The sequence below is a fragment of the Arthrobacter sp. NQ7 genome (assembly GCF_029581595.2).
GTDB classification, from domain to species: Bacteria; Actinomycetota; Actinomycetes; order Actinomycetales; family Micrococcaceae; genus Arthrobacter; species Arthrobacter phenanthrenivorans_B.
In genome coordinates this window covers 1-55,570 of the sequence record NZ_JARFXU020000024.1, presented here as the reverse complement: position 1 = coordinate 55,570, position 55,570 = coordinate 1, and the positions used below count along the sequence as shown (strand labels likewise).

General features: G+C 67.5%; 56 protein-coding genes (1 of these 56 cut by a window edge). 13 read left to right on the top strand and 43 right to left on the bottom strand.

All coding sequences use genetic code 11. The features are described 5' to 3' along the window. The 5 genes in view from argF to argC are tightly spaced (at most 43 nt apart) and all read right to left on the bottom strand, a layout consistent with a single transcriptional unit that may run on beyond the window. On the bottom strand, positions 1-907 hold the 5' portion of the coding sequence (gene argF, locus PUN71_RS19445; RefSeq protein WP_277799724.1) for an ornithine carbamoyltransferase. 95 nt of this gene lie to the left of the window's left edge; the window shows 907 of its 1,002 coding nt (coding positions 1-907); the start codon lies at positions 905-907; its stop codon lies beyond the left edge, outside the window. Continuing rightward, positions 904-2,175 (bottom strand): acetylornithine transaminase, encoded by a 1,272-nt coding sequence (locus tag PUN71_RS19440; RefSeq protein WP_277799723.1) that lies wholly within the window; start codon positions 2,173-2,175, stop codon positions 904-906. Before PUN71_RS19440 ends, argF begins: the two co-directional genes overlap by 4 nt. Further along, positions 2,172-3,131 (bottom strand): acetylglutamate kinase, encoded by a 960-nt coding sequence (gene argB, locus PUN71_RS19435; RefSeq protein WP_277799722.1) that lies wholly within the window; start codon positions 3,129-3,131, stop codon positions 2,172-2,174. Before argB ends, PUN71_RS19440 begins: the two co-directional genes overlap by 4 nt. Before the next feature lie 43 nt (positions 3,132-3,174). Next, the gene (gene argJ / locus PUN71_RS19430; protein ID WP_043455284.1) at positions 3,175-4,341 is read right to left on the bottom strand and encodes a bifunctional glutamate N-acetyltransferase/amino-acid acetyltransferase ArgJ; all 1,167 of its coding nucleotides are present in this window, start codon (positions 4,339-4,341) and stop codon (positions 3,175-3,177) included. Next, a complete protein-coding gene (gene argC, locus PUN71_RS19425; protein ID WP_277799721.1) occupies positions 4,338-5,369 on the bottom strand; it encodes an N-acetyl-gamma-glutamyl-phosphate reductase in 1,032 nt (343 codons plus the stop codon). Before argC ends, argJ begins: the two co-directional genes overlap by 4 nt. Positions 5,370-5,515: 146 nt before the next feature. Between argC and PUN71_RS19420 the strand changes: the two genes are divergently transcribed. Continuing rightward, positions 5,516-6,481, top strand: a complete 966-nt coding sequence (locus tag PUN71_RS19420; RefSeq protein WP_277799720.1) for a quinone oxidoreductase family protein — start codon at positions 5,516-5,518, stop codon at positions 6,479-6,481. Between the two features lie 76 nt (positions 6,482-6,557). On the opposite strand, the gene pheT is transcribed toward PUN71_RS19420, so the two are convergent. Beyond that, entirely contained in the window at positions 6,558-9,101 is a 2,544-nt protein-coding gene (gene pheT / locus PUN71_RS19415) for a phenylalanine--tRNA ligase subunit beta (protein ID WP_277799719.1), read from the bottom strand. Between the two features lie 2 nt (positions 9,102-9,103). Next, on the bottom strand, positions 9,104-10,165 hold the full coding sequence (gene pheS, locus PUN71_RS19410) for a phenylalanine--tRNA ligase subunit alpha (RefSeq protein WP_277799718.1): 1,062 nt from the start codon (positions 10,163-10,165) through the stop codon (positions 9,104-9,106). Between the two features lie 201 nt (positions 10,166-10,366). Here pheS and PUN71_RS19405 point away from each other — a divergent pair, with 201 nt between their 5' ends. From PUN71_RS19405 to PUN71_RS19395, 3 genes are read left to right on the top strand one after another with little or no spacing between them, the layout of a single operon-like run. After that, complete coding sequence (locus tag PUN71_RS19405; RefSeq protein WP_052260330.1) at positions 10,367-10,819, top strand: hypothetical protein; 453 nt, start codon at positions 10,367-10,369, stop codon at positions 10,817-10,819. Continuing rightward, positions 10,819-11,475 carry an SIMPL domain-containing protein gene (locus PUN71_RS19400; protein ID WP_277799717.1) on the top strand — a complete coding sequence of 219 codons (657 nt, stop codon included), beginning with the start codon at positions 10,819-10,821 and terminating at the stop codon, positions 11,473-11,475. The genes PUN71_RS19405 and PUN71_RS19400 overlap by 1 nt, the downstream gene beginning before the upstream one ends. A 55-nt stretch (positions 11,476-11,530) precedes the next feature. Beyond that, positions 11,531-12,649 (top strand): Rv2578c family radical SAM protein, encoded by a 1,119-nt coding sequence (locus PUN71_RS19395; RefSeq protein WP_277799716.1) that lies wholly within the window; start codon positions 11,531-11,533, stop codon positions 12,647-12,649. Positions 12,650-12,737: 88 nt separating this feature from the next. Here the strand turns inward: PUN71_RS19395 and PUN71_RS19390 are convergent, their stop codons facing one another. Further along, positions 12,738-13,193: a (deoxy)nucleoside triphosphate pyrophosphohydrolase gene (locus PUN71_RS19390; RefSeq protein ID WP_043455269.1), complete on the bottom strand. Its 456-nt coding sequence runs from the start codon at positions 13,191-13,193 to the stop codon at positions 12,738-12,740. 175 nt (positions 13,194-13,368) lie between these two features. Here PUN71_RS19390 and PUN71_RS19385 point away from each other — a divergent pair, with 175 nt between their 5' ends. Then, positions 13,369-14,577, top strand: coding sequence for an MFS transporter (locus tag PUN71_RS19385; RefSeq protein WP_277799715.1), 1,209 nt, complete (start codon positions 13,369-13,371; stop codon positions 14,575-14,577). Between the two features lie 149 nt (positions 14,578-14,726). After that, positions 14,727-15,002, top strand: a complete 276-nt coding sequence (locus tag PUN71_RS19380) for a GlsB/YeaQ/YmgE family stress response membrane protein (protein WP_018771572.1) — start codon at positions 14,727-14,729, stop codon at positions 15,000-15,002. A 137-nt stretch (positions 15,003-15,139) separates the two neighbouring features. Here the strand turns inward: PUN71_RS19380 and PUN71_RS19375 are convergent, their stop codons facing one another. The 4 genes from PUN71_RS19375 to infC all read right to left on the bottom strand — a co-directional run bounded on the left by PUN71_RS19375 (position 15,140) and on the right by infC (position 18,017). Next, positions 15,140-16,120 carry a TrmH family RNA methyltransferase gene (locus PUN71_RS19375; protein ID WP_277799714.1) on the bottom strand — a complete coding sequence of 327 codons (981 nt, stop codon included), beginning with the start codon at positions 16,118-16,120 and terminating at the stop codon, positions 15,140-15,142. Positions 16,121-16,189: 69 nt separating this feature from the next. Next, on the bottom strand, positions 16,190-16,579 hold the full coding sequence (gene rplT, locus PUN71_RS19370; protein WP_018763610.1) for a 50S ribosomal protein L20: 390 nt from the start codon (positions 16,577-16,579) through the stop codon (positions 16,190-16,192). 117 nt (positions 16,580-16,696) lie between these two features. After that, a complete protein-coding gene (gene rpmI, locus PUN71_RS19365) occupies positions 16,697-16,891 on the bottom strand; it encodes a 50S ribosomal protein L35 (RefSeq protein ID WP_018771575.1) in 195 nt (64 codons plus the stop codon). Positions 16,892-17,009: 118 nt separating this feature from the next. After that, positions 17,010-18,017, bottom strand: a complete 1,008-nt coding sequence (infC, locus tag PUN71_RS19360; protein WP_502861099.1) for a translation initiation factor IF-3 — start codon at positions 18,015-18,017, stop codon at positions 17,010-17,012. A 399-nt stretch (positions 18,018-18,416) separates the two neighbouring features. Between infC and PUN71_RS19355 the strand changes: the two genes are divergently transcribed. Beyond that, entirely contained in the window at positions 18,417-18,803 is a 387-nt protein-coding gene (locus PUN71_RS19355) for a DUF1844 domain-containing protein (protein ID WP_277799713.1), read from the top strand. Between the two features lie 102 nt (positions 18,804-18,905). Here PUN71_RS19355 and PUN71_RS19350 read toward each other — a convergent pair whose 3' ends face one another. From PUN71_RS19350 to PUN71_RS19315, 8 genes are all read right to left on the bottom strand, one after another. Then, positions 18,906-20,204, bottom strand: a complete 1,299-nt coding sequence (locus tag PUN71_RS19350; protein ID WP_277799712.1) for an MFS transporter — start codon at positions 20,202-20,204, stop codon at positions 18,906-18,908. Positions 20,205-20,262: 58 nt separating this feature from the next. Beyond that, positions 20,263-21,141, bottom strand: a complete 879-nt coding sequence (locus PUN71_RS19345; RefSeq protein ID WP_277799711.1) for an SseB family protein — start codon at positions 21,139-21,141, stop codon at positions 20,263-20,265. Between the two features lie 20 nt (positions 21,142-21,161). Then, positions 21,162-21,908, bottom strand: a complete 747-nt coding sequence (priA, locus tag PUN71_RS19340; protein WP_043455253.1) for a bifunctional 1-(5-phosphoribosyl)-5-((5-phosphoribosylamino)methylideneamino)imidazole-4-carboxamide isomerase/phosphoribosylanthranilate isomerase PriA — start codon at positions 21,906-21,908, stop codon at positions 21,162-21,164. A 120-nt stretch (positions 21,909-22,028) separates the two neighbouring features. Further along, positions 22,029-22,187, bottom strand: coding sequence for a CG2302 family histidine operon protein (locus tag PUN71_RS19335; RefSeq protein ID WP_277799710.1), 159 nt, complete (start codon positions 22,185-22,187; stop codon positions 22,029-22,031). After that, a complete protein-coding gene (gene hisH, locus PUN71_RS19330) occupies positions 22,188-22,919 on the bottom strand; it encodes an imidazole glycerol phosphate synthase subunit HisH (RefSeq protein WP_043455251.1) in 732 nt (243 codons plus the stop codon). Then, on the bottom strand, positions 22,916-23,542 hold the full coding sequence (gene hisB / locus PUN71_RS19325) for an imidazoleglycerol-phosphate dehydratase HisB (protein WP_277799709.1): 627 nt from the start codon (positions 23,540-23,542) through the stop codon (positions 22,916-22,918). The genes hisH and hisB overlap by 4 nt, the downstream gene beginning before the upstream one ends. A 61-nt stretch (positions 23,543-23,603) precedes the next feature. After that, positions 23,604-24,722: a histidinol-phosphate transaminase gene (locus PUN71_RS19320; protein ID WP_277799708.1), complete on the bottom strand. Its 1,119-nt coding sequence runs from the start codon at positions 24,720-24,722 to the stop codon at positions 23,604-23,606. A gap of 121 nt (positions 24,723-24,843) precedes the next feature. After that, on the bottom strand, positions 24,844-25,221 hold the full coding sequence (locus PUN71_RS19315) for a LysM peptidoglycan-binding domain-containing protein (protein ID WP_277799707.1): 378 nt from the start codon (positions 25,219-25,221) through the stop codon (positions 24,844-24,846). Positions 25,222-25,572: 351 nt separating this feature from the next. Here PUN71_RS19315 and lexA point away from each other — a divergent pair, with 351 nt between their 5' ends. Then, positions 25,573-26,310 (top strand): transcriptional repressor LexA, encoded by a 738-nt coding sequence (gene lexA / locus PUN71_RS19310; RefSeq protein ID WP_277799706.1) that lies wholly within the window; start codon positions 25,573-25,575, stop codon positions 26,308-26,310. A 73-nt stretch (positions 26,311-26,383) separates the two neighbouring features. Here lexA and PUN71_RS19305 read toward each other — a convergent pair whose 3' ends face one another. Together PUN71_RS19305 and hflX are read right to left on the bottom strand one after the other, a co-directional pair. After that, positions 26,384-28,444 (bottom strand): ATP-dependent DNA helicase, encoded by a 2,061-nt coding sequence (locus PUN71_RS19305; RefSeq protein ID WP_277799705.1) that lies wholly within the window; start codon positions 28,442-28,444, stop codon positions 26,384-26,386. Next, positions 28,437-30,014, bottom strand: a complete 1,578-nt coding sequence (gene hflX / locus PUN71_RS19300) for a GTPase HflX (protein WP_277799704.1) — start codon at positions 30,012-30,014, stop codon at positions 28,437-28,439. The genes PUN71_RS19305 and hflX overlap by 8 nt, the downstream gene beginning before the upstream one ends. A 437-nt stretch (positions 30,015-30,451) precedes the next feature. Between hflX and PUN71_RS19295 the strand changes: the two genes are divergently transcribed. Beyond that, positions 30,452-31,075 carry a class I SAM-dependent methyltransferase gene (locus PUN71_RS19295; protein WP_277799703.1) on the top strand — a complete coding sequence of 208 codons (624 nt, stop codon included), beginning with the start codon at positions 30,452-30,454 and terminating at the stop codon, positions 31,073-31,075. Here PUN71_RS19295 and dapF read toward each other — a convergent pair. From dapF to PUN71_RS19265, 6 genes are all read right to left on the bottom strand, one after another. After that, positions 31,047-31,991, bottom strand: a complete 945-nt coding sequence (gene dapF, locus PUN71_RS19290; protein WP_277799702.1) for a diaminopimelate epimerase — start codon at positions 31,989-31,991, stop codon at positions 31,047-31,049. The genes PUN71_RS19295 and dapF overlap by 29 nt on opposite strands. Positions 31,992-32,119: 128 nt before the next feature. Next, positions 32,120-33,016 (bottom strand): tRNA (adenosine(37)-N6)-dimethylallyltransferase MiaA, encoded by an 897-nt coding sequence (gene miaA, locus PUN71_RS19285; protein ID WP_277799701.1) that lies wholly within the window; start codon positions 33,014-33,016, stop codon positions 32,120-32,122. 3 nt (positions 33,017-33,019) lie between these two features. Further along, the gene (gene miaB / locus PUN71_RS19280; RefSeq protein ID WP_277799700.1) at positions 33,020-34,579 is read right to left on the bottom strand and encodes a tRNA (N6-isopentenyl adenosine(37)-C2)-methylthiotransferase MiaB; all 1,560 of its coding nucleotides are present in this window, start codon (positions 34,577-34,579) and stop codon (positions 33,020-33,022) included. Then, positions 34,576-35,193, bottom strand: coding sequence for a regulatory protein RecX (locus PUN71_RS19275; RefSeq protein ID WP_502861091.1), 618 nt, complete (start codon positions 35,191-35,193; stop codon positions 34,576-34,578). The genes miaB and PUN71_RS19275 overlap by 4 nt, the downstream gene beginning before the upstream one ends. A 3-nt stretch (positions 35,194-35,196) precedes the next feature. Next, a complete protein-coding gene (gene recA, locus PUN71_RS19270; protein ID WP_043455230.1) occupies positions 35,197-36,252 on the bottom strand; it encodes a recombinase RecA in 1,056 nt (351 codons plus the stop codon). 205 nt (positions 36,253-36,457) lie between these two features. Beyond that, positions 36,458-36,682 carry a DUF3046 domain-containing protein gene (locus PUN71_RS19265; RefSeq protein ID WP_141940786.1) on the bottom strand — a complete coding sequence of 75 codons (225 nt, stop codon included), beginning with the start codon at positions 36,680-36,682 and terminating at the stop codon, positions 36,458-36,460. 41 nt (positions 36,683-36,723) lie between these two features. Here PUN71_RS19265 and PUN71_RS19260 point away from each other — a divergent pair, with 41 nt between their 5' ends. Then, positions 36,724-37,254, top strand: coding sequence for a MarR family winged helix-turn-helix transcriptional regulator (locus PUN71_RS19260; protein WP_277799699.1), 531 nt, complete (start codon positions 36,724-36,726; stop codon positions 37,252-37,254). A gap of 93 nt (positions 37,255-37,347) precedes the next feature. On the opposite strand, the gene PUN71_RS19255 is transcribed toward PUN71_RS19260, so the two are convergent. The 7 genes from PUN71_RS19255 to PUN71_RS19225 all read right to left on the bottom strand — a co-directional run bounded on the left by PUN71_RS19255 (position 37,348) and on the right by PUN71_RS19225 (position 45,238). Beyond that, on the bottom strand, positions 37,348-37,800 hold the full coding sequence (locus PUN71_RS19255; protein ID WP_043455225.1) for a helix-turn-helix domain-containing protein: 453 nt from the start codon (positions 37,798-37,800) through the stop codon (positions 37,348-37,350). 166 nt (positions 37,801-37,966) lie between these two features. Beyond that, positions 37,967-38,446, bottom strand: a complete 480-nt coding sequence (locus tag PUN71_RS19250; protein WP_277799698.1) for a CinA family protein — start codon at positions 38,444-38,446, stop codon at positions 37,967-37,969. Next, complete coding sequence (gene pgsA / locus PUN71_RS19245) at positions 38,443-39,087, bottom strand: CDP-diacylglycerol--glycerol-3-phosphate 3-phosphatidyltransferase (protein ID WP_043455221.1); 645 nt, start codon at positions 39,085-39,087, stop codon at positions 38,443-38,445. Before pgsA ends, PUN71_RS19250 begins: the two co-directional genes overlap by 4 nt. Before the next feature lie 17 nt (positions 39,088-39,104). Next, the gene (locus PUN71_RS19240; protein WP_277799697.1) at positions 39,105-41,996 is read right to left on the bottom strand and encodes an FtsK/SpoIIIE family DNA translocase; all 2,892 of its coding nucleotides are present in this window, start codon (positions 41,994-41,996) and stop codon (positions 39,105-39,107) included. A gap of 159 nt (positions 41,997-42,155) precedes the next feature. Beyond that, positions 42,156-43,847, bottom strand: coding sequence for a ribonuclease J (locus PUN71_RS19235; protein ID WP_159632332.1), 1,692 nt, complete (start codon positions 43,845-43,847; stop codon positions 42,156-42,158). Between the two features lie 40 nt (positions 43,848-43,887). Next, positions 43,888-44,796: a 4-hydroxy-tetrahydrodipicolinate synthase gene (gene dapA / locus PUN71_RS19230; RefSeq protein ID WP_043455215.1), complete on the bottom strand. Its 909-nt coding sequence runs from the start codon at positions 44,794-44,796 to the stop codon at positions 43,888-43,890. 58 nt (positions 44,797-44,854) lie between these two features. Next, on the bottom strand, positions 44,855-45,238 hold the full coding sequence (locus PUN71_RS19225) for a hypothetical protein (RefSeq protein ID WP_277799696.1): 384 nt from the start codon (positions 45,236-45,238) through the stop codon (positions 44,855-44,857). A gap of 97 nt (positions 45,239-45,335) precedes the next feature. Between PUN71_RS19225 and PUN71_RS19220 the strand changes: the two genes are divergently transcribed. Continuing rightward, complete coding sequence (locus PUN71_RS19220; RefSeq protein WP_277799695.1) at positions 45,336-46,571, top strand: heparan-alpha-glucosaminide N-acetyltransferase domain-containing protein; 1,236 nt, start codon at positions 45,336-45,338, stop codon at positions 46,569-46,571. Positions 46,572-46,714: 143 nt separating this feature from the next. Here the strand turns inward: PUN71_RS19220 and PUN71_RS19215 are convergent, their stop codons facing one another. From PUN71_RS19215 to PUN71_RS19180, 8 genes are all read right to left on the bottom strand, one after another. Beyond that, positions 46,715-47,482 (bottom strand): TM2 domain-containing protein, encoded by a 768-nt coding sequence (locus tag PUN71_RS19215; RefSeq protein WP_277799694.1) that lies wholly within the window; start codon positions 47,480-47,482, stop codon positions 46,715-46,717. A gap of 434 nt (positions 47,483-47,916) precedes the next feature. Further along, complete coding sequence (locus PUN71_RS19210; RefSeq protein ID WP_043455208.1) at positions 47,917-48,390, bottom strand: hypothetical protein; 474 nt, start codon at positions 48,388-48,390, stop codon at positions 47,917-47,919. A gap of 3 nt (positions 48,391-48,393) precedes the next feature. Beyond that, on the bottom strand, positions 48,394-49,164 hold the full coding sequence (dapB, locus tag PUN71_RS19205) for a 4-hydroxy-tetrahydrodipicolinate reductase (RefSeq protein ID WP_043455205.1): 771 nt from the start codon (positions 49,162-49,164) through the stop codon (positions 48,394-48,396). Between the two features lie 126 nt (positions 49,165-49,290). Continuing rightward, positions 49,291-49,779 carry a molybdenum cofactor biosynthesis protein MoaE gene (locus tag PUN71_RS19200; RefSeq protein ID WP_277799693.1) on the bottom strand — a complete coding sequence of 163 codons (489 nt, stop codon included), beginning with the start codon at positions 49,777-49,779 and terminating at the stop codon, positions 49,291-49,293. Beyond that, positions 49,769-50,293, bottom strand: coding sequence for a MogA/MoaB family molybdenum cofactor biosynthesis protein (locus PUN71_RS19195; protein WP_277799692.1), 525 nt, complete (start codon positions 50,291-50,293; stop codon positions 49,769-49,771). The genes PUN71_RS19200 and PUN71_RS19195 overlap by 11 nt, the downstream gene beginning before the upstream one ends. Further along, positions 50,290-50,781, bottom strand: coding sequence for a cyclic pyranopterin monophosphate synthase MoaC (gene moaC / locus PUN71_RS19190; RefSeq protein WP_043455197.1), 492 nt, complete (start codon positions 50,779-50,781; stop codon positions 50,290-50,292). The genes PUN71_RS19195 and moaC overlap by 4 nt, the downstream gene beginning before the upstream one ends. Further along, entirely contained in the window at positions 50,769-52,037 is a 1,269-nt protein-coding gene (locus PUN71_RS19185) for a molybdopterin molybdotransferase MoeA (protein WP_277799691.1), read from the bottom strand. The genes moaC and PUN71_RS19185 overlap by 13 nt, the downstream gene beginning before the upstream one ends. Before the next feature lie 23 nt (positions 52,038-52,060). Beyond that, positions 52,061-53,824, bottom strand: coding sequence for a molybdopterin-dependent oxidoreductase (locus PUN71_RS19180; RefSeq protein ID WP_277799690.1), 1,764 nt, complete (start codon positions 53,822-53,824; stop codon positions 52,061-52,063). Positions 53,825-53,943: 119 nt separating this feature from the next. Here PUN71_RS19180 and moaA point away from each other — a divergent pair, with 119 nt between their 5' ends. Beyond that, a complete protein-coding gene (gene moaA, locus PUN71_RS19175) occupies positions 53,944-55,071 on the top strand; it encodes a GTP 3',8-cyclase MoaA (RefSeq protein WP_277799689.1) in 1,128 nt (375 codons plus the stop codon). Positions 55,072-55,076: 5 nt separating this feature from the next. Beyond that, a complete protein-coding gene (locus tag PUN71_RS19170) occupies positions 55,077-55,343 on the top strand; it encodes a MoaD/ThiS family protein (RefSeq protein WP_043455193.1) in 267 nt (88 codons plus the stop codon). Positions 55,344-55,570: the final 227 nt, after the last annotated feature.

The following is a 55,570-nucleotide window of genomic DNA, read 5'->3' as shown; positions in this document are numbered from 1 at the left end:
GCGCGTGCAGGCGGTTTTCTGCCTCGTCCCAGACGATGGACTGCGGGCCGTCGATGACGTCGGCTGAGATTTCGTAGCCCCGGTAGGCGGGCAGGCAGTGGAGTACGACGGCGTCATCCGCTGCGAGTGCCATGGCGCCGGAGTCCACGGAGTACTCCCGGAACAGCTGCAGCCGGGCTTCCTTCTCGGCTTCCTGGCCCATGGAGACCCAGGTATCGGTGGCCACGACGTCGGCCCCCTGCAGGGCTTCCTTAGCGTCGGAGGTGATGAGCACGGAGCCGCCGGTTTCAGCGGCACGCTCCTTGGCCGCCGCGACGATCTCCGCCGAGGGCAGGTAGCCTTCAGGGCCGGCGATCCGGACGTGCATGCCGGCGGTGACGCCGGCCAGCAGGTACGAGTTGGCCATGTTGTTGGCGGCGTCGCCGAGGTAGCTCATGGTGAGCCCCTTGAGTGCGCCCTTGTGCTCCTTGACGGTCAGCAGGTCCGCCAGGAGCTGGCACGGGTGGTAGTCGTCGCACAGGGCGTTGATGACCGGCACCTTGGAGTTGGCCGCCATGGCCACCAGGCCTGCGTGCGCCCCCGTACGCCACACGATGGTGGAGACCATCCGCTCCAGGACCTTTGCGGTGTCCTCCACTGATTCCTTGTGGCCGATCTGCGCCTCGCCCGGGTTGATGACCAGCGCGTTGCCGCCCATGTCCGCGATTCCGGTGGCGAACGAGACACGCGTCCGGGTGGATGTCTTGTCGAAGATCACGGCCACGGTCTTGCGGCCGTTGCCCTCGGCGGCGAACGGCTGGACGCTGTAGGGCGCGGCCTTCATCCGGGCTGCGAGTTCCAGGACTTCCGCCTGTTCGGCGGGGCTGAGGTCGGTGTCCTTGAGGAAGTGCCGGGTTGCGGTAGTCACTGGGCGTCCTTAGCTGTCTGGAGGATTGCCGGGAAAGCGGCGAGGAAGGTATCGGCCTGGGCCGTGGTGAGGATCAGCGGCGGTGCCAGGCGGATGGTGCGCGGGCCGGGGCTGTTGATGATGAAGCCTGCGTCCAGGGCGGCCTGCACCGCGGCGGGGGCGACGTCGGCGTCGAGGTCGAAGCCGATCAGGAGTCCTTCGCCCCTGACCTCGGTGACACCGGGGATGGCGGCCAGGCCGGAGCGCAGGTGCTCCCCCACCGAAACCACGTTCGCGAGCACGTGCTGGCTCTCCAGGGCATGCAGGGTTGCCAGCGCCGCTGCGGTTGCCACCGGGTTGCCGCCGAAGGTGGTGCCGTGCTGGCCCGGGGACAGCAGCGACGATACGTGCGCGCCAAAGGTGACCAGGGCACCGATGGGGAAGCCGCCGCCCAGCCCCTTGGCGAGCGTGACGGCGTCCGGGACGATCCCGGCGTCTTCGCTGGCCAGCCATTTGCCCGTCCGGCCAATGCCGGTCTGGACCTCGTCCAGGATGAGCAGGGCACCGGTCCTGGCAGTCAGCTCCCGGGCAGCCCGGAGGTACTCCGCCGAAAGTGGCCGTACCCCCGCTTCACCCTGGATCGGCTCGAGGAAGACCGCCGCAACGGTGTCGTCCACCGCGGCCTTGAGCGCCTCGATGTCCCCGAACGGGATGTGCTCCACACCGCCGGGCAGCGGCTCAAACGGCGCCCGGTAGGCCTCCTTGGCCGTGAGCGCGAGGGCGCCCATGGTCCGGCCGTGGAAGGCGCCCTCGAGGGCGATGATTTTGGTCCGCTTCGTCCCGCCCCCGCCGGTGTTGCGTCGGGCCAGCTTGAAGGCGGCCTCGTTCGCTTCGGTGCCGGAGTTGCTGAAGAACACCTTGGACCCGGCCGGGGCGTTGGCCAGCGAGAGGAGCTTTTCGGCCAGCGCCACCTGGGTGGGGCTGGTAAAGAAGTTGGAGACGTGGCCCAGGGTGGCCAGCTGGCTCGCGATGACGGAGGTCACGAACGGGTGGGCGTGGCCCAAGGCGTTGACGGCGATGCCGCCCAGCAGGTCGAGGTACTCCTTGCCGTCGGCGTCCCACACCAGGCAGCCGGCGCCGCGGACCAGCACCCGCTGCGGCGCCCCGAACACGTTCATGAGCGAGCTGGAGTAGCGGGCGAGCCACTCGGATCCGGCGTGGCCGGTGGTCTCCACGAGCTCCGTGACCGGGGTTTCGATGGACTCAACCACCGGGGTGTCCTTGTTCATGAGTTGCTCTCCTCGTCGGGGACCACCTGGGTGCCGATGCCCGCCGTCGTAAAAGTTTCCAAAAGCATGGAGTGGGCCAGGCGCCCATCCACGATATGGGCGCGTTCCACGCCCTCGTCGATGGCCTTGAGGCAGGCGGCCATCTTCGGGATCATCCCGGATTCGAGCCTGGGCAGCATCTCCCGCAGCTCCGACGCCGTGAGGGATGAAATCAGGGATGACTTGTCGGGCCAGTTGGCATAGAGGCCTTCGACGTCGGTCAGGATGACCAGCTTGGAGGCGCCGAGGGCGGACGCGACGGCGGCCGCTGCGGTGTCCGCGTTGACGTTCAGGACCTGCCCGGTGGGCTGGAACCGGGCGGTCCCGGACACGCCGTCGCCGCCGTCCACAATTTCCGGGGCCACGGTGGAGATCACCGGGATACGCCCGGCGTCGAGGATGTCCACAATGCCTGCGGGGTCGACGCCGACCACCTCGCCCACCAGCCCGAGGTCCACTTCCTCGCCGTCCACCACGGTCCCGGTGCGGACGGCGCGCAGGAGGCCGCCGTCCTCGCCGGACATGCCCACCGCGTAGGGGCCGTGCGAGTTGATGAGGCCCACCAGTTCGCGTCCCACCTGGCCGGTAAGGACCATGCGGACCACCTCCATGGCCTCGGGGGTGGTGACGCGCAGGCCGCCCTTGAACTCGGATTCGATGCCCAGCCGGCCCAGCATGGAGTTGATCTGGGGACCGCCGCCGTGGACCACCACGGGATGGATGCCCACGTGGTGGAGGAAGACGATGTCCTCGGCGAAGGCACGCCGCAGCTCGTCGTTGACCATGGCGTTGCCGCCGTACTTGATCACCATGGTGGTGCCCGCGAACCGCTGGATCCAGGGCAGCGCCTCGATCAGGGTGGCCGCCTTGTCCTGCGCGGCGGACATGCTGGTGTTTTCGCGTGTCTGGGTGTTCATGAGTTCACTTTCCACAGCGGGCTGTGCCTTGGGCGCGGCGCTCCTAGCTGGAGTAGGCGCTGTTTTCGTGGACGTAGTCGTGGGTGAGGTCGTTGGTCCAGATGGTGGCTTCCGCATCGCCTGCCTGCAGGTCGATCTCCACCAGCACTTCGCGGGGCTCCAGGTCCACCAGGCCGCGGTCGTCGCCGATGCTGCCGTTGCGGCAGATCTGGACGCCGTTCATGGCCACGTTGAGCTTGTCGGGCTCGAAGGCCGCATCCGTGGTGCCTACGGCCGACAGGACGCGGCCCCAATTGGGGTCCTTGCCGAAGATGGCGGCCTTGAACAGGTTGGAGCGGGCCACGGAGCGGCTGACGGTTTCGGCGTCGGCTTCGCTGGCGGCATTGAACGTGCGGATGGCGATGTCATGGCTGGCGCCTTCGGCGTCCGCAATCAGTTTCCGTGCCAGCTCCGCACAGACCTGCGTGAGGCCGGCGCCAAAGGCTTCCGCGGAGGGCACTGCCCCTGACGCACCGGAGGCCAGCAGGACCACGGTGTCATTGGTGGACATGCAGCCGTCTGAATCGGCACGGTCGAAGGTCACCCGGGTGGCGTCGCGGAGGACGACGTCGAGCATCTCGGGCTCCACGACGGCGTCGGTGGTGAGCACCACCAGCATGGTGGCCAGCCCCGGAGCCAGCATGCCGGCGCCCTTGGCGATGCCGCCGATGCTGAATTCCTGGCCGTCGGCGTCGCTGCCGATAAAGAGCGCGGACTTGGGGACGCTGTCGGTGGTCATGATGGCCGTGCCGGCGGCAGGGCCGCCATCAGTGCTGAGCGCGGCGGCAGCAGCCTCGACGCCGGGCAGGATCTTGTCCATGGGCAGCTGCTCGCCGATCAGGCCGGTGGAGCAGACGAAGACGTCGGTGGCGGAAATGCCCAGGACCTCGGCGACTTTTTCCGCTGTGCTGTGGGTGTTCTGGAAGCCGGTGGGTCCGGTGCAGGCGTTGGCCCCGCCGGAGTTGAGGATGACGGCGTCCACGCGGCCGTCGGAGACCACCTGGCGGGACCAATGCACGGGGGCGGCTGCCACCCGGTTGCTGGTGAAGACGGCGGCGGCGGCCTTGGCGGGGCCGTCATTGACGACCAGGGCCAGGTCCGGGTTTCCGGAGGCCTTGAGGCCGGCGGTGACGCCGGCTGCCCGGAATCCCATGGGGGCGGTGATGGTCACGGGGCTACTCCCTGCAGGTTGAGGCCGGCGGTTTCCGGCAGGCCGAGTGCGATGTTCATGGACTGTACGGCGCCGCCGGCGGTGCCCTTGGTGAGGTTGTCGATCACGCAGGTGACGACGACACGCCCTGCGTGGGGGTCGAACACCAGCTGCATGGCCGCGTGGTTGGAGCCCTGCACGGACTTGGTGGCGGGCCACTGGCCTTCGGGAAGCACGTGGACGAACGGCTCGTCCTCATACGCTTCGATCCAGGCCAGGCGCAGCTGCGCGGCGGTGGTGCCTGCCTTGACCTTTGCGGTGGCGGTGGTCAGGATGCCACGGCTCATCGGGGCCAGCGTCGGCGTGAAGGAAACGGTGACCTTCTCCCCTGCCGCGTTCGACAGGCCCTGCTCGATTTCCGGGGTGTGCCGGTGTCCGCCACCCACGCCGTAGGGGCTCATGGAGCCCATCACCTCGGAGCCGATCAGGTTGACCTTGGCGGCCTTGCCCGCGCCCGAGGTGCCGGAGGCGGAAACGATCACGACGTCGTCAGGCTCCAGCAGGTGGGCTGCGAACCCGGGGGTCAGCGCCAGCAGGGCCGACGTCGGGTAGCACCCCGGGACGGCGATGCGTTTGGCGCCCTTGAGGGCTTCCCGCTGGCCGGGCAGTTCCGGAAGTCCATAGGGCCAGGTACCGGCGTGGGCGGAGCCGTAAAACTTCTCCCAGGCAGCCGGGTCCTCGAGGCGGTGGTCGGCGCCGGCGTCGATCACCACTGTGCCTTCCGGCAGCTGCGCGGCAATTTCGGCGGAGGCACCATGCGGCAGCGCGAGGAAGACGACGTCGTGGCCTGAGAGGTTCTCCACCGTGGTGTCCTCCAGGATACGGCTGGCCAGCCCGTGGAGGTGCGGCTGGAGTTCACCGAGCCGGGATCCTGCATTGCTGTGGGCGGTGATGGCGCCGATGGTCACCCCGGGGTGCCCGGCAAGGAGGCGGAGGACTTCTCCCCCGGCGTAGCCACTGGCTCCCGAGACCGCAACAGAAATAGTCATGCTTCGACTATACAGCAATAGTTATGCATACCTATCGATATTTATGCATTAAAGGGGGTGTAGTTCTTGGCGCAACGGGCGCTTGTGTCCCTACGATGGTTCCGGCAGCCGGGGCCGGAGATTCCGGGTCCCGCGAAAGGAGAGCCATGACGCACGCAATCGTCGCACGGCAGGCAGGCGGACCGGAAGTCCTTGAGTTTGCCGAGGTTGAAATCCCGGTTCCCGGGCCGGGCCAGTTGCTGTTCAAGGTGGGGGCGGCCGGCGTCAACTTCATTGACACCTACAAGCGCAGCGGCACCTACAAGGTGCCCTACCCTTTCGTCCCCGGCACGGAGGCGGCAGGCACCGTGGAGGCCGTGGGTGACGGCGTGACCGGCTTCGCCGTAGGCGACCGCATTGCCACAGCCGAGGGCATCAACTGCTACGCCGACTACGCGCTCGTGGATGAGGATGCGGCACTGCCCGTACCGAAGGGCCTGGACGTCTTCACCGCCGCGGCACTCCCCCTGCAGGGTGCCACCGCCCACTATCTGATCAACTCCACGTTCAAGGTGGAACCGGGGCACACCGTGTTGCTGCATGCCGGCGCAGGCGGTGTTGGGCTCCTCCTGATCCAGCTGCTCAAGGCCAAGGGCGCCCGGGTCATCACCACGGTGTCCAACGATGAAAAGAAAGCCCTCGCCCTCGAGGCCGGCGCGGACCACGTGCTGCGCTACGAGGGCTTCCCGCACCATGTACGCGAACTGACCGGCGGCACCGGCGTCGATGTGGTGTACGACGGCGTGGGGAAGGATACGTTCGACGGCTCGCTGGCTGCGCTGCGGGTGCGCGGCATGCTGGTCCTGTTCGGCGCGGCTTCGGGTCCGGTGCCGCCGTTCGATCCGCAACGGCTCAATGCCGCCGGATCGCTGTTCCTGACCCGCCCCACCATGGGCCATTACCTGCGCGACGCTGCCGAGCGGCGCTGGCGCGCCGATGAGATTTTTGCCGCCGCGGCCGACGGCAGCCTGAAGGTCCGGATTGGTGCGCGCTACCCGCTGAGCCAGGCCGCCCGGGCACACCGGGACCTTGAGGGCCGCAAGACCACGGGCAAGGTCCTCTTGGTCCCCTGACAAGCGGTCACCGGCGAACAAAAAGTCCCCGCAACCACCCAGGTTGCGGGGACTTTTTGGCTTCCGGAAGCACCAGCTAGCGCTGGACGGCCCCAAAGCGTTCGGCAGCGAGGGCTACTGCGCTTTCGCGGGCAGCGGAGGCCTCGTCAGCGGTGAGCGTGCGGTCGGCGGCACGGAACCGCAGTCCGAAGGCCAGCGACTTCTTCCCGTCCTCGATGCCCTTTCCTGCGTAGACATCGAACAGGGCCACGTCCTCCAGCAGTTCTCCGGCGCCTTCACGCAGCGCCCCGAGGACCTCATCCGCGGGGACCTCGGCCGGAACCACGAGTGCAACGTCCTGGGTTGCCACCGGGAACGTGGAGATGTGCCGTGCCACGATGACATCCGGTGCGGCCTCGAACAATGCGTCGGCGTTGATCTCCAGCGCGACGGAGCGGGCAGGCATGTCCGAGGCGGCGAGCAGCTTGGGGTGCAGCTCGCCGGCGTAGCCGACAGTCTGCCCGGTGTGCAGGGCCAGGCGGGCGGTGCGGCCGGGATGGAAGGCCTGGTGCCGGCCCTGGCTGACCACGAGGTCGACGCCGAGGACGTCGCCGGCGAGCCGGGCGACATCCAGCGCGTCGGCCCAGTCCCACACCCGCGGCGTGTGCGCGGCGGCCGCCGGTGAATCATGGCCGGTGAGGACCGCGGCCACATGGAACGGCTGGTCGGGGACGCCGCCGTACAGCGCATCCAGCACCTCATCGGAGGGCTTGGCGCCCAGCGGCGGAATGGATTCGGTGCCCATCTTCTCAGCAGGCAGGAACACCAGGCCGGACTCGAAGAGTGCCAGGTCGCGGAAACCACGCGAGTGGTTGCGCTTGGCCACCTCGATCAGCCCCGGCAGGATGGAGGTGCGCAGGAAGCCCTGCTCTTCGCTGATGGGATTTGCCAGCTTGACGGCACTGCGGCCTGCACCCTCGTCCGCCGTTCCGAAGGTGTCATTGGCGGCCTTGGAAACGAACGGGTAGGACAGCACCTCGGTGAGCCCGGCGTCCGCCAGGGCCTGGATGAGGCGGCGGCGCTGCTGCTGGACGCGGGTGAGGCCCCGGCCCGGCGGCGCGACAGGAAGCGTGGCGGGAATCTTGTCGTATCCCACCAGCCGGGCAATTTCCTCGGTCAGGTCTTCCTTGGTCTCCAGGTCGCTGCGCCAGCTCGGCGGCGTTACCGTCCAGCCGGCGTCGTGCTTCACCACAACGGCGCCCAGGTCCTCAAGCGAGGTGACGATCTGTTCCCCGGTGAAGTCGATGCCGATCCGTGCGGCGGCGAAGCCTGCGGGCAGTTCGATGCTGACGGTTTCCGGTGCGGTGCCCACGTCGGTCCCGGCGTCGTCGGCCGTACCGCCGGCAAGCTCCACGAGGAGGTCCACCACACGCTGGGCGGCGATGCCGGCCACCTGCCAGTCCACGCCCCGTTCGAACCGCTTGGACGCCTCGGACGGCAGCTTGTGCCGGCGCCGTGAGCGGCCGATGGACACCTCGTCGAAGTGCGCGGATTCCACCAGGATGTTCGACGTCGAATCGCCCACCTCGGTTGCCGCGCCGCCCATGACGCCGGCGATGCCGATGGCGCCGGAGTCATCGGTGATGAGCAGGTCCTCGGCGTCAAGGGTGCGTTCTTTGCCGTCCAGGGTGGTGATCTTTTCCCCTGCCGCCGCACGCCGCACCACGATGTCCCCGGAGAGTTTGTCCAGGTCGTAGCAGTGCGTGGGCTGGCCCAGCTCAAGCATGACGTAGTTGGAAATGTCCACGGGCAGCGAGATGGAGCGGATGCCCGCGAGCCGGAGCCGGGACACCATCCACGGCGGGGTGGGCTTGGTGGCGTCCACGCCGCGGACAGTCCGGGCCACGAAGCGGTCGCAGCCGGGCTTGCCGTAGATGGGGGCGTCGTCGTTGAGCTTAATGCCGTACCCGCCCGACAGTTCCGCAGGCGCCTGGACCTTGGATGCGGGGTCGGTGAAGCCGGTACCGGTGGCGTGCGCGTACTCGCGGGCCACGCCGCGGATGGAGAAGGCGTAGCCGCGGTCCGGGGTGACGTTGATTTCCGCGGCCTGGTCGTACAGGCCCAGCAGCTCCATGGCGTCGGTGCCCACCTCGGGGTCGAGCCCGATGCGGGACAGCACCAGGATGCCGTCGTGGTCTTCGCCGATCCCCAGCTCGCGGACGGAGGCGATCATGCCGGCGGAGAGGTGGCCGTAGGTCTTGCGGGCCGAGATGTGGAAGTTGCCGGGCAGGACGGCGCCGGGCAGGGTGACCACCACCTTGTCGCCTTCCACGAAGTTGTGGGCGCCGCAGATGATGCCCTGCACGCCGGAGGGATCGATGCCCTCGCCGGCCAGGGTCTGCTCCTGTCCCTCGGGGACAACCCGGACCTGGCACCAGTTGATGGTCTTGCCGTTGGTCTGCGGTTCCTTGACCAAACTCAGGACCTGGCCCACCACGATGGGGCCCTGCAGGGTGTCCGTGGGACGGTGGACGGCTTCCTCCTCGAAACCGACCTTGACCAGCTCGGCCATGACGTCTTCGGCCGTTGCATCGGCCGGTACTGCCGCGAATTCACGCAGCCAGGAAAGTGGGATACGCACTGTTAGATCTCCATCCCGAAGTGCTCGCTGAACCGTACATCGCCTTCGATCATGTCGCGCATGTCCCCCACTTCATTGCGGAACATGAGGGTGCGCTCGATGCCCATGCCGAAGGCGAAACCTGAATAGACGTCCGGGTCGATGCCGGCGGCGCGCAGGACGTTCGGGTTGACCATGCCGCAGCCGCCCCACTCGATCCAGGCAGGCCCGCCCTTGGCGCCGGGGTGGAAGATGTCCAGCTCGGCGGAGGGCTCGGTGAAGGGGAAGTAGTTGGGGCGCAGGCGGATCTGGGCTTCCTCGCCGAACATCTGCCGGGCGAAGTGCTCCAGGGTCCCGCGCAGGTCCGCCATGGACAGGTTCCTGTCGATGGCCAGGCCTTCGAACTGGTGGAACACGGGCGTGTGGGTGGCGTCCAGCTCGTCGGTGCGGAACACCTTGCCCGGGCACAGCACGTAGATGGGCACCTCGCGCTCGAGCATGGAGCGGACCTGCACCGGGGAGGTGTGGGTGCGCATCAGCAGGTGGGCTTCGGGGGGCTCCACGAAGAAGGTGTCCTGCATTTCCCGGGCCGGGTGGTCCGGCTTGAAGTTCAGTGCGTCGAAGTTGAACCACTCCGATTCCACTTCCGGGCCCTCTGCGATCTCCCAGCCCATGCCCACGAAGATGTCGGCCACACGGTCCTGCAGGGTGGACAGCGGGTGGCGGGCACCGGCACGGCGGCGGCGCGGCGCGGCCGTGACGTCCACGGTCTCCTCCATCAGGATGCGGGCGTCGTTTTCAGCCTCCAGCACCGCGGTGCGCTCGGCGAGCGCCTTGTTCACCCGGCCGCGGGAGGCGCCCATCAGCTTTCCGGCGAGCGCCTTCTGGTCCTTGGGCAGGCGGCCGATCTCGCGGTTCGCCAGGCTGAGCGGGGACTTCTCGCCGCTGTGGGCAAGGCGCACCGCCTTCAGCTCGTCAAGGGTGGCCGCACCGGCGATGGCGGTGATGGCCTGATCTACAGCGGCGTTGATGGCGGCCTCATCCGTGGGGTTCGGGATGGCGGCGCCCGGCAAAGTTTCAGTCATCTACTGTTCTTAGCTACGAGTCGTGGCTGCCGGCGGCGGGGGCAGCCACGGGCGGTTTCCCGCCCGGCGCGTCCGCCGCTGGCAGGTCATGGATGAACGCACTGAACGTCAGTGTCATTCAATGACCAGGTCAGGGCTCGCCGGCAGGACCGGCGGCCACTGCCCTCCAGTCTAGTTGAACCCTCCGGTTACCATGGCCTCATGACTTTGCGGCAGCGGCCGGGTTCCCTTCACGGCCCGACGACGGCCCAGCGGCTCAGGCGGGCAGCAAACCTCCTCAACGGGAGCACCCTGGCCGGGCTCGCCGTCGCCCTTGCCGCCCGGACGCGGATCAGTCGCGGCCCGCGCGGAATGATCATCGCCGCCGGCTACCGCTGGCGCCTGCCGTTCGCGCACGCCTACACCCTGGGCAATGTGGTGCTGTGCCGCGGTCCGGCCGGGGACCTGCTGTCCCGGCCCGCGCTCCTGGAGCACGAGGAGAGGCATTGCACCCAGTATGCGTGCTGCCTGGGCCTGCCTTTTATCCCGCTCTATCTTTTGGCCGCTGCGTGGTCGATGCTGCGGACGGGAAACCCCGGGACGGCGAACATCTTTGAACGCAGGGCGGGGCTGGCGGCCGGTGGCTACCCGCTGGCGGCAGGAAGGAAAGCGTGATGGTCCCCGACTCCATGGCGACCGGGCAGGGGGGAACCATCACGGTCACGGGAACGGGGTGGGCGGAGGCGGCCCCGGACCTGGTGCTTGTTGCGGTTGGCGTGGAGTGCCGTGCCGCGTCAGTGGACGAGGCCTGGGCGTCGGCCTCCGGGGGCCTGCGGGACGTTGGCGCTGCACTCCGCGCCCGCGGTGTGGCGCCCCACGACATCCGCTCGGCCGGCCTGGCCGTCCGCGCCGACCTCGCCTGGCGGGACGGCGAGGGCCAGAAACTCGTGGGCTACGTGGCGTCCGGCAGCCTGTCGGTCCGGCTGCGGGACCTTCCCGGCGCGTCCGCCGTCATCTCTGCCGCCGTCGGGGCAGCCGGGGACACCGTCCGGCTGAACAACCTGCAGCTGGTCCTTTCCGACGACTCCGCCGTTCGGGCACAAGCCCGGGAGGCTGCCTGGCAGGACGCGCTCCGCAGCGCGGGCCAGTATGCCGCGCTGGCCTCGGGGCGCCTGGGACGGGTGCTGTCCGTGGACGAGTCACGCCCCGCCCCGGGACCGGTTCCGCTTGCCGGGCTGCAGCGGGCGTCCGCAACCGAAGGGCCGGCCATCGAACCGGGGGTGAACCGGGTGGAGGCTGCCGTGACTGTCCGTTGGGAGCTCGTGTATTAGCCCGCCGGGCGCGGTGCGCCTTGACTTTGATTCGAACATGTTTTCGAATGGGTGTATGAGATGGGAAGCACAGGCCCTGGTGCCCACTCCGGATGCTCCGGCCGCAGCACGGCCGGCGCTGCTTCCGCTGGCAGGGCTGGTGCGGTCCGTCACTACCCCGGAATTCGCCGGCATCACCTTCCACGAGGTCACCGCCAAATCGGTGCTCAACAGGGTTCCCACCGGGTCGAAGATGCCCTTCGAATGGACGGTCAACCCGTACCGCGGCTGCAGCCACGCCTGCGTGTACTGCTTTGCACGCAAGTCCCACACCTACCTGGACTTCGACGCCGGCATGGACTTTGACAGCCAGGTGGTGGTGAAGGTGAACGCCGCGGAGGTCCTCCGGAAGGAACTGGCCAAGCCGTCCTGGACGCGGCAGCAGGTGGCACTGGGCACCAACACCGATCCGTACCAGCGGGCAGAGGGAAGGTACCGGCTCATGCCGGGCATCATCGCCGCCCTGGCCGAATCCGGCACGCCGCTGTCGATCCTGACCAAGGGAACGCTGCTGGCGCGCGACATTCCGTTGCTCAAGAGCGCCGCCACCCAGGTTCCAGTGGGCTTGGGGATATCCCTGGCCATGACCAATGAGGCCCTGTCAGAGGCGATCGAACCCGGGACGCCGGGACCCAGGGCGCGGCTCAAGCTGGTGTCGCGGCTTCGCGAGGCCGGCCTCCCCTGTGGCGTGATGGCCATGCCCATCCTGCCGTGGTTGTCCGACAGTGACGAAGCCCTGGATGCCCTGTTCGGCTCCCTGGCCGCAGCCGGAGCAACCGGGGTCAGCGCTGGCGCCCTGTACTTGAAGCCTGGTACCAGGGAGTGGTTCATGAAGTGGATCGCGGCGCACCACCCAGATCTTGCCGGCAAGTACCGGCGGCTGTACGGGACCGGCTCCTACGCGACCAAGGAATACCGGACGTGGCTGGCGGGGAGGGTCCGGTACTTCAAAGCACGCCACGGCTTCTCCCATTCTTCCGGCTTCAGCCATCGCGACCTGGACGATCCCCGGGCCGAGGAAGCGGAATACCCCGCGGGCATCATCCCTGCCGCCGGTGGTGGCGCCGCCCCTGCCGGTTCTTCCCCGCCGTCCCCGTCACTGCCGGGACAGGCGGTGCAGGACTCGTTGTTCTAGCTGACGCGGTTTTGGGGGGTCGCTGTTCAGGTGCCCCTGGTCCAGGCCTCAAGGAGCCCGCGGTCCGCTGTTCCAGCCTGCCCCCGGCTTAGCCTTCGTGCGGGCCCTCCGGCACCAGCGCCGCCACGGAGTCCAGCAGCGCCCGCACAATCGGGTAATCTGCAGGGATCCAGGGCAGGCCAAGGACCGCATCCCGGTCAGCGAGTTCAACCCAGCGCAACTCGTCATGGTCTTCCAGCGGCCGGGGTTCACCCCCTGTAACCTCGGCGAACCACACCCGCATGCGCGCACGGTCGTTGAGCGGCCAGCCGGCCCCTTGCCCGGCGGGCAGCTCTGACCCCAGCCGGGCGCTGATTCCCAGTTCCTCGGCCAACTCGCGCACCAGCGCCGCTTCAGGTTCCTCGCCGGGTTCAACCTTGCCGCCTGGGAACTCCCACAGCCCTGCCAGGTGCTCCGGCGCACTCCGCCGTGCCACCAGCAAAGCCGCCGGATCCGCCAGCCGGTCCACCACGGCTGCGCCCACTACCTCAATCAGTCCAGTCACCGGCCCATTCTATGGGCCACAATGGAAGGGTTCCGGAACACAGCCTGCGTCCCACCGCGGGCAGGCCGCAGGGAATACGTCCCGCTGGCCCGGGGTTAGTCCCAGTGTCCGGAAAGTCCTGCCCCATTGCCGTGGCATCCATTCGTTCCAGTCCCACCCTTTGAAAAGCAGGCACATGAGCAGCGTCCTTACCCCCACCACGGCAACAGGCACCAAAACCCCCCGCGTTGGAATGGCTATCTTTGCCCTGGCCATGGGCGGGGTGGGGATCGGCGTTACCGAGTTCACCATGATGGGCCTGCTGAAGGAAGTGGAGCAGGGGCTTGCCATCAGCACCCCAGAGGCCGGGAACCTGATATCCGCCTATGCGCTGGGCGTCGTGGTGGGAGCCCCACTCCTGGCCGCCGTCGGCGCAAAGCTCCCCCGCAAGAGACTTGCACTGGGCCTCCTGCTGTTCTTCACCATCGCGAACCTGGCCTCCTACCTTGCCCCCGATTACGGGACGATGCTGCTGTCCCGCTTCGCCGCCGGCCTGCCGCACGGGGCCTTCTTCGGGGTTGCCGCCGTGATCGCCGCGTCCCTGGTCCCGGCCACCCGGCGGGGCTGGGCCATCTCCATGGTCATGGCGGGGCTTAGCGTCTCCAACGTCGTGGGAGTTCCCGTCGCCACCTGGGTTGGCCAAACCTTCGGCTGGCGGCTGCTGTTCATCCTCGTGGGCGCCATCGGCCTGCTCACGCTGGTCCTCGTCTGGAAATACGTGCCCTTCCAGCATGCCCACCCGGATGCGAGCATCCGGCGCGAACTGGGGGCCCTCAAACGCCTCCAGGTGTGGCTCGCGCTCCTGGTGGGAATCGTGGGTTTTGGGGGCTTCTTCGCCACGTATACCTACATTGCCCACACCATGACCGCTGTCGCCGGCATCCCGTCCACCCTGATCCCCCTGGTCGTGGCGCTGTACGGCCTCGGCATGGTGGCAGGGAACGTCATCGGCGGCCGCCTTGCCGACAAATCCGTCATGGGCACCCTGTACCGGGTGCTGCCAGCCATTGCCGTGGCCCTGGTGGTGTACGCGGTGGCAGCGCACTGGGCGTGGAGCGCCATGGTCATGGTGTTCGTGGTGGGCACCTCGGGATCCATGCTGATACCGGCCCTGCAGACCCGCCTGCTGGACGCCTCACCTGACGCACCCTCGCTGGCGTCATCCCTCAACCATGCCGGCCTGAACGTGGCCAACGCGCTCGGAGCATTCCTGGGCGGCCTCGTCATTGCCCTCGGTTGGGGCTTTACGGCCCCCGCCCTGGTAGGTGCCGTCCTCGCTGTCCTGGGCTTCGGCGTCGCACTCCTCAGCGGGCTGCTCGAGCGGAAAAAACCCCTGGCCGCCTGAATTCCGGGGCGGATCCGGCCGCGCCGGGCCGCCCGCACCGCTGCTAACGATGCGGCAACGCAGCCCTCCGTGCTACTGACTTTGCAGGGCCCTTATGTTAGCTTGAGGCTCATCGGGACTATTAATCCCGGTCACAATAAGGAGGAGACATGGGTTTTCTTGCTTGGATTATTTTGGGCCTGATTGTCGGGGCCATCGTTAAAGCCGTCATGCCCGGACGGGTCGGCGGCGGCTGGGTAACCAGCCTCATCCTCGGTGTGGTTGGAGCCATTGTGGGCGGCTGGATTGGCAGCCTCCTGTTCAACAAGGGCGATCTTGCCTTCTTCGACCTTGGCACCTGGATTCTCGCTATCGTCGGCGGCCTGCTTGTTGCCGGCATCTACGGAGCAGTCACCGGACGCGGAAAAGCCACCCGCGCACCCTGACCGCTCTGTCAACGAATAACCGATGGGCCCCGGAAACCCGGGGCCTTTTCTTGTGCCCGGAGATTCCCGACCCGCGAAACAGGCCCACCACGCAGTGGGCCTGACGAATCTCCTGCGCAGCTCCCCGTTGTCCTTCCCTACCGTGCCCGGTCCGGTTCCCCTGCTGCAACGGGTTCCCCTGCTTCGCCGGCGGCCCCGGCCACGTGCGCTTCCCCGGCAGGGTCTGTCCTGCGCTGGGAGCGGGCACTGGCGTAGAGGCAGACAGTAGCCGCCGTTCCCAGGTTGAGGCTTTCGGCGGCGCCGTACACGGGGACTGCCACACGGTGGTCTGCCAGTTCCAGCTCTTCATCGGAGAGTCCCTGGGCTTCATTGCCGAAGAACCAGGCGGTGGGTCCGGCAAGGTCATACACGGAGTCCGGCCCCGATCCGGTGAGCCTGCGCCGGGCGCTCTCATCCTGGAGAACGTCGAGGTCCAGCTGCCCGTAACCGTCCGCGGCGAGGACGCCGATGCCACGGGCCTTGCACTCAGCCGCCAGTTCCGCCGGATCCACGGCCAAGGCAACGGGCAGGTGGAACAAGGAACCGGCGGTGGAGCGGACAGCCTTCGGATTGTAGATGTCCACGCTGGAGGTGGTGAACACCACGGCATCTGCGCCGGCTGAGTCGGCTGCGCGCAGGACGGTTCCCGCATTCCCGGGATCACGGACCTGGCAGAGGACGGCGATCAGGCGGGGGCCCGCGTCGAGCACGTCCGCCAGCGGGACGTCGAGGAAACGGCAGACTGCCACGATCCCCTGGGGGTTCACGGTGTCCGCCATGGCTGCAAGGACCTCGTCGGTGGCCAGCCGCGCGGTGGTGCCTGCGGCCAGCTCCTCGAATTCCGGGAACCGGTCAAGGCAGCTTTCACTGGCGAATACCTCGGTAACCACGCCGGGGGCGCCCGACGCAATGCGCTGCTGGTGGAGCTTGAGGGCTTCCCGGACGGCCTGCGGTCCCTCGGCCAGGAAGTGGCCGCGCTTTAAACGGCCCGGGCGCCCTGCAAGTTTTGCCACGTCCCGGACCCGATCGGCTCGGGGGTTGGACAGTGGAAGATCTTGCGGGCGCCCGGATTTGTTCATACAAGAACTGTAGTAGCTGCTGCCACCTGTTCCTGAACCGGCCCCTCAGGCGAGGGGCCACAGCGGCTGCTAGGCTGCGGCAACCTTCTTGGCGGAGGTGTCTGCCGGCAGCGAGTCCTTGGCCACCTGGACCAGTGCGGCGAAGGCGTTGGCGTCGGAGACGGCAAGCTCGGCCAGCATACGGCGGTCAACCTCGACCTCGGCGGCCTTCAGGCCCTGAATGAGGCGGTTGTAGGTGAGGCCGTTGGCGCGGGAGGCAGCGTTGATGCGCTGGATCCACAGGCGGCGGAAGTCACCCTTCTTCTTCTTGCGGTCGCCGTAGCTGTACACAAACGAGTGCAGCAGCTGCTCTTTGGCCTTGCGGTACAGGCGCGAACGCTGTCCGCGGTAACCCTTTGCCCGTTCCAGGACAACCCGGCGCTTCTTGTGGGCGTTAACCGCCCTCTTCACACGTGCCACGTGCGTACTCCTTCGAAAATCTGATCCCAAGCATCTGTTGCCGGCAGTCCGGCGGCCTGAGAAGGCTGTTTGGCAGGTGATGGACCACCAGGGGGCAGTCCGTCAATGAACTTGGAACTAGATGCCGAGCATCTTCCGGATGACCTTGGCGTCGCCCTTGAAGACGATCCTGTCACCGGCGAGGCGGCGGGTCAGACGGCTGGACTTGTGCTCCAGGTAGTGGCGGCGGTTGGCCTGCTGGCGGCGCAGCTTGCCGCTGCCGGTCAGCTTGAAGCGCTTCTTGGCACCACTGTGGGTCTTCATCTTCGGCATGGGAACCGATCTCCTAACGTGTCTGCGGGCCCGGAGGCCGGCAGTTCTATCGCGCAGCCACCCCTGCGGGCGGCATGCTGGTTGCTGACTGCCGGGGGCGCACCCCGGCAGCTGTGAACTAGTTGGTCTTCTTACCGGCCGGCTTCGGCACTGCCTTGGGAGCAGGGCGGGCAGCAGGCTTCGGTGCAGCAGGCCTTGCCACCGGCTTCGGCGGCGCAGGCACGGCGGCCGGTTTCGGCGCTGCCGGCGCGGCAGCTTCGGGCTTGGCAGCTACCGCAGGCTTGGGCGCCGGAGCGGTGGCCTTCGGTGCTGCCGCCTTCGGTGCAGCAGCTTTCGGTGCTTCGGCCTTGGGTGCTTCCTGCTTCGGAGCAACCGCAGCCTTCGGAGCCTCCTGCTTCGGAGCTTCCTGCTTCGGGGCTTCAGGCGCCTCAACCGTGGCGGTGTCCGCCGCCGGAGCTTCCGTGGCGGGAGATTCCGCGGCGGGCGCTTCCGGCTCGGTGGACACGGTGAAGCCTTCAGGCAGGAGATCCGCCAGCGACTGCGTCATCGGGGCCTGGTCGTCACCGGAGGTGTCAACCCGTCCCGCGGCCTTCGCTTCGTTCTGCGCCTTGGCTTCGGCACGCTGGGTGGCGCGCCGGGCTTCGGCCTTGGCTTCAGCCTTGTTCTTCAGCGGGCCGACCACCATGACCATGTTGCGGCCGTCGATGCGGGGGCTGGACTCCACCACGCCAACTTCGGCGACGTCGTCCGCGAAGCGCTGGAGCAGGCGGATGCCCATCTCCGGACGCTGCTGCTCACGGCCACGGAACTGGATCATGGCCTTGACCTTGTCCCCGGCTCCGAGGAAGCGGAGGGCGTGGCCGCGCTTGGTCTCGTAGTCGTGGGTGTCGATCTTCAGGCGGAAGCGGATTTCCTTCAGAACGGTGTTCGTCTGGTTCTTCCGGGCTTCACGCGCCTTGACTGCGGCCTCGTACTTGTACTTGCCGAAGTCCATCAGCTTGCACACCGGAGGCTTCGCCTGAGGTGCGACTTCAACGAGATCAAGGTCGGACTCGGCAGCCAGTCGCAGGGCATCCTCAATGCGGACGATTCCTACCTGTTCACCTGCAGGGCCGACCAGCCGCACCTCGGGGACGCGGATACGCTCATTGATTCTTGGCTCGCTAATGTTAAAGCTCCTGTGGTTGTTGTGGGTTCCGGCAAACAGAGAAGGCCCCCAATTGCCGGAGCAATCGAAGGCCTCAAAAAAGGTTGGCCGGCGCAACCCTAAAAGGGCTGCACGCGCACGGTCCCGGCAATGCCGGTCCATGCCCAACCAGGTACCCGGCAACCTTGCGCCCCGGGCGGGTTCCAACGGAACGCCTGGGACAGCGGCTGACGCGGGTGGGAGAGATCTCCGCTTGCAAACTGAATGCCATTCTACAGAAAAAATTCCCGCCAACGCCGAAAGCGCTGTTGGGAACCTGATTGTTTGGACAATCCCTGAAATAACGACATCCAGTCGGTCTGTGTCAAGCTTACCAGTATGAGCACCCCAGACAGTAATTCACACGTCTTCGAGCCCGCAGCGGCAGGCGCAGACGTTTCCCAGCAGATCCGGGACATCTCGGAGGTTCCGGCCATCGAGGTCATCACCACCGCCGCCGTGCACCTGATGAGCGCCGCCGCGGTCAAGCTAGGCCTGGCGGCCGAGGACAACGCCGCCGAGCTGAAGGACCTTGACGAGGCCCGGAAACTCATCACCGCGCTGGCCGGCCTGGTCACCGCCGCCGCCCCCGAAATCGGCTCCCAGCACGCGGGTCCGTTGCGCGACGGTCTCCGGTCGCTCCAGCTGGCTTTCCGCGAGGAATCCCGGATCCCGGACGCTCCGGGCAAGGGCCCGGGCGAAAAGTACACCGGGGCAGTCAACTAAGGAAGAACTCCCCCAAGCAGCGTCCGACGGCGGGACGGCCTTTCACGGCTGTCCCGCCGTCGTCGTTTCCCGGCCAAGTGTCCCGGTTGGAATGTCCTGGCGTCAGACGGCGGCCTTCCGGCGGCGCTGCTGCAGGACGAGCCCCACCAGGCAGAGCACCACCCCGGCGGCGCCCACGGACACAAAGCCGCCGGAAGGTCCCATGACGTCGATGAAGATCCCGGCCAGCGGTGAGCCAAGCGCAACGCCGGCGGTCAGGGCCGATCCGTACCAGCCCATCGCCTCGCCGCGCCGCTCTTCTGACACCAGGTCTGCCACCTTCTCGGAGGCCGCGGACAGGACAGGAGCGCACAGCAGGCCCGGCAGGACCGAGACGAACGCCAGCGTCCACGTGTCATGGGCGAACGCCATGGGCAGGGTCAGGGCAGCCATGCCCAGCAGCAGGATGATGGGCGGAACGGGCCGGTGCATGGCGCCATAGACCAGGCCGCCCACCACCGACGCGGCGCACCAGAAGACGAAGACGATGCCGATCTCGCTTTGGTGTCCGCCGATCTCCAGCGCGGCGACGATGCCCACGTCGGTACCGCTCAGGACCATTCCGGCTCCGGCAGCCACTGCAAACAGTGCCGCGACCGTGGCCGTGAACCAGGCGAAGCCACCGGCCAGCTTTCCGCGGAGTCCGCGCTGCGCGGCCGTTGCTGCCGCGCCGGCCGGTGCCAGCTCGGCTGCTGCCTCCTGGACGTGGGCGGGCGCGGTGGAGACGACGGCAGCTTCCGCGGCGTGCTGCTCGTCCTCGGCGCATTCCGCTGTCATGCCCTGGCTGCGGGTCGGCGGATTGAACCACATCAGGAACAGGCCGGCGAGGGAGGTTGCCACCCCCACGACGGTCAGCCCGGCGGTAGTGAACCCGCTGGTGGCCACCACGGCTCCCGCGGCGGGGCCGATCATGAACACCATTTCCGTGGTGATGGCGTCGAGGGCGAAGGCCGTCCGCCGCTGGTCGCCGTCGGCAAGGACGCCGAGGGATTGCCGGACCACGCTGAAGATGGGCAGCGTGAGCAGGCCGCCCACGAAGACGAGTGGGAGCAGCCACTGGTAGGACACGTGAGGCACCACGGACCAGATCACCGTTTCCGAGATCACGGACGGAATAAGCGCGGTCCGCAGGCCCACGGTGTCCACCCGCCTGCCCCGCCACGGGGCGCCGAGGGCGATGCCGATGGTCATGACGGCGGCTGCGGCACCGGCGGCCGCGTACCCCTGGCCCAGGGTGAGCACGATGTGCAGGGTCAGCAGCACTCCGGCGGCCGAGTGCGGGATGCGGGCAATCATGCCCACCAGCAGCAGCCGGCGGATGGGCCGGATGGCAAGCAACTCCCGGTAGAGAGCGAAATTCACGAAGCGGTCCTTCACGGTATGCCGGAGTGCTGGCGGGGATCGCCCATCCGGCTGCCGGCTAGTCGGGAGCGCGCCTCAGTTTGATTTCAAGGGAGTCGACGCGCTCCCCAAACAATACATTCCGCGACCACTCCCCCTGCAGGCCGGCTATCAGTTCCTGGACACCGCCGGCGTCCAGGCCGTCCTCGAGGTAGAGGACCACCTGCAGTTCCGGGCCGGAGCCCCCGCCGGGAAGCACCGAACCGTCGGCAGCGGTGGCAGCTACGCCCCTTCCGGGACGAAGTTCGAGGCTGCGGACAGCGGCGAAGCCGGAGGCAGCCCGCGCCATTTCGGCGGCCAGTTCCGGATCGCTGTAGGACGGTGTCCAGCCGTGCTGCTGGGCCAGCGCCCACACGCCGGGCCGGCGGACCACGAAGGTCACATCCGCCCCCGGGTCCAGGACCAGGAGCTCGGCGCCCTCGGCGACGGCCGAGAGCGCCGCGCGCGCCGCATATACGGCCACGGGGCGGGCCTCCGGGTGCCAGGCGGCCAGGGCGGCGGCCGAGGTGAACGCGGGAAGGGCCGTCCTGCCGTCAGCTGCCTTGAGAGTCACGAGGGCCATGTCCGCCTGTTTGTCGGCGTGCAGCCCGTGGTCCGTTTCGGCCTCTTCGGCCAGTTGCGCAACGATCGGGATGAAGACCCGGGCCGTTGCCAGCGCGGAGACGACGCCGGCTTCGTCTCCCGAGCCCGTCCGGAGGGCGTCGAGCGCGGCGAGGTAACCGGCGTCGGCCGTGCCGTCGTCGTCCTCGAAGTTATGGATCTTCGCATCGTCACCGGCGAGGCTGCGGCCGGCCCAGGGCTGGCCCGCGGAATCCGTGGCGCCGCCCGCCCCGGCCAAGGCCGCCGCGATGTGTCCCGGCAGCTGCCGGCCGGCTGGTGGCTCCTCGATGTTTGCCATGTCGTGGGCTTCGGCCTGACTTAGCGGCGGCCGGCGACGTCGAGGGCTTCGGGGAGCGTGAACGCTCCGGCGTACAGCGCCTTGCCCACGATGGCGCCTTCCACGCCCAGCGGAACCAGTGAACGGAGGACCTTCAGGTCGTCCAGGCTGGAGATGCCGCCGGACGCCACCACCGGTTTGCCGGTCTTTTCGACCATCTGGCGCAGGAGTTCGACGTTCGGGCCCTGCAGCGTGCCGTCCTTGGTCACGTCCGTCACCACGTAGCGCGCGCAGCCGGCCTCTTCGAGGCGTCCCAGCACCTCCCAGAGGTCGCCGCCTTCCTTTGTCCAGCCGCGGCCGGCCAGGGTGGTTCCGCGGACGTCGAGGCCGACGGCGATCTTGTCACCGAAGCGGTCGATGGCCCGGGCGGTCCACTCCGGGTTTTCCAGTGCGGCGGTTCCCAGGTTGACGCGGGCCACGCCCAGGTCGAGAGCTGCCTCCAGGCTCTCATCGTCGCGGAGCCCGCCGGACAGCTCCACCTTGATGTCCAGCCGGCCCACCACTTCGCGGAGCAGGTCGGCGTTCGAGCCGCGGCCGAATGCGGCGTCCAGGTCCACGAGGTGCACCCATTCGGCACCCTGCTGCTGCCAGTTCAGCGCCGCTTCAAGGGGCGTTCCGTAGCTGGTTTCGCTGCCGGCTTCGCCCTGGACCAGCCGGACGGCCTGGCCGTTGACGACGTCGACGGCTGGCAGGAGTTCAAGGACCGGCAGGTCGTGTGCGGTGGTCATACTCATCCTTGGTGTTGGTTCTTCAATGTGCAGGGGGTAGGTGATGCGGGGCGTGGTCGATGCGGCACGTGGTTGAAGCGGCTCGGAGCCGGCGGGTCACTCCGCGGCGCGTGGACGGGGTCAGTTGGCCGGGAGTGTGAGCAGGTAGGCCGCAAGCAGGGCCATGGCAGCCAGGACGTAGAACGCCACCTGCGTCCAGAGCGGCTTGCGCTGCTGCCGGAAGGAGATGCCGCCGCCAATCAGGATGCCGGCGAGGCCCATCAGCAGGACGGACCACATCTAGGCGTCGCTGCCGGCGGCGGGCTTGCGCAGGCCTTCAACCCAGTTGCGGAGCAGCCTGGCGCCGGCGTCACCCGACTTTTCCGGATGGAACTGTGTAGCGCACAGCGGGCCGTTTTCGACCGCTGCGATAAAGGGGCCGCCGTGCTCGGACCAGGTGACCAGCGGCGGCGCCATCCGTGGCTGGATGACGTCGAAGTTCCATTCCTGGACCCCGTAGGAGTGCACGAAGTAGAACCGCTCGTTCTCGACGCCGGCAAAGAGCTTTGACCCTTCCGGAACCTTGACGGTATTCCAGCCCATGTGCGGGACCACTTCCGCGGGCAGCGCCTCGACCTTGCCGGGCCACTCGCCGATGCCCTGGGCTTCGGTGCCGTGTTCCACGCCGGCCTCGAACAGGACCTGCAGGCCCACGCAGATGCCCAGCACCGGCCGTCCGCCTGCTACACGCCGGCCGATGAGCCTAATGCCGTCAACGGCCTTGAGTTCACGCATCACGGTTTCGAAGGCGCCCACGCCGGGCACCACGAGGCCGTCGGCGTTCAACACGTCCTCGGGTTTGGCGCTCAGGATAACCTCGGCGCCGGCGCGTTCCAGTGCCCGGACGGCGGACCGGACGTTGCCGGAACCGTAGTCAAGCACCGTGACCGTGGGTTTGCCCTCAGGGGAGGGCAGCTTTTGGGAAGCCGTGGGATCGATGATTGCCCCGTCTTTCAGGACCTGGCCGCTCACAGTGCCCCCTTCGTGGACGGGATACCTTCGACCCGCGGGTCGGGTTCCACTGCGGCGCGCAGGGCGCGGGCAAAGGCTTTGAACTGGGCCTCAACGATGTGGTGCGGGTCCCGGCCGGCCAGCACGTTCATGTGCAGGCAGATGCCCGCGTGCAGGGTAATCGCTTCGAACACGTGCCGGGTCAGGGAGCCGGTGAAGTGGCCGCCGATAAGGTGGTACTCCTGGCCCGCGGGTTCGCCGCCGTGCACCAGGTAAGGCCGGCCGGAGACATCGACCACGGCGTGCGCGAGGGCCTCGTCCAGCGGCACCGTGGCCTCGCCGAACCGGCGGATCCCGGCCTTGTTGCCTAGGGCGGTCCGGAGCACTTCACCGAACGTGATGGCGACGTCCTCCACCGTGTGGTGCACGTCGATGTGGGTGTCGCCCGTGGCCTTGACCGTCATGTCGATCAGGGAGTGCTTGCAGAGGGCCGTAAGCATGTGGTCGTAGAACGGCACCGAGGTGTCGATGTCCGAGGTCCCGGTTCCGTCGAGGTTGATCTCCACGAGCACGGAGGACTCGCTGGTGGCTCGCTCCATGCGGGCGGTCCGGGCCGCAGCAGCATTCGATCCGGTTGAACTCATGGTGAAGGATCCTTTGTGGGAGAAGAAGTGGTTCAAGGCGCCCAGCGCCGCAGTATCAAGTCTAGGCGGGAAGGGCGGCGTGGCCCGCAAGGATGCGTTCCAGGGACTCAAGGAAGGCTGTGGTTTCCGCCTCAGTTCCCGCAGTCACCCGCAGGTGGCCCGGGATGCCGACGTCGCGGATCAGCACACCGGCCTCCAGCAGTTCCTGCCACACCTGGTGGGGGTTTTCCAGCCCTCCGAAGAACACGTAGTTGGAGTCGGACGCGGCGGGCTCGAGACCCATCCTTGCCAGTTCCGACACGATGCGGTCCCGTTGCTTCTTGATGTCCTCGACGTCGGCCATCAGGGCCTCCCGGTGCTCCAGGGCCGCAAGCGCGGTCGCCTGGGTGATGGCGGAAAGGTGGTAGGGCAGGCGCACCAGGCGCAGGGCATCGGTGACCTCGGGAGCTGCTGCCATGTAGCCAAGGCGGGCGCCGGCCAGGGCGAAGGCCTTGCTCATGGTGCGGGAGACGATCAGCCGTTCCCTGCCGGGCAGCAGGGTCAGGGCGCTGGGCGTGCCGTCATGTGCGAACTCGTGGTACGCCTCGTCAACGATGACGATGGCTTGGCTGTCTTCGCCTGCCTCGTAGACCGCCTCCACCACGTCCAGGCCGAGGCCAGTGCCGGTGGGGTTGTTGGGCGAGCAGAGGAACACGATGTTCGGCTGCAGTTCCTTGACCTGCCGGGCCGCGGACTCTGCGCTCAGGCCGTACCCTTCGGCGCGCTCACCGGTGATGTACTGGGTGTCCGTTCCGCTGGCCAGGAGCGGGTACATGGAGTACGTGGGCGGGAAACCCAGGGCAGTCCTGCCGGGGCCGCCGAAGGCCTGGAGGATCTGCTGCAGAACTTCATTGGAGCCGTTGGCTGCCCATAGATTGGTTTCGTCCAGGCCATGGCCAAGGTACTCAGCCAGGGCCTTGCGGAGCTCCGTGAACTCCCGGTCCGGGTAACGGTTGAGTCCGGCAGCGGCTTCCGTGACAGCCGCTGCGATGGCGGCACGCACATCAGCGGGTACACCATGGGTGTTTTCATTGACGTTCAGCAGGATGGGGACGTCCAGTTGGGGCGCCCCGTAAGGAGTCAGCCCGCGGAGATTGCTGCGGAGGGGAAGCCGGTTCAGGCGTTCTAGCTGGTCGTTCACCTGAACAGTTTAGTTGCCGCGGCAACGGCCGGAAAATGTGACGGGTGCTGTTCGCCGTCGGCAGGCGTTCCCAGGACCACTGGGTGGCCTGATAAGGCCGGATCGTCCCGCATGCAGCTGGTCAGCGTGTGGGTACGAAGAGTTGCTGGCCCGGAATGACGCTGCCGGCTCCAAGGTTGTTGAGCTGGACGATATCCGCCACCACGTCCCGGGCGTCACGGTCCGGGGCGACAGTTCCCGCGATGGCCCACAGGGACTGGCCCGGCTGCACGGTCACGGTGACTGTTGGCGTCACCGCCAGGCCGGCGGCGGAGTCCGAGGCCTTGGCGGGCGAATTGAAGAACCCGCTCAGCGACAGCAGGACCACGGCGAGGAGTACGAGCGGGGCTCCGATCAGCACAATGCGCCCGCGGCGGGTTAGCCGCAGAGGCCCCGGCGCGGATGGTGCCTTGCGGGCGAAACTGCTGTGGGAAACCTGGTGAAGAGATAAAGCTGACATGAACTAAGCCCTCCTGGACCTGCCGTGCTGCCCGGTGTCCGCCCGCCGCTGCCCCCGCCACTCGCATCCGGGCCCGAAACTTCGTTCGGCCGTCTTCGAGGGAGGCATTCGCTGGTTAGAACACATGTTCGAACTTTGCTTGTTTATTTTTAGCACTTATCAACGAACAATGTCGAGACTCGCTAGAACAAATGTTTGAAAAAGCACTGTGACTGGCCTAGTTTTGAACCACAGAACAACCACTCCCGTAGTTGATCAGCAGGGTCTGACAATGACAGATGGGGTCCTTCCGGCGGCGGTGTGGAAACAGCGCCCGCTGGATAAGGCGGCAAGCGAAAGGCATTGGCGAATATGGCAGCAGCAGCCGCCGCGGGCAGGACCGACCCGCAACCCAGGAGGAGCGCCAAGGGCCTGACCCTGCGGCAGAAGAAGATCCTGGAAACGATCCAGCGCTCGGTCAATGAGAACGGCTATCCGCCTTCGATGCGCGAGATCGGCGACACCGTGGGGCTTGCCAGCCTTTCCAGCGTGACCCACCAGCTATCCCAGTTGGAAAAGCTTGGCTACCTGCGCCGCGACCCCAAGCGGCCCCGGGCCATGGAAGTGCTGATGCCCCTCACCCTGGACGGCGGCGCTGGAAAAACCGCCGGTACGGCGCCTGCCCCGACGGCGGCCGGTGCGGGTGCCGGCGTAGCTGAACTGCCCAGCGCCCTGGATACCGCAATGGTGCCGCTCGTGGGGCGGATCGCGGCCGGCGGCCCAATCCTTGCCGAGCAACTTGTCGAGGATGTCATGCCACTCCCCCGCCAACTCGTGGGACAGGGCGAACTCTTCATGCTGAGGGTTGCCGGGGATTCCATGGTGGACGCCGCCATCTGCGATGGAGACTGGGTGGTGGTGCGGCGCCAGGCGGACGCCGCCAACGGCGATATTGTCGCTGCCCTGCTCGACGACGAGGCAACCGTCAAGACGTTCCGCCAACGGGACGGACACACGTGGCTGCTCCCGCAGAACACGCAGTACGAACCGATCCTGGGCGACCACGCCACGATCATGGGCAAGGTTGTTTCGGTCCTGCGCTCCCTCTGACCGCGTTCCTTCCCGTCGGGCATCCGAGGAGGCGGGCATCCGAAGCCGCGGCCCTTCGGCTTGGGGGCGCCGCCTATTTGGTGGCGTCCGCCCCCAGCCTGGACAGCGCGGCCAGTGCCTTGCTGCGGTCGGTGGTGGCCCAGAACGGCGGCAGCGCACCCCGCAGGAATCCGGCGTACCGCTCGGTTGCCAGCCGTGAATCAAGCACGGCCACCACTCCCTTGTCCCCGGTGGATCGGATCAGCCGCCCGGCGCCCTGGGCGAGCCGGATGGCGGCATGCGTGGCCGATACCGACATGAAGCCGTTGCCCCCGGCTTGTGCCACAGCGCGGGAACGCGCCGTCATCAGCGGATCATCCGGCCGCGGGAACGGGATGCGGTCGATCACCACCAGCCGGCAGGAACCTCCCGGGACGTCAACGCCCTGCCACAGCGACATGGTTCCGAACAGGCAGGTGTCGGGTTCGTCCGCGAACTGCTTGACGAGGGCTGTCATGGTCGATTCGCCTTGGCAGAGGACCGTCACATCGAGCTTGGGCCGCAGGGCGTCGGCGGCTTCCTCCGCCGCACGGCGGGACGAAAAGAGGCACAGCGCTCCCCCGCCGGATGCCTTGATGAGTGCTTCCAGTTCCTCGAGCGCCTCCGCCGAGACCCCGCGGCCGGGCTTCGGCAGGTGCCCGGCCACGTAAAGGATTCCTTGCCGTGGATAGTCGAAGGGCGAGCCAACATCCACGCCCGTCCAGCTCGGCGCGCCGTCGCCGATCAGGCCGAGTCCCCCTGCCGCGGGTTCAAATGCCGAACCAATGGCCAACGTGGCGGAGGTCAGGACCACGGTGTGCCCGTTGAAAAGCCCTTCCCGCAATTTTCCTGCCACTGACAGCGGGGCAATGTTGACCAGTACCGGTGCCGATTCATCAGGCTGGGAATATCCCTGGCCGGGGTCGAACGTGCTGGCGCGCGAGAACCACACCACCTCCCGGTTTTCCCGGGCAGTGATCAACCGCTCGCACAGTTCCAGGATGAGCATGAGCCGGGACCGGGCAAGCTGCCGCCCGCCGTCGGCCGTGGTGTTGCTGTCGCCCTTGGAGTCGGACAGCGCGGCACGGCAGGCCTCGCGGAGCTGGTCGACGCAGTCGAGCTGCTCATCGTTCAGGCCGTTGGGCAGCAGGCCGTTGGGTACGCCGGCCAGCGCCAGCTCGAGGTTGGCGGCTGCGGCGTTCAGGGCATCGACGGTGATGGCGGTGTGTTTCCGGGCGCCCGAGGCGGCAGCGTGCACCATGGCGACAGACAGCTGCCCCGACACGGCCCCGGTGACGCGGTCCTGCAGTTCATGTGCCTCATCCACCACGACGACGTCGTATTCGGGCAGGACAGCGAGTCCTTCGAACGCACTCACGGCCAGCATGGCGTGGTTGGTGACCACGACGTCAGCCTCGGCCGCGTCCTGGCGCGCCAGCTCGCTGAAACATTCGGCGGCCATGGGGCACTTCTGGGCACCCAGGCACTCCATGGCGGTCACCGAGACCTGCCGCCAGGCACGGTCCGTCACGCCGGGGAGGAGCTCGTCCCGGTCGCCGGTGGCCGTCTTTTCCGCCCACTCGCGCAGGCGCACCACTTCCTTGCCCAGCTGGGAGGAAGGGCCGCCGACGGAAGCGGCGAAATGCGGCACGCTGGTGTCCTCGCCGAGGGAGAAGAGCTGGCCCTCCGACGGCTCCTCGGAGGGGAACCCGCCGTCGAGCTTGTGCCGGCAGACGTAATTGGACCTTCCCTTGACCAGCGCCACCTTGACCGGCCGTTCCAGGGCAGGGGTGATGTTCTTCAGGAGCCGGGGCAGGTCCCTGCCGACGATCTGGGTCTGCAGTGCCAGCGTGGCCGTGGACACCAGCGCAGGCTTGTTGCTTTCCAGGGCATGGGCAATGAGCGGCACCAGGTAGGCCAGCGATTTGCCGGTGCCGGTGCCGGCCTGGACCAGCAGGTGGTTGCCTGATTCGATGGCGCGGGCCACCTGCCGGGCCATTTCGTGCTGTCCGGTCCGGCTTTGTCCGCCCATGCCGGCGACGGCGCGGTCGAGCAGTTCAAGGACGAACTCCTCGCCGGCCGTCGCGGCTGCTTCGCCGTCGGCGGAGTCAGTCATTGCTGGCGAATGGTTCCAGTTCGGACGCGAGGCCTTCGCGGACCTTCACCACGGCCTTCGTCCCCGCCTCAACGTGGTCCACGCTGAGGATTTCGGCATCGGACTCATGGAGCTTGCTGACCAGGTCTCCCCGGTCATACGGAATCAGCAGGTCCATCCGGACGGAGGGCCGGGGAATGGACTCACTGATGGCCTTCAGGAGTTCCGGGATGCCTTCGCCGGTGCGGGCGGAGACCACCACGTGCCGTGGTTCTCGCTGCTTCAGCCGCTCCACCACGAAGGGGTCGGCGGCGTCGGCCTTGTTCAGCACGATGATTTCGGGCACCTTCCGGGCGTCCACTTCGCTGAAGACCTTCCGGACGGCAGCGATCTGCCCTTCGGGGTCAGGGTGCGAAACATCCACCACGTGCAGGATCAGGTCCGAGTCCGCCACTTCCTCGAGGGTGGACCGGAAGGCTTCCACCAGCTGGGTGGGCAGCGACCGGACAAACCCTACGGTGTCGGCCAGCGTGTAGCCCAGGCCGTCCGCGGTTTCGGCCTTCCGGACGGTGGGATCCAGGGTGGCGAACAGTGCGTTCTCCACGAGGACCCCGGCATCCGTGAGCCGGTTGAGCAGTGAGGACTTTCCAGCGTTGGTGTACCCGGCAATGGCTACCGAGGGCACTTCATTACGACGGCGGTTGGCCCGCTTGGTCTCCCGCGCCGGCTTCATGGCGGCGATTTCCCGCCGCAATTTGGCCATGCGGGTACGGATGCGGCGCCGGTCCAGCTCGATCTTGGTTTCACCGGGTCCGCGGGAGCCCATGCCGGCGGCAGCGCCGCCGACCTGGCCACCGGCCTGGCGGGACATGGACTCGCCCCAGCCGCGCAGGCGGGGAAGCAGGTATTCCAGCTGCGCCAGCTCCACCTGCGCCTTGCCTTCGCGGCTCTTGGCATGCTGGGCGAAGATGTCGAGGATCAGGGCGGTCCTATCGATGACCTTGACCTTGACGATGTCTTCCAGGCCGCGGCGCTGGGACGGTGCCAGTTCGGCGTCGACCACCACGGTGTCCGCGCCCGTGGACATCACGATGTCCTTGAGCTCCAGGGCCTTGCCGGAACCGAGGAATGTTCCGGGGTCAGGCTTGTCACGGCGCTGCACCAGCCCGTCGAGGACCTCTGACCCTGCGGTTTCGGCGAGGGCCGCAAGCTCCCGCAGCGAGTTTTCCGCGTCCGCGAGAGTCCCCTCGGACCAGAGTCCGGCGAGGACGACGCGCTCGAGCCGCAGCTGCCGGTATTCGACTTCGGTGACGTCTTCGAGTTCGGTGGACAGGCCTGCACGCCGGCGCAGGGCGCGGCGCTCCTCGAGGTCCTGCTGGTCTCCGTCGTAGGTGCTGTGTTCCTCGTCAAGGCGGGAAATCGCCTGCGCCTTGCCGAGCACTGCTTTTCCATCGCCGCCTTCACCGCCGGGCGTGCTGACATTCTTGGCCGGGACGTCCTTGGCGAGGATCCGGTCGATAACAGCCTGGATTTCCTGCGGACTCATGTCCTGGGCGGCTGGATCGGAACCGGTGTTGGGCTGGCTGGTCATGGTCTCCTTTGAAGATTCGGCAATTCCAGAATAGTGCTGATTGGCGGGAAGTTGGAACGTATTCGCGCTGGGCTGACGGCCTGCGGTCATGCATGTTCTCCTGTGGTGTCGCCGCCGGCTGCAGTGCCGGGGCCGGGGATGCCGCATCAGGGAGGCGGCAGGGCAAAAGGGGGCCGGAAAATGGCAGGAGTTACAGCCCGGAGGCTGACGTTCGAGTATTGTCCGGCGGCCGGCGGGACGGAGTGGTCTGCGCCGGTGTGCAGCGGAAGGCATGGGAGCCTGCGTCGCTGCGGGACGGGCTGTCGCTGGAGGACAGTGCGGGACGGGCAGTAGGCCCGTGCCGGCTACTCGAAGATCAGGAACATGCCCTCCAGAGTAGCAGAGCGGCTTCCGCGCGGTTTCCCTTTACGCTGCAAGGGGAACTACTCTGGCCAGTTATGGAGTCAGCACACTATTTCAGCACGTCCCCAGCCGGCCCCTTCACCCGTAAGCCGCTTACCGTGGAGTTGGCCGGTAAGACGCGCAGGCTCCATACCTCCACCGGCATCTTCAGCCCGGACGGGATCGATAAGGGCACTGCAGTGCTCCTGGCGGAGGTCCCGGCCCCGAATCCGCAGGGCAACCTGCTGGACATCGGGTGCGGCTGGGGCCCGATCGCACTCAGCATGGCGCTGCTCGCTCCGCAGTCCAAGGTCTATGCCGTGGACGTGAACGAACGGTGCATCGCCCTGACCAACGAAAACGCCGCCACGCTGGGACTGTCCAACGTCGTGGCCGGCACCCCGTACGCCGTCGACCCGGAGATCCGCTTTGACACCATCTGGTCCAACCCGCCGATCCGCATCGGCAAGGACGAGCTGCATGCGCTGCTGAAGCTGTGGCTTCCGCGCCTGGCCGACGGCGGGACGGCGTGGCTGGTGGTGCAGAAGAACCTTGGCTCGGACTCGCTTCAGCGCTGGCTGGCAGCCGAATTGGACAGCTCCTTCACCGTGACCCGTGCGTCAACGGCAAAGTCCTTCCGGATCCTGAAGGTTACGAAAGCGTCCCGCTCGCCACAATAACGGCGGGGCCGCTGAGCTCAACGTGTTCATGGCCGCCGGGTCCAGCGAAGAACTTCACGCCCACGACACCTCCGGGAACATGGACGCGCCATGCGTCCGGCGCCTCGGCGCCCGCCCAGTGGCGGATGGCGACGGCGGCCGCACAGGCTCCCGTCCCGCAGGACTGGGTCTCCCCCACGCCGCGCTCGTGCACCCGCATGGTGACGGTTCCTACGCCGTCGTTGACCAGGGGGTCGGACGGCACCACGAACTCCACGTTGGTGCCGTTGGCGGGGACGGGGTCGACCTTGGGCGCTGTGAAAAGCCGGGTGCCCGCCAGCTCCGACAGTTCAGCGAGGGCCACTACCGTGTGCGGATTGCCCATGCTGACGGACAGCGCCGGCCGGGGAACTTCCAGGCCGTCGGCGGTGACCAGGGAGTCCATGGCCTTGGCGCTGGCCTCCCCGGGAAAGATGAATTCCCACGGCCCCATGTCCACCGCGTAGCCGTCCCCGGTCCGGACCACGGTCTTGACGCCGCCACGGGTGCCGATGGTGAGAGCCCCGCCGTCGGGAAGGTCGATGAGCCCCTCGGTGCGCAGGAAGTGGACAAAGACCCGGACGCCGTTGCCGCACATTTCGGACAGGGAGCCGTCTGCATTGCGGTAGTCCATGAACCATTCCGCGTCCGGGGCGGCGGCGAGCAGCTCCCGGCCCTCGGGCAGGAAGCGGGAAGGGACCGCCCTGATCAGGCCGTCGGCTCCGATGCCGCGGTGCCGGTCGCAGAGGGCGGCGGCCTGGTCGGCGCCCAGGGTTCGGGTCCCCTCCGGGTCGGCGACCAGGACGAAGTCGTTGCCGGTGCCGTGCCCCTTCGAAAAGCGGAGCCCGCTCAGTGTGCGCAGGGCGGATCCGGGAGTTTCTGCGGGGGTAGCATTCATGTTCCCAAGCGTAGCGGCGGATGCGGCCGCTACCGAAACCGCAGCGGACGGGGGCACAGTTCCGGCTCCTGGCTGCGCAGTTCTTAACTGCGCAGCCACAACCGGCATTGGTCCTCCCTGCACGGCTCCTACCGGCACAGCTCCGCGGCTTTGCCCACAAGGTGGGGATCCTGCCAGTCGAGCCAGGTGATGCGCGGATCGGCCCGGAACCAGGTCAGCTGCCGGCGGGCGAACTGGCGGGTGGCCACAATCGTCTCTTCGGCGGCCTGCTCAACGGTTGAGCCGCCGTCGATGACGCGCAGGAACTGGGCATAGCCGAGGGCGCGGGACGCGGTTTTGCCCCGGCGAAGACCGCGGGCGTCCAGTTCCCTGACCTCGTCCAGCAGGCCTGCCTCCACCATCCGGTACACCCGGGCCGCCAGTCGCTCCCGCAGCACGTCCCGGTCCACACCAAGGCCTATCTGGACGGCAGGCCGGTGATACTCGCGCCGGGGCATGTAGGAGCTGAACGGCCGGCCGGTGAGTTCGTGGACTTCCAGGGCACGGATGATGCGCCGGGCGTCCGAGACCCGGTCCGCTGATACCGGATCAACGGACTTCAGCCGGGCCAGGAGCGCCTGGGTGCCGTGTTCGGTGTGCTCGGCCTCCAGCCGTGCCCTCAGTGCCGGGTCCGTGCCCGGAAACTCCAGCACGTCCAGGGCCGCGCGGACGTACAGCCCGGAGCCGCCGGCCAGGATGGCGCGCCTGCCGCGGGCATGGATCGCGTCAATGGTCTCCCGGGCCCTCTGCTGGAAGTCGGAAACGCTGGCTTCCTGGGTTACGTCCAGGATGTCCAGGAGGTGGTGCGGCACCCCGCGGCGCTCGTCCATAGTGATTTTGGCGGTGCCGATGTCCATGCCCCGGTAGAACTGCATGGCGTCGGCGTTGATGACTTCACCGCCGAGCTCGAGGGCGAGGTTGACGGCGAGGTCTGACTTGCCGGAGCCGGTGGGACCGACGACGGCGATCACGGGTGGGGCGGCCACCTGTCAGCGGGTGCGCAGGGGCAGGGTGGGCATGCCGAGGGAAACACCCTTCGCTCCCGCCCCCGTGCCGGGCGCCGGTGCGCCGCAGGAATCAGCCTGGGACCTGTCCCAGGCGTCCCCTGCCCGGGAGCGGCGCAGGCTGTAATCCTCCAGGGTGGGATCAGCCACGAGGTGGAATGCCGCGGCCTCAGTAATGGTAACGGTGACGAGGTCCCCGGGCCGGGGCGAGGGAGCGCCGTCGGGAACGGAGAAGTGGACGAGCCGCTGGTCCTGTGACCGCCCGGACAACCGGTGGGTCTCCCCGGACTTCCGCCCGGACTGGGCGGTGACCATGACCTCAAGCCGGCGGCCGAGCTGCTTGCGGTTCTCCTCGGCGGCGATCCTGTCCTGCAGGGCGGTGAGCCGCTCGAACCGTTCCTGGACCACAGCCTTGGGCAGCTGGCCGGGCAGGTCGGCGGCGGGCGTGCCCGGCCGCTTCGAGTACTGGAACGTGAAGGCGGTGGCGAAGCGGGACTTTTCCACCACGTCCAGCGTTGCCTGGAAGTCTTCCTCCGTCTCCCCCGGGAAGCCGACGATGATGTCCGTGGAGATCGCGGCGTGGGGAATCTTCCCGCGTACCTTGTCCAGGATGCCCAGGAACTTGGTGGAGCGGTAGGAACGCTTCATTTCCCGCAGGATGCGGTCCGACCCCGACTGCAGCGGCATGTGGAGCTGGGGCATCACATTCGGGGTCTCTGCCATGGCGTCGATGACGTCGTCGGTGAAAGCGGCGGGGTGGGGGCTGGTGAAGCGCACCCGCTCAAGGCCCTCAATGTCGCCGCAGGCGCGCAGCAGCTTGGAGAAGGCCTGCCGGTCACCGAACTCGACGCCGTAAGAGTTGACGTTCTGCCCCAGGAGGGTCACTTCGATGGCGCCGTCATCCACCAGCGCCTGGATTTCGGCGAGGATGTCGCCGGGCCGCCGGTCCTTTTCCCTGCCCCGCAGTGCCGGCACGATGCAGAAGGTGCAGGTGTTGTTGCAGCCGACGGAGATGGACACCCAGCCGGAGTAGACGGAGTCGCGTTTCGTGGGAAGCGTGGACGGGAACACGTCCAGGGATTCCAGGATTTCAAGCTGCGCTTCGTTGTTGTGGCGGGCCCGGTCCAGGAGGGCCGGGAGGGCACCGACGTTGTGGGTCCCGAAGACGGCGTCAACCCAGGGTGCCTTCTTGAGGATCGTCTCGCGGTCCTTCTGGGCCAGGCAGCCGCCCACGGCAATCTGCATGCCGGGGTTGGCGGCTTTGACGGGGGCGAGGATGCCCAGGTTGCCGTAGAGCTTGTTGTCGGCGTTTTCCCGGACAGCGCAGGTGTTGAACACCACGACGTCGGCGTGGTCGCCTTCCGCCGGGACGTATCCGGCGTCCTCGAGCATGCCGGCCATCCGCTCCGAGTCATGCACGTTCATCTGGCAGCCAAAGGTGCGCACCTGGTAGGTGCGGGGCTGGGCGGCTTCGGCTTGCGGCACGGCCGCCGGATCAACGGAAGCGGTGGCGCCGGATTGGGGGGAAGGAATGGTCAAACTCACCAGTTAAGGGTACCGGCTTCCCCGCTGTCGTGATCCCGGCGGGATTCCAGTACCTCGTTGACGATCCGGAACGCCTGGGAGGGCTGATAGCCCTTGCGTGCCAGCATGGACGCCAGCCGCCTCACGGTTTTGTCCCGCTCGGCCTGGTCGGACAGGTCCGTGCCGGGCCGCAGCTTCCGCTCCACCAGGGTCCTGGCGGCGGCCTCCTCATCGGCGTCGGAAAGCTGCTCGAGGGCGGACGCAGCTGTCTGCTGGTCGATGCCCTTGTCCGCCAGTTCGCGGCGGAGGGCGCCTTTTGCCAGCTTGCGGGATTGTGAACGGCTCCTGACCCACATGTCCGCGAACTCGGCGTCGTCGATCAGGCGGACTTCCTGGAACTTGTCCAGGACAGTTTCGGCAACATGCTCCGGGATGTTTCGTTCGGCCAGCTTACGGGCCAGCTGCAGCCGGCTCTTGGGTGATGCCGTCAGCTGGCGGTAGACGATGGTCTGGGCAACGCTGAACGGATCCGGTTCGGCGTCTGCCGACTGCGGATCGTCCGGTAGGGCGCCGGAGTCCGACAGCCCTTCGGAGGGGCTGTCGGACCGGCTGCGGCGTGTACGCGATCCAGCCAAGGGCTAGAACCCGTCGACGGCTTTCAGCTTGGGAGCATCCTTGGATTCATCCTCGGCAGGCTTGACCCCTACGCCGAGCTTCTCCTTGATGAGGCGCTCCAGCTCGGCGGCGAGCTCCGGGTTGTCGCGCAGGAACCGGCGCGAGTTCTCCATGCCCTGGCCCAGCTGGTCGCCGTCATAAGTGAACCAGGAGCCGGACTTCTTGATGATGCCGTGCTCCACGCCCATGTCGATGATGCCGCCTTCGCGGGAGATGCCCTGGCCGTAGATGATGTCGAACTCGGCGACCTTGAAGGGCGGAGCCATCTTGTTCTTGACGATCTTGGCCTTGGTCCGGTTGCCGACGGAATCGGCACCTTCCTTGAGGGTCTGGATCCGCCGGACGTCGATGCGAACCGACGCGTAGAACTTCAGGGCCTTACCACCGGTGGTGGTTTCGGGAGAGCCGAAGAAGACACCGATCTTTTCACGCAGCTGGTTGATGAAGATGGCGGTGGTCTTGGTCTGGCTCAGGCGGCCGGTGATCTTACGCAGGGCCTGGCTCATGAGCCGGGCCTGGAGGCCAACGTGGCTGTCACCCATGTCGCCTTCGATTTCAGCGCGCGGCACCAGGGCGGCCACGGAGTCAATGACGATGACGTCCAGCGAGCCGGAGCCCACCAGCATGTCCATGATCTCCAGTGCCTGTTCTCCGGTGTCCGGCTGGGACACGAGGAGGGCGTCGGTGTCCACGCCCAGCTTGGCGGCGTAGTCGGGGTCCAGGGCGTGTTCGGCGTCGATGAAGGCTGCGATGCCGCCGGCGCGCTGGGCGTTTGCCACGGCGTGCAGGGCAACGGTGGTCTTACCCGAAGATTCCGGACCGTAGATTTCAATAACACGGCCGCGCGGGAGGCCGCCAATACCGAGGGCCACGTCCAAGGCGATGGATCCCGTGGGGATGGTTTCGATCGGGGCACGGACTTCGTCGCCCAGGCGCATGACCGAGCCCTTGCCGAACTGCTTGTCAATCTGGGCCAGCGCTGCTTCCAGCGCTTTTGCACGATCCGGGGCTGCCGCCATGGTTGACACCTCTAATGCTTTCTCGATGGTGGCCTACGCGGCCGTTTTATTGGTCATCTCTGACGCTAAGGGGACCCACTGACATTCCGGCGGGAGGACGACGGTTATGTGGATAAACCCGATGGAAAAAGCATAGCTGTATCCGAACAGGTATTCGAAGAGTCGGGGTCCTGCGGCGTGTCAGTGTGGACGGTGCGGGGTGCTGCTAGTCGCGGCGGGGGGCGATATCGCGGCCAAGCCGCCGCTCGGCCGGCACGTCCTGGACGTCGCAGACGGCCAGCCAGACCTTGCGCGGTTCCACGCCTGCTGCCAGGGCCTGGTCTGCGGTCCGGCCGCCCACTCCGGCGAGGACGAGGGTGCTGCTCAGGACACGGGAATAGCCCGCGCCGAACTCGTCATCCATCAGACGCCAGTACTCGCTGATTCGCATCGGTAAATCCTCTCATGATTGCGGACCCTAGAATTGTTGCCATGAGCAACCCCCCGGATCTCCCGCCGCAGCACGACACAGGCGATGATGCCGCCGACACCGCACTGCGGAATGTCGAACACCAAATCAGCCTCTTCTGGCGGCGGGCCAGGGCCATCTCGAACCAGCTCTCCCGGGAAGTCCACCCCGACATGGAGCCTGCAGCGTACGGACTCTTGACGGTCATCCGCAGGGAAGGACCCATCCGCCTGACCGACCTCGCCATGAACATCGGGGTGGGCAAGCCATCGGTGAGCAGGCAGATTGCGTTCCTGGAAAACCTGGGACTGGTGTCCAAGGAAGCGGATCCGCTGGACCGGCGGGCCCAGTCCATCCGGCTGACGCCGAAGGGCGAGGAGAAGATGCACCAGGTCCAGGACGCCCGGCGGCAGGTCTTCCAGGAACGACTGCGGGAGTGGCCGGTGGAGGATCTGCAGGAGCTTGCCCGCTACATGGCAATGCTGAACTCAACGTATGAGCGGGACGGATTTCCCAGGGAAGCCGCGGGCGGGTCCCCCGACCAGGAGGACTAGGCCCCAGCGGGCGGAGTGGAAGACAGCAGGAAGCCCCCGGCATGGCCGGGGGCTTCCTGCTGTTGCCTGACCCGCCTGCGGCGGGGCTGGCGTTTACCGGGCGCCGGAGAGAAGGCCCGTGGTGAGTTCGTCGTTCAGTTCGTTGTTGAGGTCGCGTTCCAGGTCGCGGCCGTAACGCTGGGAGAATTCCTGCGGCACGGTGTCCGGAACGGCGACGCCCTCGGCGACCGCGACGCGGTCACTGACCTCGCGGAGCATGCTTGACAACGGAACATCCAGCGCCGAGCAGATCGAGGACAGAAGCTCTGACGATGCTTCCTTCTGGCCGCGCTCCACTTCGCTGAGGTATCCCAGGGAGACACGGGCGCTGTGCGAAACTTCGCGGAGCGTACGCCCCTGACGCTGGCGGACATCGCGCAGGACATCACCGATTTCGTGACGAAGTACTACCATCTTGCGCTCCTTCTGTTCGCTCTTAGCCTGTTCGGCGAGGCCCACATCCTTCCAGCGGACAACGCCGTTTACGGATACGGGCTGCTTTACCATCTGTATCGCCTTGCTCCCTCATTGGTCAGGTCCGCCGCGGGGCGGACCGTCGTGGTCATTTCATCCTAGGCGCCTCCGCTCTCCGGAAGCGACACAATGTAATAACTAATCGGTACCGGCTTTTGTTCCCGGAAACTTTACGCGCGGTAACTTGGCCCCACAAGGATCAGGCGGACAAGGCCTCCAGCAGCCTTTCCAGGGCCGCGGCGCAGGCTGCGCCGCGGATGTCGGGCCGGCTTCCGGTGAACGAATATTCAAAACCAGTGCTCCCCGCGGCTGTGGCCACGCCGATGTACACCCGCCCCACAGGCTTTCCGTCGTGCGCGTCGGGGCCGGCCACTCCCGTCGTGGAGAGCCCGACGTCGGCGCCCAGGACCGTGCGCGCCCCGTCGGCCATGGCGCGGGCAACGTCGGGATCGACGGAGCCGGCACGGGCCAGCAGGTCACCGGGGACATGCAGCACCGCTTCCTTGACGGAATTCTGGTAGGCCACGACCCCTCCCTGCAGCATGCCGGAGGCACCGGGCGTATCGGCCAGGACGGCCGAGACCATCCCCGCCGTCAGCGATTCCGCGGTGGCAACCGTCCGCCCTGACTCGAGCGCCTGCCTGACGGCCTGCGCGGCCAACTGGTGGAGGTTGCTCATGCCTGCTCCTGCCCTTCCACGGTCCCTGCCTGCCGCTTCCCCTTGGCGCGCAGGCGCATGGCCTCAACCACGTATTCAACGCCGGTCCACAGCGTGATGGCAACGGCAGCCATCATGACGGCGAACGCAACCCAGGCCATCCACGGCGCGAATGCCCCGAACGGCAGCAGGTACAGGAAGATCGCCGCTGTCTGGACGACGGTTTTGAGCTTGCCGCCGCGGGAGGCGGGGATCACGCCGTAGCGGATCACGAAGAAGCGCAGGGCCGTGATGCCCCACTCCCGGACCAGGATCACGAGGGTGGCCCACCACGGGAGCTCACCCAGCAGGGACAGCATCACCAGCGCAGAACCGGTGAGGAGCTTGTCCGCGATGGGGTCGGCGATCTTGCCGAAGTCGGTGACGAGGTTGCGGCTCCTGGCGATGTCGCCGTCGAGCTTGTCGGTGTAGATGGCGACGGCGAACGCCGCCACCGCCGCCCAGCGCCACGGTCCGGAGGTACTGTGCAGCCCCGGCGCATCCGCGACGAGGAACCACACGAAGAACGGGACCAGCACAATGCGGATCATGGTCAGGACATTGGGAAGGTTCCAGACCCCGGCTCGGCCTTGGCCGGCGGCGGTGGCATCGGTGCTAGTCACGTTCCTAGGCTACCGGCCTAGCGTCCCGTGAGGGACCATGCGTCCTCGGAGCCGTCGTCGTCATCGCCGTAGCCGCCGGAAGCGGAATCCGAACCGTCGTAGTATTCGACGTTCTGCTTGCGCTTGTCCAGGTCGGCGGCAACCAGGTCCTCGGCGTAGCCACCCTGGGCGATGTTGGCGTTGGCGTTGTCGCTCAGCGCGGCGGTCTGCGAGTCAGGCGCTGCGGGGGCCTCCTGCCCCTTCATGGCGGCGAGGACGGCGGCGAGGTCGTCCGGCTTCACCAGCACGTCGCGGGCCTTGGAGCCCTCGGAGGGGCCCACCACGCCGCGCGATTCCAGCAGGTCCATGAGCCGGCCGGCCTTGGCGAAGCCGACCCGGAGCTTGCGCTGGAGCATTGAGGTGGACCCGAACTGCGTGGTGACCACCAGTTCGGTGGCCTGCAGCAGCACTTCGAGGTCGTCCCCGATGTCGTCGTCGATCTGCTTCTTTTCCGCCTCCGGCGCGACGTCGTCACGGTAGACGGCCTGCAACTGTCCCTTGACGTGTTCGACGACCTTGTGGATCTCGGATTCCGTGACCCAGGCACCCTGGACGCGCATGGCCTTGGAAGCACCCATGGGCAGGAAGAGCGCGTCACCCTGGCCAATGAGCTTCTCCGCGCCGGGCTGGTCCAGGACCACCCGGGAGTCCGTCACGGAGGACGTGGCGAAGGCCATGCGGGACGGAACGTTGGCTTTGATCAGGCCGGTGACCACGTCCACGGACGGGCGCTGGGTGGCCAGCACCAGGTGGATGCCGGCTGCACGTGCAAGCTGGGTGATGCGGACGATCGAGTCTTCGACATCGCGCGGGGCCACCATCATCAGGTCCGCGAGCTCGTCCACGATCACCAGCAGGTAGGGGTACGGCCGGATGACGCGCTTGGAATCCACCGGCGGGTGGACCTTGCCGGCGCGGACGGCCTTGTTGAAGTCGTCGATGTGCTTGAAGCCGTAGTTGGCGAGGTCGTCGTACCGGGCGTCCATTTCCCGCACCACCCACTGCAGCGCTTCGGCGGCCTTCTTGGGATTGGTGATGATGGGGGTGATCAGGTGCGGAACGCCCTCGTAGGCGGTGAGCTCCACGCGCTTGGGGTCAACCATGACCATCCGGACCTCGTCCGGCGTGGCGCGCATCAGGATTGAGGTGATCATCGAGTTCACGAAGGACGACTTACCGGCACCGGTGGCACCGGCCACCAGCAGGTGCGGCATCTTGGCCAGGTTGGCCACCACGTAGCCGCCCTCCACGTCCTTGCCCACGCCCATGACCATGGGGTGGTCGGTGCGGCGGGCATTCTGGCTGCGGAGGACGTCGCCCAGGGAGACGGTTTCGCGGTCCGTGTTGGGGATCTCGATGCCGATCGCGGACTTCCCCGGAATGGGGCTCAGGATGCGGACGTCGCTGGAAGCCACGGCGTAGGAGATGTTCTTGGACAACGCCGTGACACGCTCCACCTTGGTGCCGGGCGAGAGTTCGATCTCGTAGCGGGTGACGGTGGGGCCGCGGCTGAAGCCGGTGACGGTGGCGTCGACGTTGAACTGCTGCAGTGTGTCCGTCAGGGCGGCGACGACGGCGTCGTTGGCCTCGGTGCGCTCCTTGGGGATGGAGCCCGGGGTGAGGAAGTCCGAGGCAGGCAGCGTGTACGTGACGTCGCCGGCGAGGGAAAGCTGCTCCGTCCGCTGCGGGATGGGCACGGGCGGCGGCGCCGGGGCCACGGGGTTGGAGGGAACAGTAGGTGCGGCGGCGGGCTTGCCGGGGGCAGCGGCACCGGGGATCACCAGCGGGATGGCCTCGGTGGCGTTCTCGGCCGGAGCGGCCGGGGAGCTTCCGCCCAGGCCCTGGGCCGCCTTGATCTTTTCGACGGCGATCTCCGCCTGGGTGGGCCGGCGCACACCGGGAGCGGGCCGGGCAGGCTCCTGCTCGTCGTCGTCAATGACTGCGTGTTCGAAGGCCTCATCCCCCACGTACCCGTCCAGGCCTGCCTCGGTTTCCTCGTCCTTGCCGAAGAGCCTGCGCTTCTTTTTCTTCGGTGCAGCGGGCGGAGTCCGTTCAAGGTAGCTGCGGTCGTGGGCGTCACCGGGCTGGTCCTGCTCCATCAGGTCAATGCCCATGAGGTGTTCGTAGGCTCCCCGGAGGCGCCGCGGGATGGCGGTGAACGGAGTGGCGGTGATGATGAGCACTGACACGAACGCGAGCAGGGCGTAGAGCACCACGGGCACTGCGGGGTGGATGGCTGCCAGCGGCGTGGCCGCCAGGAAGCCGAGCATGCCGCCGGCCTGCCGGAGGCCTTCGAAGCCGTCGGCAACGGTGGGCTGGCCGCCGAGGATGTGGGCGAGGCCGCAGCCGGCGAAGGTCATGATCAGGAAGCCGATCCCAACCCTGTTGTTGCCGCGGCCGTCGGAGGGCTGCCGGAACAGCCGGAAGGCGCACACGAAAAGCATCAGCGGCAGGAGCAGGGAAATCCAGCCGAAGGTGCCGTTCACGACGGCGTAGACGGCGTCGGGCAGCCAGCCCGTCAGGCCCCACCAGGCGAAGGTGGCAATGAAGATGCCCAGCGCCAGGTTGAAGAGTGCGGCGCCGTCGCGGCGGTCCTCCGGTGGAAGGTCGCTGACGTCGTGGCCGATGCGGCGCACTCCCCCGCCCACCAGGTGCCCGATTCCCAGCCAGGCTCCGCCCACGACGCGCAGCAGCCACGGCTGGTGGTGTTCGACGGCGGGAAGCTGGCGGGTGCGCGCGGTGCTGGATGAGCCGCCGCGCGCTGGTTTGCTGGCGGCGGAGCCGGTTCCGCGGCCTGTGGAGGCTCCGGATTTGCTGCCGGAGCTGCCCCTGCCGGTACCTTTGGGCGCGGAAGTAGTACGTGTGGCCATAGTAGCCACGCTACCGGAAGCAGGCCGTAATTCCGGGGATATCGGGGCCCGGGGAGCGCACCGGCTGACGGCGCGGACCGCACCGTCCGGACACGCGGAAGGCCCCGGTTCACAGTGAACCGGGGCCTTCCGAACCTGCCAATGGCAGCGGAGGCAATCTCAGGCCTCGAGCACCACCGGGATGATCATGGGCTTGCGGCGCAGCTTGCGGTTGACCCACGTGCCCACGACGCGGCGCACCACCTGCTGGAGCTGGTGACTGGTGTGGTCGGCGTGGTTCTGGACTGCTTCTTCCAGTGCCGCGTTGATCTTGGGGATGATGTCGTCGAAGACGGAGTCATCCTCGGCAACGCCGCGGGCGTGGATCTCGGGCCCGGACACCACCTTGCCCGTGGCCCGGTGGATGACCGTGATGATCGAGATGAAGCCTTCGTCGCCCAGGATGCGGCGGTCCTTGAGGTCGGCGTCGGTGATTTCGCCCACGCTGGAGCCGTCGACGTAGACGAAGCCCACCTCCACCTGGCCCACGATGTCCGCCTGGTGGTCGCGGAGGTCGATGACCGTGCCGTTGTCCGCGAGGATGACGCTTGCCTCGGGGACCCCGGACTCGATGGCGATCTTGCCGTTGGCGATCAGGTGCCGGGTTTCGCCGTGCACCGGCATCGCATTGAGCGGCTCGAGGATGTTGTAGCAGTAGAGCAGTTCACCCGCGGCGGCGTGGCCGGACACGTGCACCTTGGCGTTGCCCTTGTGGATCACGTCGGCACCCAGCTTGAGGAGGCCGTTGATGATCCGAAACACCGCATTTTCATTGCCCGGGATGAGGCTGGAGGCCAGGATGACGGTATCGCCGTCGCCCACCACCACGCGGTGGTCGCCGTTTGCCATCCGGGACAGGGCCGCCATGGGCTCGCCCTGGGAGCCGGTGGACATGAGGACCACGCGGTTGTCCGGCAGGTTGTCGATGTTCTTGATATCGACGATCAGCCCGGAAGGGACGTCCAGGTAGCCCAGCTTCTCCGCGATGGCCATGTTGCGGACCATGGAGCGGCCCACAAAGGCCACCTTGCGGTTGTGCTTGGCAGCGGCGTCAAGGACCTGCTGCACGCGGTGCACGTGGGAGGAGAAGGACGCCACGATGATGCGCTTGGTGGCTTGGCCGAAAAGCCGCTCCAGCGTGGGGCCGATTTCCTTCTCGGCCGTGGTGAATCCGGGCACGTCGGCGTTGGTGGAGTCGGACATGAAGAGGTCAACGCCCTCTTCGCCCAGCTTGGCGAAGTGGCGCAGGTCGGTGATGCGTCCGTCCAGCGGCAGCTGGTCCATCTTGAAGTCACCGGTGTGCAGGACCGTTCCGCCGGCAGTGCGGATGAACACGGCAAGGGCGTCAGGGATGGAGTGGTTGACGGCCACGAACTCGCATTCGAACGGGCCGAACTTCTCCACCTGGCCCTCTTCGACCGTCAAGGTGTAGGGCCGGATGCGGTGCTCCTGCAGCTTGGCTTCGATCAGGGCGAGGGTCAGCTGCGATCCCACCAGCGGGATGTCGTTGCGCAGGCGCAGCAGGTACGGCACGGCGCCGATGTGGTCCTCGTGGCCGTGGGTCAGGATCACGGCCACGACGTCGTCCAGCCGGTCCTCGATGTAGGAGAAATCGGGCAGGATCAGGTCAACGCCGGGCTGGGTTTCCTCGGGAAAGAGGACGCCGCAGTCCACGATCAGCAGCTTGCCGTCGATTTCGAACACGGCCATGTTCCGGCCGATTTCCCCCAGTCCGCCAAGCGGAACGATCCTGAGCGTGCCCTGGGGCAGGCGAGGAGGGGTGACAAGGCCGGTAAGGGCAGTTTGGGTCATAGTGCACTACTTTCCAGGCGGAAGGGTGCCGGTCTTAGCCTCAGGAGAAGACCAGCCCCGCTTCCGCCAAATCCCCGCGGATGGTTTCGATCTCGGTTTCGTCCGGCTCCACGAGGGGCAAACGGACAATCGAGTTGGGCAGGACTCCCTGCCATTTAAGAATCTGTTTGGCCGCCACGGCTCCCTGGACACGGGTCATCGTTGCGCGGACCACGGGCTGCAGTTCGAAGTTGATCTTGCGTGCTGTGCCGAGGTCGTTGGCGTTGACGGCGTCGATGAGTTCGCGGAAGCGGCGGGTGGCAACGTGGGTGGTGACACCGACGAGGCCTACGGCGCCCAGCGCCATCCACGGAAGGGTCAGGCCGTCGTCGCCCGAGTAGAACAGGAGGTCGGTTTCGGCCATGACCCGCGTGGCGGCGGTGAGGTCGGCCTTGGCGTCCTTGACGGCGACGATGTTGGGGTGCTGGGCAAGCCGGATCATGGTGTCCGGTTCGATCGGGATGGAGGACCGGCCGGGGATGTCGTAGAGCATGACAGGCACGTCCACCGCAGAGGCGATGGTTTCGAAGTGGGCGCGGACCCCGGCCTGGCTGGGCTTGTTGTAGTAGGGGGTCACCAACAGGAGGCCGTCGACGCCGAGGGCAGCAGCCTGCTGGGAGAGGTGCACCGAGTGCGCGGTGTCATTGGTGCCGGTGCCGGCAATGATGGCAGCCCGGCCGCCCACCGCTTCCTTGACGGCGCGGAACATGCCCAGGTTTTCCTCGTCCGTCAGGGTGGAGGTTTCACCGGTGGTGCCGGTGACCACCAGGCCGTCGCAGCCGTCGTCGACGAGCTTGCTGGCCAGCGCAGCCGCCTGGTCGTAATCCACTGCGCCGTCCTTGGTGAACGGCGTGACCATGGCGGTCAGGAGGGTACCGAGGGCAGGGATGTGCGCGGAAGAGTCAGCCATGGAAAAAACGTTACCCTGTCCCCCGCTGGTTAGGACAATGCCACGGCCGTGACGAACGTCAAATAGGCCGGACCCAGGGGCGCGGCCGCGCTTCGGCTCCGGTGTGGCAGTAGCGCCCGACGGCGGCCTGCCGGAGGTCCTCAGCCCAGGACGCCAGCCGCTGGGCGGCGCGAACGTAGTGGAACAGTTCCGTAGGCGTGAGCGCTTCGATGTCCGTTTCCGCGAGCCGGCGGGCAAGCTCCGCGCCTTCGGGCTGGGCGGCCAGGCTGATGCCTTCCTGCTCCCACTGCACGTCCTCGGCCGGTTTGCCCGAGACAAGCTGCCGGAACAGGTAGTCCACCACTCCCGGGCTCATTGCCTTCAGCAGCCCACTGCCGGCCTCGGGTTCAGCCGGCTGCAGGCGGCCCTGCTCCTGCGTGCCTCCGCTTGATGACATTTCCATGGCACAGATAGTATTCGAACATATATTCGAATACAAGATCCCTGTGACGGGATCCCTGTGACAGGAGCACTTCAACAGCATGTGAGACGATCTGGTCATGTCCTCGCGTACCCCGGCCACCCGGTCCCGGAAAACTCCCGGACGGCAGCACCCCGGGCGCCTCCGGGGTATCGACGCGGCACGCGGCCTGGCACTGCTCGGCATGATGGCCACGCACCTGCTGCCGACCTTCGAATCGGATGCCGGCCTCACGCCCACGTGGATCGGCCTCACGTTCTCCGGCCGGGCTGCCGCGCTTTTCGCCGTACTCGCGGGCGTGGGACTAGCGCTTTCAACCGGGAAGGACAAGCCCCTGCAGGGCAGCGACCTCTCCGCGGCCCGCCGGGGTGTTGCGCTGCGCGCCCTGGTGATTGCCGCCGTCGGCCTTACCCTGGGCGGCCTGGAAGTGAACGTGGCGATCATCCTGGTCCACTACGCGGTGCTGTTCCTGTGCGTCCTGCCCTTCCTGGGACTGGGGGTGAAGCAGCTGTGCGCCTGGGCAATCGGCTGGATCCTGGCATCGCCGGTGTTGGCCTACCTGCTCCGGCCATGGCTCCTCGCCCCGGAACCGCCCCTGAAACTCGGCCACAATCCGGCCTGGGAAGACCTGGGGACGCCCTCCCGGCTGCTGGCGGACGTGTTCTTCACCGGCTACTACCCGGTGCTGCAGTGGCTGTCCTACCTGCTGGTGGGGCTGGCTATCGGCCGCCTGGTCCTCACCAAGGCACTGGTCCCCGTCCTGCTGCTGGCGGGAGGAACCGTTGTTGCCGTTGCGGCCAAGGCCGTCGGCACTGCGGCCATGGCCGACTGGGGCGGACTGGCAGCACTGGAAGAGGCCACCAACTCGCCGGGGTACCCGCTGGGCAGCGTGCTGCAGGTGAACCTGGCCGGACTTCCGCAGGAAGGTTCGTGGTGGTGGCTGGCCTCGGCGGCGCCGCATTCGGGGACCACGCTCGACCTGCTGCATACTTCGGCGGTCGCGGCAGCCGTCATTGGCGCCTGCCTGCTGCTGGGCCGCCTGGCCGAATGGGTGGACCTGGACCTGCTGCTGCCGCTGCGGGGAGCGGGCGCCATGACCCTGACCCTCTACACCGTGCATGTCTGGGTCGTGTCCGGCTTCTACCTCAAGCCGCTGCCCGCGGGCTGGACCGAGGACGGGATGTATTTCGCCCATGCCGCCACGGCGATTGCCGTGGGCGTGGTGTTTGCGCGGCTGTCCTGGCGGGGGCCGCTGGAATGGGCGGGCCATGCGGCCACCCTCGTTGGACGCGGAGGCGTCAAGGCGCTGCAGTGACGGGACGCCTTGATGCTGCAGGTCGTGACAGGGTTGAAACGGGGAATGCGCCAAAGGAACCCGCGGCACCATCACAGGATGATGCCGCGGGCCCTGGGTTTTCCTGACTGGCTGTTGCAGGTGACCGGTTTTGAACCGACCGCCTACTGTGCTGTCAGGGTGAAGGCAGCAGCCTTGTCGCCGGAGTCATTGATGATCACCACCTGGACCGGGCCCTTCTTGACGTCGAACGCAATGACCCCCTGGCGGACGTCTCCGGCGCCAACCTCTTCCGTGGGCAAGGCCCCCAGCCCCTCGTCCAGGTAGACCAGTTCGCCCTCTTTTCCGTCGGCGTCGTAGACCGCGAAATTCGAGGGGCTGGAGAAGCTGGTACCGGTCTGCGTCTCCCATGAAACCTCGACGGCGAGGAAGCCGCCGTTTTTCGGTTGCAGGTAGGACATACCGGGAATCTCGGCAGTGTAGATCGAATCCAGGACGCCTACCTTGACCGTGTTGCCCTCAGACACCGTGGCCACAACAGAGCCGGCGTCGGGTGCGCTTCCACCCGACGGAACGGGGGCGCCCTGGGATACCGAAGGAATTCCGGATGGAACGGGTACATTGCGGCCGTCCACAGCAGCGGCGATCATGGCGATCGAGACAAAGGTCAGCACGATCCCCGAAATAATGCTCATCAGCCAAACCACGGCAGTGATGATCCACGCCTTCTTCCTGTTCTCCGGGTAGCCCGCCAGCGGGCGGCCGAAGATGTCCCGGGTATTGCCCGTCAGGGTCACCACCAGGTCCACGATTGCCCAGATGCCCAGGCCCCCGGCTGTCAGCAGCTTGGCGACGGCAGAGCCCATCTTGCCAAGGTAAAACCGGTCCGCGCCGAAGGTGCCCAGGATGAGGGACAGAATCCAGGTGGTCATGAATGACTTGCGCGGCCCATCGGGGTAGGGCCCGTGGCTGGCGGCGCCCGGGTGGTGCTGCCCTTCAAAGCCGGGCCGTCCGTCCGGAGCGGGGTGCCCAGCAAAGCCGGACTGCCCGGCAAAGCTGCGCTGCCCATCGACACTTGACGGCGCCGGCGGAACCGGAGGCGCTGACGGTCCGCCTTGTGGCGGTTGGGGATGACTCGGGTGGCTCATGATCGTCCTTTATGCAGGGTGCGGGTGCGCAAGCAAGGTTCAAGGGACGATCGTGGCGGCATGACCGCCAACCCCATGTCCGCCCCCCAAGCCGGAAAGTGTTGCTCCCCGAACATACCGCGGGCACAACGGAACTGCGATGGTCAGATATGCCCATCGCAGTGAGTTGGTGGCGTGCCGCGGCCGCGTGGAGCAGCCGGTGCTAGGACGCAGCGGTGCTAGGACGCGGCGGTGAAAAGCCGGACGGCGTCGCGCATGGATGCGCGGGCCCGCTTGCGGTCCCCGGCGGCGTCGTAGGCGCAGCTGAGCCGGAACCAGGAGCGCCAGTCGTCGGGCGCGGCCTCAGCCTCGGCACGGTATTTTTCGAACTCGGCGTCGGCGGCGGCGCGGACGATCCGGCCGCCGGGAGTGCGGGGCAGCTCATCCACGGGCAGCCCGCCTTCTGCCTCCAGGACCTTGGCCATCTGCTCGGTGCGGGCACCGAACATGAGTTCCCGGATCAGGGCCCACGCGCCGACGATGGGCAGCACCAGGTAGGCGGCGCCAATGGCCTTGGCGGTGAGGCTGCTGTCCGCCAGCAGCAGGAGGGACCGCTGGAAGGAGACCACCAGGTAGAAGACCAGCAGCAGCGTCACTGCTCCCACCCAGATCTTGGTGCGGTTCTTCCGGAAGCCGGCCAGGAACCCGTCCACTGCCTAGAACCCCAGGTCCAGGTAACCGTCCAGGCCCACGGTCAGGCCGGGGTGCGCGGCGACGTTGCGGACGCCCAGGAGCACGCCTGGCATGAAGGACGCCCGGTCGAAGGAATCGTGCCGGAGGGTCAGTTGTTCACCCGGGCCGCCCAGGAGTACTTCCTGGTGGGCCACCAGGCCGCGGAGACGGACGCTGTGCACCCGGACGCCGTCCACTTCGCACCCGCGCGCTCCGGCACGTTCACTGGTGGTGGCATCGGGGCTCGGGGGCAGGTCCGCTGCGGCCCGTTCCGCCGCGATGAGCTGTGCCGTTCGCACGGCGGTGCCGGAAGGGGCATCCACCTTGTCCGGGTGGTGCAGCTCAATGATCTCCACGGACTCGAAGTACCTGGCAGCCTTCGCCGCGAAGGCCGAGGCCAGCACCGAGCCCAGCGCAAAGTTGGGCGCGATGAGGACGCCCGTTTCCGGGTGCCCGGCCAGGAGGGATTCGAGGGCGGAAAGCCGGGCAGCGTCCCAGCCGGTGGTGCCCACGACGGCGTGGATTCCGTGTTCGACGGCGAAGCGGACGTTCGCTTCGGTGCTTTCGGGAACGGTCAGGTCCACCAGGTACTGGGCACCTGAGGTGGTCAGCTGCTCCAGGGAGTCACCCCGTCCCAGGGCTGCGGCGAGCTTCATGTCGGGCGCGGCATCGATGGCCTTCACGGCTTCGGCGCCCATGCGTCCATTGGCGCCGAGGACGGCCACCAGCTTGGGAACGGAGTGTTGTTCGGTCATGGTGTTAACCCTACCGGCGGGACCGGTGGGTGCAGGAACCGGCCGGCGTGCGTTACCTCGCATTCCGCGGCCGCACCCGCGGACTGGTCAGCCGGGGAGGATCCCCCATGCGGGTCCGGTGCAGCGTCAGCTGCCCGCACCTACCCATTCCACGGTGCCGTCGGAGAAGAACTGCTCCTTCCAGATGGGCACCTGCTCCTTGATCCGGTCCACGAGCTCGGAGCAGACGGCGAACGCCTGCCCGCGGTGCGCGGCAGACACGGCGCACACGAGCGCGGGGTCTCCGATCTCCAGCATGCCGATGCGGTGGGCGGCCCAGATGCGGACCGGCTGGCCGCTGCCTCCGGAAGCCTCCGCGGCTGGCTGTTCCCCCGCAGCGTTCTGTTCAGCAACCAGGCGGGCGACGACGTCGGCCATCACCTGGTGTGCCGTGGGGTGCGCACTGTAGCTGAGGCGCTCCACGGATTTGCCGCCGTCGTGGTTCCGGACCACGCCGCTGAAGCTGACCACCGCGCCGGCCGTGTCGCTTTCCACGGCAGCGATGGCCTGGTCGACGGAGATCGGGTCCGGGCTCAGCACGGCCCTTACTATCTCGAATGCTGCTTCAGTGCCCATGTCCGCCTTCCAGCTGGTCGCAGAGGTGCCCGATCACGGGATCCAGGACGCCCAGGCCGTCCATGACGCCCTTCGGTGATCCAGGCAGGTTCACAATAAAGGTTTTCCCCGCGGCGCCGGCATGGCCACGGCTGAGGGCAGCGAGCGGGGTCTTTTCGGCGCCGGCCCGCCGGATTGCCTCCATGATGCCCGGGATTTCCCGGTCCAGCAGGGGCAAGGTGACGTCCGGTGTCCGGTCGTCCGGGCTGAGCCCGGTGCCGCCGCTGGTGATGACGACGGCGGGATGCTGGGTCAGGAGCGCCCGGATGGCAGCCCCGACGGGCTCGCCGTCGGGGACCACCATGGCGGGGAAGACGTCGAAGCCGTGCTCGGTGAGCCAGTCGGTGATGACCGGGCCGGTTTCGTCGTCGTAGATGCCGGCGGCCGCACGGGTTGAGGCGATAACGACGCCGGCCCTGCGTCCCTGAACGTCGCCGTGCCGGTGCGGCTCGGCTGCGCCAAAGATGGAGGTCACAGTGCCCAGTCCCCGCTCTTGCCGCCGCTCTTGGCCAGCACCTTGATGTCCGTCAGGACGGCGTGCTTGTCCACCGCTTTGATCATGTCGTAGACGCTGAGGGCGGCCACGGACGCAGAGGTCAGGGCCTCCATTTCCACGCCGGTGACCCCGCGGGTCTTGACGGTGGAGGTGATGGTGACTGTTTCGGTGCCCAGCTCGAAGTCCACTGTGACCTTGGACAGCGGAAGCGGATGGCACAGCGGCACCAGGTCCGGGGTCTTCTTCGCGGCCATGATGCCGGCTACGCGGGCAACCGCCAGGGCGTCGCCCTTGGGGAGGCCGCCGCTGCCCAGCAGTTCCATCACCTCTGCGGTGGTCTGCACGGTGGCGGTGGCCGTGGCTTCGCGGGTGGTCTCGGGCTTGGCGGAGACGTCCACCATCTGGGCGCTGCCGTCCTGGCGCAGGTGCGTCAGCGCGGGGGTCTGTTCTGCGTTCACAGCATCCATACTTCCACCTCATCCCCGGAGGCGAGCTCCGTTACGCCGGCCGGGACGTGGACCAGGACGTTGGAACCTGCCAGGGCGTGCATGAGGTGCGAGCTTTCGCCGCCCTCAAGCCGCACCGTCCCGTCCGGCTGCAGGCTGCCGCGCCGGACCTGGTGCTTGGGCGCCGGGGACGTGAGGGGCTGGGCCAGCCCACTCAGATCCAGGCGGGCCCGCAGCGGCAACCTGGCTGCCGGTGCCCCCAGCAGCGCTGACAGCGCGGGGCGGAGGAACATCTCAAAGGACACCAGGCAGCTGACCGGATTGCCGGGAAACCCAAGGAACGGGACGCCGTCGAACGTTCCCATCCCCTGTGGACCGCCCGGCTGCATGGCCACGTGCAGGAACTCGACGGGCTGGTCTGCCATTGCCTGGCGCACCACCTCGTAAGCGCCCTTGCTGACCCCGCCGGTGGTGACGATGAGGTCGGCGCCCTGGCACTGGGCCCGCAGCAACGCGGTCAGTTCAGCCGGATTGTCAGTGGATATACCGGAACGCCGGACGGTGAGGCCCGCCTGCTTCATGGCAGCCTCGAGCAGGGTTCCGTTGGAGTCGTAGATCTTGCCCGCCGGAAGCGGCCGGCCGGGTTCCACCACCTCGTCCCCGGTGGTGACGAGCAGGACGGTCACGGCCCGGTACACCGGCACCTCCGGAATACCCAGCGCGGCGAGCAGCCCCAGCTGCGCCGGCCCCAGGCACGTCCCGGCGGCCAGCGCCTGCTCCCCCGCCGCGATGTCGCTTCCGGCGGCCCGCACATACGTTCCGTGGGCGGTGGCCGGCAAGGTCACCGCCCGCCCGTCGCCGGATGCCAGGAAGTGGTCCGGGACCGCCTTTTCAATCGGTACGACGGCGTCGGCCCCCGCCGGGATCATGGCACCGGTCATGATGGGCGCCGCCGTTCCGGGCTCCAGGGGGCGGGGGGTTGACCCGGCAGGAACCGGGAGCATGATGCGCAGGTCCGCTCCGTCGCCGGGAAGGTCACCGGAACGGACGGCATAGCCGTCCATCTGGGAATTCGCGAAAGGGGGAAGGCTGACCGGTGCGTCGATGGACAACGCCAGGCCGCGGCCGAGAGCCGCGCTGAGCGGAAGGGTTTCGATGCGGTCCGCCGCTGCCATGCCGCTGAGGAGGTCCCGGACCGCGGCGGCATGGTCGGCAACGGACCGCGCCCCGTGGTGCACCTGGTGCCTGGTCTGGCCATGCGGAACGGAACGGGTCATGGGTACGCCTTTGGTCGCGGCTGTCAGGATTTCACGTCCACTCTAACCGTGTGAAATCCTGTGGCCCCGTCCGGCGCCGGTGGCCGCGCCGTTTCTTCCTGTGCCCGGCCCGCGAGGTCGGTGGCACGGACCTGGACCTCGTACTGCCCCGGGGTCAGGTCCACGCCCAGCTTCCACTGGTACCACGTATCGGGCGAGATTCCGGTGGCCAGGTCCGCTTCCTGCCACGGTCCCCGGTTGATCCTCAGTTCCACCCTCCGGATACCGGTGTGCTGGGCCCAGGCAACTCCCCCAAAGACAACTGTTCCTGCGGTGACCGGCCGGCCGCTGCGGGGCACGTCGATGCGGGATGACATCTTGATGGGGCCACGCTCGGACCAGCCGCGGGGCGTCCAGTAGCCGGTGTCGTCGGCGAACCGGGTGACCTTCAGTTCGGTGAGCCACTTGGTGGCCGAGACATATCCGTAAAGGCCTGGGACCACCAGCCTCACGGGGAACCCGTGCTCCAGCGGCAGCGGCTCACCGTTCATGCCCACGGCCAGCAGGGCGTCCCTGGCGTCGGTGAGGACGTCCAGGGGCGTGCCGGCCGTCCATCCGTCGGCGCTGCGGGAGAGCACCATGTCCGCGCCGGGTTGCGGGCCGGCCTGGGCCAGCAGTTCGCGGAGCGGCCAGCCCAGCCAGCGGGCGTTGCCGATCAGGTCCCCGCCCACACCATTGGAGACGCAGGCGATGGTGATGTGCCGCTCGGTCAGCGGCATGGCCAGGAGGTCGGCGAAGGAGAGCTGTACCTCACGCTCGACCATCCCGGTGACCCTAAGGACCCAGGTATCCGCGTTGACCGCCGGGACGGACAGGGCCGTATCAATTCGGTAGAAGTCCCGGTTGGGCGTAACCAGCGGAGTTGCACCGGCTACCCCTGATTCGGCGGTGGCCGGGATGGGCGGGGCCGGTGAGGCCGGTGCGGGAAGGGAGATGCGGGCCCTGGCTTCGCTGGCCGCGATGGCGGCGCTGCGCCAGATTCCCGCGAGCACGCCTCCCACGGCTGAAACCGCGGCGGTGACGGCAAGGGACTGGAAGAAGCTGCGGCGGGATGGGCCGGTGCCGGCGGCTGCCTCCCCGCGCCAGGCGTGGAGTTTCCGGATCAGGAACCGCAGGAGGACGCCGGCAAGCACGGCGGCCAGCACGGGAAGTGCCAGGGCGCCGGGTGTCACCTGCGCGCGGGTCAGCACGGCTGCGGCTCCCGCTGCCCCAAAAATTCCCACCACGGCGATTCCGGCGAATTTCCGGTTGTCTTCGAGGACGCCTGCCACGGCAGCCAGCAGGGCAATGGCGAGTGCCATGCCGGCCAGGAGCGCGGCCTTGTCGGCCGTTCCGAAGAGGGAGATGGCCCAGTCCTTGACGCCCGGCGGCACTGCGTCGATGACAGCACCCCCCACCGCCGTCAGGGGCGACAGCGACGGGCTCAGGAAACCTGCCAGCAGTTCCCCGGCCACCAGGCCACCGGCAACAGCCGCAACACCGGCTGCAGCCGCGAGGGACCGGTGCCGTCCATCCCGTTCCTGGCTGTTGTCCTGCCGTATGTCCTGCCGCTTGTTCTGCCACTTGGCCTGCCGCGGCGCCTCCTGCGTGTCCTGCACGGGCCTCCGGGTCGCCCCGCCGGGGCTTGCCGCCTGTTGTCCCCCGCTCGGGACAGGGCCCGCACCTGGGTGCGCGCCGCCGTCGGACGCCTGCCGTGGAAGGCCGGTGCCGCCGTCGTCCATCAGGCCTCCGGGCCGGGGACTCTTCACCCCTCCAGCATAGGTTTCCCGGCGCCAAAGGGCGCCGGATCTGCTGCAACTCCCCGCAGGTTGGCGTCGGGCGCAGTCATGTGTGTGATCCGCGGCTCAACGTGGCGTAGCCTGAATTCATGAGTGTCCAGCTAGGTATGCCCCAGCCGCGGGAGGAAGCAGCATCCGCGCTGCCCGCCGTTCCCGGGCGCCGGCCCGCCGATGCGCCCGCAGGCCTCGTGGACCGGTACGGCCGGCGTGCCACCGACATGAGGCTGTCCCTGACGGACAAGTGCAACCTGAGGTGCACCTACTGCATGCCCGCCGAAGGCCTGGAGTGGCTGGCAAAACAGGCAGTGATGTCCGCGGATGAGATCGTCCGGATTGTCCGGATTGGCGTGGGTCAACTGGGGGTCCGCGAACTCCGCCTGACGGGCGGGGAGCCCCTGGTAAGGCACGACCTTGTGGACATCATCGCGGCCCTGCGCCGGAACCATCCGGACCTGCCGATCTCCATGACCACCAACGGTGTTGGCTTGGCGAAGAAGGCGGCGCCGCTCAAGGCGGCGGGGCTGACGCGCATCAATGTCTCGCTGGATTCGCTGCACGAGGAGACCTTTGCCCAATTGACCCGGAGGCCCTTCCTAAACCAGGTGCTTGCCGGTGTGGATGCGGCGTGGGCGGCCGGTCTGGGGCCCGTGAAACTGAACGCGGTGCTGATGCGCGGCATCAATGACGCCGAGGCGCCGCAACTGCTGGACTGGGCTTTGGGCCGCGGATATGAGCTGCGGTTCATTGAGCAGATGCCGCTGGATGCCGACCACGGCTGGACCCGGCGCAATATGATTACCGCCGCCGAAATCCGTGAACTGCTTTCGCGTGACTTTGTGCTCACTCCGGACCGACGGGCCCGTGACGGTGCCCCGGCGGAACGTTTTGACGTACGACGGCGGGTGGATGGTCCGGCGCCTGCGGATGGTCCCGTGCTGGGAACCGTGGGCATCATCGCTTCCGTGACCGAGCCGTTCTGCTCGGACTGCCGGCGCACCCGGATCACGGCCGAAGGCAAGATCATGAGTTGCCTGTTCTCACGCGAAGAGTTCGACCTGCTCGGGTTGCTGCGTTCAGGCGCGTCCGACGACGACCTGGCGCAGCGCTGGCAGGACGCCATGTGGATCAAACCGAAAGCCCACGGCATGGACCACGTGGGACTCGACGCTCCGGACTTCGTCCAGCCGGACCGCAGCATGAGCGCAATCGGGGGCTGACCGGGATGCTTGTACGTTACTTTGCTGCCGCGCGCGCCGCCGCCGGGTTTGAGGAAGAGAAGTTCGACCTGCCGGCGGGGTCCACCGTGGCGGACCTGCTGCAGGTTGTTGCCGCCGTGGACCGGCCCGAACCGCCGGCGGGTACGCCCCCGCTGCAGCGGCTGCTCTCGCGCAGCAGCTTCCTGCTTAACGAAGTGGCCGTGCGGGACCAGGCGACGGTTCTTGGCGCCGACGACGTGGTGGACGTGCTGCCGCCGTTCGCCGGCGGATAGGACTGCCATTCCGGTTGCCCTGCGAACCTGATTGTCGGACCCTCGTTGGATGATGTGGGTATGGGAATCGGCAGCGGTGTTGGGGTTGTGACGGAGGGTGTTTCTGCCTCTGTTGCCGCCCTTCACGCGCTGGACCGGGAGGATGCTGCTTTGGCTTCCGGCGCCCATGGAGGCACTGATGTGGATGTGTTGCAGCGGCGGTATGAGCTCCGGCTGGAACGGCTGGA

Coding starts and splice junctions, on each gene's coding strand:
- PUN71_RS19440 (WP_277799723.1), bottom strand. CDS start 2,175: ATGAACAAGGACACCCCGGTGGTTGAGTCCATCGAAACCCCGGTCACG.
- argB (WP_277799722.1), bottom strand. CDS start 3,131: ATGAACACCCAGACACGCGAAAACACCAGCATGTCCGCCGCGCAGGAC.
- argC (WP_277799721.1), bottom strand. CDS start 5,369: ATGACTATTTCTGTTGCGGTCTCGGGAGCCAGTGGCTACGCCGGGGGA.
- PUN71_RS19420 (WP_277799720.1), top strand. CDS start 5,516: ATGACGCACGCAATCGTCGCACGGCAGGCAGGCGGACCGGAAGTCCTT.
- pheS (WP_277799718.1), bottom strand. CDS start 10,165: ATGACTGAAACTTTGCCGGGCGCCGCCATCCCGAACCCCACGGATGAG.
- PUN71_RS19405 (WP_052260330.1), top strand. CDS start 10,367: ATGACTTTGCGGCAGCGGCCGGGTTCCCTTCACGGCCCGACGACGGCC.
- PUN71_RS19400 (WP_277799717.1), top strand. CDS start 10,819: ATGGTCCCCGACTCCATGGCGACCGGGCAGGGGGGAACCATCACGGTC.
- PUN71_RS19395 (WP_277799716.1), top strand. CDS start 11,531: ATGAGATGGGAAGCACAGGCCCTGGTGCCCACTCCGGATGCTCCGGCC.
- PUN71_RS19385 (WP_277799715.1), top strand. CDS start 13,369: ATGAGCAGCGTCCTTACCCCCACCACGGCAACAGGCACCAAAACCCCC.
- PUN71_RS19380 (WP_018771572.1), top strand. CDS start 14,727: ATGGGTTTTCTTGCTTGGATTATTTTGGGCCTGATTGTCGGGGCCATC.
- PUN71_RS19375 (WP_277799714.1), bottom strand. CDS start 16,120: ATGAACAAATCCGGGCGCCCGCAAGATCTTCCACTGTCCAACCCCCGA.
- rpmI (WP_018771575.1), bottom strand. CDS start 16,891: ATGCCGAAGATGAAGACCCACAGTGGTGCCAAGAAGCGCTTCAAGCTG.
- PUN71_RS19355 (WP_277799713.1), top strand. CDS start 18,417: ATGAGCACCCCAGACAGTAATTCACACGTCTTCGAGCCCGCAGCGGCA.
- PUN71_RS19345 (WP_277799711.1), bottom strand. CDS start 21,141: ATGGCAAACATCGAGGAGCCACCAGCCGGCCGGCAGCTGCCGGGACAC.
- priA (WP_043455253.1), bottom strand. CDS start 21,908: ATGACCACCGCACACGACCTGCCGGTCCTTGAACTCCTGCCAGCCGTC.
- PUN71_RS19335 (WP_277799710.1), bottom strand. CDS start 22,187: ATGTGGTCCGTCCTGCTGATGGGCCTCGCCGGCATCCTGATTGGCGGC.
- hisB (WP_277799709.1), bottom strand. CDS start 23,542: ATGAGTTCAACCGGATCGAATGCTGCTGCGGCCCGGACCGCCCGCATG.
- PUN71_RS19315 (WP_277799707.1), bottom strand. CDS start 25,221: ATGTCAGCTTTATCTCTTCACCAGGTTTCCCACAGCAGTTTCGCCCGC.
- lexA (WP_277799706.1), top strand. CDS start 25,573: ATGGCAGCAGCAGCCGCCGCGGGCAGGACCGACCCGCAACCCAGGAGG.
- PUN71_RS19305 (WP_277799705.1), bottom strand. CDS start 28,444: ATGACTGACTCCGCCGACGGCGAAGCAGCCGCGACGGCCGGCGAGGAG.
- hflX (WP_277799704.1), bottom strand. CDS start 30,014: ATGACCAGCCAGCCCAACACCGGTTCCGATCCAGCCGCCCAGGACATG.
- PUN71_RS19295 (WP_277799703.1), top strand. CDS start 30,452: ATGGAGTCAGCACACTATTTCAGCACGTCCCCAGCCGGCCCCTTCACC.
- dapF (WP_277799702.1), bottom strand. CDS start 31,991: ATGAATGCTACCCCCGCAGAAACTCCCGGATCCGCCCTGCGCACACTG.
- recA (WP_043455230.1), bottom strand. CDS start 36,252: ATGGCGGCAGCCCCGGATCGTGCAAAAGCGCTGGAAGCAGCGCTGGCC.
- PUN71_RS19265 (WP_141940786.1), bottom strand. CDS start 36,682: ATGCGAATCAGCGAGTACTGGCGTCTGATGGATGACGAGTTCGGCGCG.
- PUN71_RS19260 (WP_277799699.1), top strand. CDS start 36,724: ATGAGCAACCCCCCGGATCTCCCGCCGCAGCACGACACAGGCGATGAT.
- PUN71_RS19255 (WP_043455225.1), bottom strand. CDS start 37,800: ATGGTAAAGCAGCCCGTATCCGTAAACGGCGTTGTCCGCTGGAAGGAT.
- PUN71_RS19250 (WP_277799698.1), bottom strand. CDS start 38,446: ATGAGCAACCTCCACCAGTTGGCCGCGCAGGCCGTCAGGCAGGCGCTC.
- PUN71_RS19240 (WP_277799697.1), bottom strand. CDS start 41,996: ATGGCCACACGTACTACTTCCGCGCCCAAAGGTACCGGCAGGGGCAGC.
- PUN71_RS19235 (WP_159632332.1), bottom strand. CDS start 43,847: ATGACCCAAACTGCCCTTACCGGCCTTGTCACCCCTCCTCGCCTGCCC.
- dapA (WP_043455215.1), bottom strand. CDS start 44,796: ATGGCTGACTCTTCCGCGCACATCCCTGCCCTCGGTACCCTCCTGACC.
- PUN71_RS19225 (WP_277799696.1), bottom strand. CDS start 45,238: ATGGAAATGTCATCAAGCGGAGGCACGCAGGAGCAGGGCCGCCTGCAG.
- PUN71_RS19220 (WP_277799695.1), top strand. CDS start 45,336: ATGTCCTCGCGTACCCCGGCCACCCGGTCCCGGAAAACTCCCGGACGG.
- PUN71_RS19215 (WP_277799694.1), bottom strand. CDS start 47,482: ATGACCACCTGGATTCTGTCCCTCATCCTGGGCACCTTCGGCGCGGAC.
- dapB (WP_043455205.1), bottom strand. CDS start 49,164: ATGACCGAACAACACTCCGTTCCCAAGCTGGTGGCCGTCCTCGGCGCC.
- PUN71_RS19200 (WP_277799693.1), bottom strand. CDS start 49,779: ATGGGCACTGAAGCAGCATTCGAGATAGTAAGGGCCGTGCTGAGCCCG.
- moaC (WP_043455197.1), bottom strand. CDS start 50,781: ATGGATGCTGTGAACGCAGAACAGACCCCCGCGCTGACGCACCTGCGC.
- PUN71_RS19185 (WP_277799691.1), bottom strand. CDS start 52,037: ATGACCCGTTCCGTTCCGCATGGCCAGACCAGGCACCAGGTGCACCAC.
- moaA (WP_277799689.1), top strand. CDS start 53,944: ATGAGTGTCCAGCTAGGTATGCCCCAGCCGCGGGAGGAAGCAGCATCC.
- PUN71_RS19170 (WP_043455193.1), top strand. CDS start 55,077: ATGCTTGTACGTTACTTTGCTGCCGCGCGCGCCGCCGCCGGGTTTGAG.